34 protein-coding genes and 2 pseudogenes are annotated in these 42,700 nt (G+C 33.3%); 28 read left to right on the plus strand and 8 right to left on the minus strand.

The annotated features are described in order from the left end of the window. The 8 genes from CLORY_RS14920 to CLORY_RS14955 form a co-directional block, all read left to right on the plus strand. Positions 1-250, plus strand: a 250-nt coding sequence (locus tag CLORY_RS14920; protein WP_207652216.1) for a VOC family protein, incomplete at its 5' end; no start/stop codon positions are given. Positions 251-1,538: 1,288 nt separating this feature from the next. Then, on the plus strand, positions 1,539-2,357 hold the full coding sequence (locus CLORY_RS14925) for a sulfite exporter TauE/SafE family protein (protein WP_079425858.1): 819 nt from the start codon (positions 1,539-1,541) through the stop codon (positions 2,355-2,357). Positions 2,358-2,759: 402 nt separating this feature from the next. Further along, positions 2,760-3,440, plus strand: a complete 681-nt coding sequence (locus CLORY_RS14930; RefSeq protein ID WP_079425860.1) for a response regulator transcription factor — start codon at positions 2,760-2,762, stop codon at positions 3,438-3,440. A gap of 106 nt (positions 3,441-3,546) precedes the next feature. After that, on the plus strand, positions 3,547-4,470 hold the full coding sequence (locus tag CLORY_RS14935) for an ABC transporter ATP-binding protein (RefSeq protein WP_079425862.1): 924 nt from the start codon (positions 3,547-3,549) through the stop codon (positions 4,468-4,470). Further along, a complete protein-coding gene (locus CLORY_RS14940) occupies positions 4,463-5,170 on the plus strand; it encodes an ABC transporter permease (protein ID WP_079425864.1) in 708 nt (235 codons plus the stop codon). The genes CLORY_RS14935 and CLORY_RS14940 overlap by 8 nt, the downstream gene beginning before the upstream one ends. 12 nt (positions 5,171-5,182) lie before the next feature. Next, positions 5,183-5,920, plus strand: a complete 738-nt coding sequence (locus CLORY_RS14945; protein WP_079425866.1) for an ABC transporter permease — start codon at positions 5,183-5,185, stop codon at positions 5,918-5,920. A 76-nt stretch (positions 5,921-5,996) separates the two neighbouring features. After that, entirely contained in the window at positions 5,997-6,830 is an 834-nt protein-coding gene (locus CLORY_RS14950; protein WP_079425868.1) for a sensor histidine kinase, read from the plus strand. 171 nt (positions 6,831-7,001) lie between these two features. Next, entirely contained in the window at positions 7,002-7,193 is a 192-nt protein-coding gene (locus CLORY_RS14955) for an MBL fold metallo-hydrolase (RefSeq protein ID WP_079425870.1), read from the plus strand. Between the two features lie 55 nt (positions 7,194-7,248). On the opposite strand, the gene CLORY_RS14960 is transcribed toward CLORY_RS14955, so the two are convergent. Together CLORY_RS14960 and CLORY_RS14965 are read right to left on the minus strand one after the other, a co-directional pair. Beyond that, entirely contained in the window at positions 7,249-8,955 is a 1,707-nt protein-coding gene (locus CLORY_RS14960; protein WP_079425872.1) for a sensor histidine kinase, read from the minus strand. 6 nt (positions 8,956-8,961) lie between these two features. Next, positions 8,962-10,194 (minus strand): response regulator, encoded by a 1,233-nt coding sequence (locus tag CLORY_RS14965; RefSeq protein ID WP_079425873.1) that lies wholly within the window; start codon positions 10,192-10,194, stop codon positions 8,962-8,964. A gap of 227 nt (positions 10,195-10,421) precedes the next feature. On the opposite strand from CLORY_RS14965, the gene CLORY_RS14970 reads away from it, so the two are divergent. From CLORY_RS14970 to CLORY_RS14990, 5 genes are all read left to right on the plus strand, one after another. Continuing rightward, positions 10,422-12,122 (plus strand): extracellular solute-binding protein, encoded by a 1,701-nt coding sequence (locus CLORY_RS14970; RefSeq protein ID WP_079425875.1) that lies wholly within the window; start codon positions 10,422-10,424, stop codon positions 12,120-12,122. A 14-nt stretch (positions 12,123-12,136) separates the two neighbouring features. Further along, complete coding sequence (locus CLORY_RS14975; protein WP_079425877.1) at positions 12,137-13,027, plus strand: ABC transporter permease; 891 nt, start codon at positions 12,137-12,139, stop codon at positions 13,025-13,027. Positions 13,028-13,046: 19 nt separating this feature from the next. Next, a complete protein-coding gene (locus CLORY_RS14980) occupies positions 13,047-13,931 on the plus strand; it encodes a carbohydrate ABC transporter permease (RefSeq protein WP_242954429.1) in 885 nt (294 codons plus the stop codon). 54 nt (positions 13,932-13,985) lie between these two features. Beyond that, positions 13,986-15,932 (plus strand): amylo-alpha-1,6-glucosidase, encoded by a 1,947-nt coding sequence (locus CLORY_RS14985; protein WP_079425881.1) that lies wholly within the window; start codon positions 13,986-13,988, stop codon positions 15,930-15,932. 99 nt (positions 15,933-16,031) lie between these two features. Beyond that, on the plus strand, positions 16,032-18,008 hold the full coding sequence (locus tag CLORY_RS14990) for a glycoside hydrolase family 13 protein (RefSeq protein ID WP_079425883.1): 1,977 nt from the start codon (positions 16,032-16,034) through the stop codon (positions 18,006-18,008). 104 nt (positions 18,009-18,112) lie between these two features. On the opposite strand, the gene CLORY_RS14995 is transcribed toward CLORY_RS14990, so the two are convergent. Continuing rightward, positions 18,113-19,135, minus strand: coding sequence for a LacI family DNA-binding transcriptional regulator (locus CLORY_RS14995; RefSeq protein ID WP_079425885.1), 1,023 nt, complete (start codon positions 19,133-19,135; stop codon positions 18,113-18,115). Positions 19,136-19,529: 394 nt separating this feature from the next. Between CLORY_RS14995 and CLORY_RS15000 the strand changes: the two genes are divergently transcribed. From CLORY_RS15000 to CLORY_RS15010, 3 genes are read left to right on the plus strand one after another with little or no spacing between them, the layout of a single operon-like run. After that, complete coding sequence (locus tag CLORY_RS15000) at positions 19,530-20,471, plus strand: ABC transporter permease (RefSeq protein ID WP_079425887.1); 942 nt, start codon at positions 19,530-19,532, stop codon at positions 20,469-20,471. A gap of 18 nt (positions 20,472-20,489) precedes the next feature. Further along, on the plus strand, positions 20,490-21,398 hold the full coding sequence (locus tag CLORY_RS15005; protein WP_079425889.1) for a carbohydrate ABC transporter permease: 909 nt from the start codon (positions 20,490-20,492) through the stop codon (positions 21,396-21,398). A gap of 44 nt (positions 21,399-21,442) precedes the next feature. After that, a complete protein-coding gene (locus CLORY_RS15010) occupies positions 21,443-23,044 on the plus strand; it encodes an extracellular solute-binding protein (protein WP_207652217.1) in 1,602 nt (533 codons plus the stop codon). Positions 23,045-23,158: 114 nt separating this feature from the next. Here CLORY_RS15010 and CLORY_RS15015 read toward each other — a convergent pair whose 3' ends face one another. Further along, entirely contained in the window at positions 23,159-25,018 is a 1,860-nt protein-coding gene (locus CLORY_RS15015) for an APC family permease (RefSeq protein WP_079425891.1), read from the minus strand. 373 nt (positions 25,019-25,391) lie between these two features. Here CLORY_RS15015 and CLORY_RS15020 point away from each other — a divergent pair, with 373 nt between their 5' ends. The 4 genes from CLORY_RS15020 (at position 25,392) to CLORY_RS15035 (ending at position 29,076) form a co-directional block, all read left to right on the plus strand. Continuing rightward, a complete protein-coding gene (locus tag CLORY_RS15020) occupies positions 25,392-25,763 on the plus strand; it encodes a four-helix bundle copper-binding protein (RefSeq protein WP_079425892.1) in 372 nt (123 codons plus the stop codon). A gap of 310 nt (positions 25,764-26,073) precedes the next feature. Continuing rightward, complete coding sequence (locus CLORY_RS15025) at positions 26,074-26,337, plus strand: metal-sensing transcriptional repressor (protein ID WP_079425894.1); 264 nt, start codon at positions 26,074-26,076, stop codon at positions 26,335-26,337. A 12-nt stretch (positions 26,338-26,349) separates the two neighbouring features. After that, complete coding sequence (locus CLORY_RS15030) at positions 26,350-28,809, plus strand: heavy metal translocating P-type ATPase (protein ID WP_079425897.1); 2,460 nt, start codon at positions 26,350-26,352, stop codon at positions 28,807-28,809. Positions 28,810-28,860: 51 nt separating this feature from the next. Further along, entirely contained in the window at positions 28,861-29,076 is a 216-nt protein-coding gene (locus CLORY_RS15035) for a heavy-metal-associated domain-containing protein (RefSeq protein ID WP_079425900.1), read from the plus strand. Between the two features lie 47 nt (positions 29,077-29,123). Here the strand turns inward: CLORY_RS15035 and CLORY_RS15040 are convergent, their stop codons facing one another. Next, positions 29,124-30,275: a cell wall-binding repeat-containing protein gene (locus CLORY_RS15040; RefSeq protein WP_079425904.1), complete on the minus strand. Its 1,152-nt coding sequence runs from the start codon at positions 30,273-30,275 to the stop codon at positions 29,124-29,126. 310 nt (positions 30,276-30,585) lie between these two features. Here CLORY_RS15040 and chvE point away from each other — a divergent pair, with 310 nt between their 5' ends. The 4 genes from chvE (at position 30,586) to CLORY_RS15060 (ending at position 35,031) form a co-directional block, all read left to right on the plus strand. Beyond that, the gene (chvE, locus tag CLORY_RS15045; RefSeq protein ID WP_079425907.1) at positions 30,586-31,668 is read left to right on the plus strand and encodes a multiple monosaccharide ABC transporter substrate-binding protein; all 1,083 of its coding nucleotides are present in this window, start codon (positions 30,586-30,588) and stop codon (positions 31,666-31,668) included. 87 nt (positions 31,669-31,755) lie between these two features. Continuing rightward, on the plus strand, positions 31,756-33,291 hold the full coding sequence (gene mmsA / locus CLORY_RS15050; protein WP_079425909.1) for a multiple monosaccharide ABC transporter ATP-binding protein: 1,536 nt from the start codon (positions 31,756-31,758) through the stop codon (positions 33,289-33,291). 2 nt (positions 33,292-33,293) lie between these two features. After that, complete coding sequence (gene mmsB, locus CLORY_RS15055) at positions 33,294-34,457, plus strand: multiple monosaccharide ABC transporter permease (protein ID WP_079425911.1); 1,164 nt, start codon at positions 33,294-33,296, stop codon at positions 34,455-34,457. Positions 34,458-34,623: 166 nt separating this feature from the next. Then, entirely contained in the window at positions 34,624-35,031 is a 408-nt protein-coding gene (locus CLORY_RS15060; protein ID WP_079425914.1) for a DUF2892 domain-containing protein, read from the plus strand. A 75-nt stretch (positions 35,032-35,106) separates the two neighbouring features. Here CLORY_RS15060 and CLORY_RS15065 read toward each other — a convergent pair whose 3' ends face one another. Continuing rightward, positions 35,107-35,988, minus strand: a complete 882-nt coding sequence (locus CLORY_RS15065) for a LysR family transcriptional regulator (RefSeq protein WP_079425918.1) — start codon at positions 35,986-35,988, stop codon at positions 35,107-35,109. Positions 35,989-36,114: 126 nt separating this feature from the next. On the opposite strand from CLORY_RS15065, the gene CLORY_RS15070 reads away from it, so the two are divergent. Further along, on the plus strand, positions 36,115-38,442 hold the full coding sequence (locus tag CLORY_RS15070) for a hydratase (protein WP_079425921.1): 2,328 nt from the start codon (positions 36,115-36,117) through the stop codon (positions 38,440-38,442). Between the two features lie 130 nt (positions 38,443-38,572). Here the strand turns inward: CLORY_RS15070 and CLORY_RS15075 are convergent, their stop codons facing one another. Beyond that, positions 38,573-39,691, minus strand: coding sequence for a 5-methyltetrahydropteroyltriglutamate--homocysteine S-methyltransferase (locus tag CLORY_RS15075; RefSeq protein WP_079425924.1), 1,119 nt, complete (start codon positions 39,689-39,691; stop codon positions 38,573-38,575). 344 nt (positions 39,692-40,035) lie between these two features. Next, a pseudogene (locus CLORY_RS15080) lies at positions 40,036-40,476 on the minus strand (LysR family transcriptional regulator); the annotation flags it as partial. A gap of 124 nt (positions 40,477-40,600) precedes the next feature. Here CLORY_RS15080 and CLORY_RS15085 point away from each other — a divergent pair. The 3 genes and pseudogenes from CLORY_RS15085 to CLORY_RS15095 form a co-directional block, all read left to right on the plus strand. Continuing rightward, on the plus strand, positions 40,601-41,212 hold the full coding sequence (locus CLORY_RS15085; protein WP_079425929.1) for a class I SAM-dependent DNA methyltransferase: 612 nt from the start codon (positions 40,601-40,603) through the stop codon (positions 41,210-41,212). A 257-nt stretch (positions 41,213-41,469) separates the two neighbouring features. After that, a pseudogene (locus tag CLORY_RS24245) lies at positions 41,470-42,111 on the plus strand (SPASM domain-containing protein). Positions 42,112-42,242: 131 nt separating this feature from the next. After that, positions 42,243-42,700: putative ABC transporter permease (locus tag CLORY_RS15095; RefSeq protein ID WP_139376056.1), on the plus strand; the 458-nt coding region annotated here is incomplete at its 3' end.

Consider the following 42,700-nt stretch of genomic DNA (forward strand, 5'->3'; position numbering starts at 1 on the left):
TCGAAAAGCTTTTGCAGAAGCTGTAGGTGAGTCCTATTACCCGCTGAAGGGAATTAACCTGACAATGGAAATTGGCATTTGGCTTCCAAAATTTTCTGATGTTGACAGAGAATACGAGCGATTAATGACACTTGGAGTAAAGTCATTTACAGGTGAACCTGTAACCTATCCATTTGGTATACGAAATTTTTATGTTGCGGATCCTGAAGGTAATTTGCTTGAGATTGGAAGTAGAGGGCATGAGGAATAAATTTAAAGTGTAGGCAAAATTGGCTTAATATACTGCGTGATTAATAAGCATAATCTTCAGTAAAATTCTTACATAATATTCTTATTTAACGAGACAAAAAAACAGAATATTCTTCTACAACACCGCATTATTCAGAGATGGATTTTGGGGTGTTTTTGGTTTGCAATTCAAATGTGCGACAAGAAGTCGCTAAAGAGTAGTGTTTCAAAGAAACTATGCTAGTCGCTAAGCATATCCCCGCTCGAAACTGCATTCTGAGTAATTGGAGTGTGGTTTGCATGAGAGTTAAGTGTCGAAGGAAAAAGGTTGCCGCAAATCTGATTCCAGGCTGGGGGAAGAATAGGAATGTATAAGAAGTAGCTGAACCTTTGCAATTTTCGTAATGCGAGATAAGCGTATTGTGGCGATAAAGCTTATTTATGGACAGGAAAGATTTCTTGTTTGTTAAATCGTGCAGCGACCCATATGTCCATCGGAATATAGAAGGATACTTAACCTATTCGCATCTACTAGTAGTGGAACTTGGTAAGCCCTATGGGCTCCTTAAGGTAGGACAATCGTAAGAAAGTTACAACGCGTTAGTGTAAAGTTTGCTATGAAAAAATATAGAAAAGAAAGTAAGGGTGAAAGGCAAAAAGGGAGATAGAAAGCTGGGGTAGAATATGTAGGTGAAGTAAGCCGCTGTCCTTGACAGCATGATAAATTAATTATGTAGTTATAAAATTACAGTTATTTATTATAAAGTTCTTAATATCATCATACAGCTTATTAACGAGTTTAATCAGTACATTGTATTTACTATGATAACAAAGAGTTTATTATGCATAGCAAAAAACAAATCCTGTTCTAAAAAGATGAACTATCAAGCATTACGAACACTTGCGGAAAAAGAATGTGAGAAGTACTTTACAGTTTCTTGTTCCATGTATAGTATACATTTCAACTACTCAAGTATCTGGATTCTCTGTAAGAAACAAATTAAAATCAGTATATGTTCTTCCTATTCTATGTAATGCCATGCTGTCTGAGGATATAGAAGTTTTCTTCTTAGGCTTAAGTTTTACCTTTTGTTTATTTGTATTTTTCCTTTTTTGTTCTTTTTGAAGTAAAAAAATTCAATATATAGCAATTAAAATTAGAAAATATAAAACTTATTTCCAAAATGGTTAAAAGATAATGTATAATATATAATGAAGCATATTTACATTATTAATAATTTATAAAATTGAGAGTCTTAGAAATCTAGTGTAATTATAAGACATAATTGTTATGAAAGAAGGCTTGTAAATTGATACAATTTTTATTGTTAGTTCCTTTAGGATTTTTAATTGGAGCATTTGGAACTTTAATAGGTGCAGGTGGAGGATTTATACTGGTACCTATTTTACTGCTACTATATCCGGACAAGAGTCCAGATACAATAACTAGTATTTCTCTAGCAGTTGTATTTTTTAATGCATTATCTGGCTCTTTTGCTTATTCTAGGATGAAACGTATTGATTATAAATCAGGAATAATTTTTGCAATTGCAACACTTCCGGGATCAGTATTAGGATCGGTCATAACATCATATGTACCAAGACAGCTTTTTAATGGAATATTTGGTGTAATACTAGTTATAGTATCAATATTCTTAATTGTAAGAACAAAAGAGGAAAGAATAAGTAACAATATAGTAGTTAAGAAGGGATACGTTACAAGAACAGTAATAGATAATGAAGGAACAGTGCACACATTTTCATATAATCCTGTTATTGGAATAGTAGTAAGTGTTTTTGTAGGATTTATGTCTAGTTTTTTAGGTATAGGTGGGGGGGTTATACATGTTCCAGTACTAGTTAATATACTAAATTATCCAGTTCATATTGCAACTGCTACATCACATTTTGTTTTAGCAGTAATGTCTTTTTCAGGAACCATAGTTCACATAGTGAATGGGGTGTTCCAATCTAGCGTAATACAAACAGCAGCCTTATCCATTGGAGTATTATTTGGAGCTCAATTAGGTGCGAGGCTTTCAAGAAAAATTCATGGAGTAGCAATAATTAGAAGTCTTGCAGTTGCATTAGCCATTGTAGGAATAAGAATTATTATTATGGCATTTTAAAGGATATAAAGTAAATATTTAAAAATATAAAAAGTTGTATTCACATGATTATAGCAGTTTTCTAATCCGTTGATACATAACTCTAAAATATGGTAATATAAAAATGCGAAAATAATGATTACACTTTTATTTATCGTAACAATAATGCTTTTTATTCATGAACTTGGACATGTGTTTTTGTAAAGGTATGTAAATGCCATATTGCACAAATAACATTTGGTATTGGAAAAACAATTTTAAAAATTCATAAAGTAAAGATTAAAGATTTATATTTTCTTTTTGGATGTGTTGAATGGTCAGATATAAACTAAGTTTATTAACAATGCAAATACAAGTTGTGCATTAGCAATTATAGATTGGTGTTATTTTATTATAGTGATTCTAGGATAAGGAAGAATGGATATGTGTACTATTTTAATTGTTGAAGACGATGTCGAAATCAACCATCTGCTGGCTGATTTTTTATCAGAAAATGGATATAAAGCTATTTCACATTATAACGGACTTCATGTTTCAGATGAATTTATTGAAAATGAAATAGACATTGTCTTGTTGGATATTATGCTCCCTTACAGAAGTGGTGACTTAGTGCTTGAGGATATTCGAAAATTATCAACGGTTCCGGTTATAATCATTTCTGCTAAAGGGACAACCCAGAATAAGATTGATTTGTTACGATTGGGCGCCGACGATTACATTACCAAACCTTTTGATATGGAGGAGGCTTTGGCCCGAATTGAAAGCAATCTCCGCAGAGTACAATTTCAGACAACATCAAAGCCTGAACTGTCCTATAGGGATTTAATTGTAAATGTTCATAATAACACTGCATTTTTGAAAGGTGAGGAACTTATGCTAACTGCAAAAGAGTTTTGTATTTTGGAGTTACTTATGCAGTATCCTGATAAAGTTTTTTCAAAAGCGAACTTGTTTGAAAGTGTGTGGAATGCGGATTATTTCAGCGAAGATAATACGCTGAATGTTCATATAAGCAATTTGCGAAATAAACTTAAAATGATAGCTCCAAAGGAAGAATATATAGATACTGTCTGGGGAATTGGTTATCGTTTGCATCAAGGCTGAGGGCTACTGCTCTCAGCTTTAGCCTTATTTTACAATTTTTCGAGTCCATTTAAGAAATTCTTTAAGATTTGGGTTTAGAATGATAATCGAAAAGGAGGAGAATAACATGGATTCTATCATTTTAGAGGCACATGGCCTTACAAAAGTATATAACAAAACAGTTGCCTTAGATCATATCAACTTGAAAATTGGAAAAGGTAAGATTTACGGGTTTATAGGTCAAAATGGAGCAGGTAAAACAACATTTCTCCGGTTAATTACAGGGCTCGCTTTTCCAACTGAGGGTAAACTGGCACTTTGGGGGGAATCAGGCAGTGTAGAATTGCAAATGCAAAGAAAGCGTATTGGCTGCATGATTGAGACTCCGGCTCTGTATCCAAATCTTAGTGCTTATCAGAATATGGAAGTGCAGCGTATCCAGCGAGGCATTCCAGATAAGGCAATTATTGAAAAGTGCCTGCACTCAGTTGGATTGAAAGGTACAGGTAGAAAAGCTGTGCGTAATTTTTCTCTGGGCATGCGCCAGAGGCTGGGAATTGCTATAGCTCTTTTAAACACACCGGAGTTTTTAATTTTGGATGAGCCGATTAACGGTCTTGATCCAACTGGTATAGTGGAAATCAGAAATCTCTTAAAATCCCTTAATAAAGAATATGGTATGACTATTTTGGTGTCCAGTCATATACTTGAAGAATTATATCAGACCGCTTCACAATTTATTCTGTTGGATAGGGGAAAGGTCATCGAGGAACTGTCTGCAAGAGAATTGGATGAGCATTGCAAAAAACATATTGCAATTAAAACACAAAATCCAGAAAAAGCACTTCTGGTTTTAGAGGATAAGCTGAACACAGAAAACATTCAACTTATGCCTGATGGAATGCTTCGATTATATGAGCACCTGGATGAGGTTGAGAGGGTTGCACAGATTCTGTCTGGAGCTAATATTCTTGTAACAGGTCTGAATATATCAGGGGACACATTGGAGGATTATTTTTTGAGTAAAGTGGGAGGAACTTCGCATGAATAATCTTTTAAAATGTGAAATGTATAAGCTCTGGCATAACCGAAGCTTCTGGGTGATGCTTTTGTTTTCGATTGTGCTAGAAAGCCTTATGATACTAGATAGTCATGTGGTGGCACTGACATCTGGGTTATTTTATGCTTCACTGTATAATATGCCGCTGCTGTATTTACTAATTACTATTTTCGCAGCACTCTTTGTTGGAGAAGATTTTGTCAATCGCACACTCCATAGTTTTATCAGTGCAGGTCATAGACGTGGTGCTGTTATGGTGGCAAAAATGGTCACATATTTGGTTGCATCCGTCTTAATATTATTAGTACCCTTGATTATAGACGGCTTTGCAGGAACATTTGCATCTCTAAAGTTTGCAAATGTATCTGCTATGAAAATGCTCTCTGATTGTTTAGTTGTATTATTTTCAATATTAGCTATGGGAATGCTGCCTTTATTAGCATCGTTTTTTTTCAGGGATGTTGGAAAAACGCTTTTAATTCCCATGATTGCCTTTTTCTTAATGATTTTTATATTAAATGGTGATAGTACAAAAATATTTGCGACAATCCTTCCTATGGGGCAATTACGATTGTTATCAGTAAATCAGCTACCAATTTCTAATATTAGTGTGATTGGAATTGATATTTTATGGATTGTAGGTATGTTTGCTATTGCATATATCCAATTTGATAAATTGGATATAAAATAAGGAGGGCTCATTTTGAATAATTTGCTTAAAATGGAACGGTATCAGTTATTGCATAACCGTGTTTTTTGGGGAGGAATGATCGGTATCTTCCTTATAGGTTTTTTTACAGCCGATACTTACTTGATGGAGGTTTTAGGACCTTCTGGTGGAGCAGCTAAATCATTATCAGATATTTTTAATGGCATGGTATATGATTCGACATTTGTGCTAATTATTGTTTCCAGTATTCTTGCACTGATTCTGGGGCAGGAGTTTTCTTGGAGAACCATTGACCAGGAAATCTGTGCAGGTCACAGTAGAAGGCAGATTTTTAGTTGTAAGCTTATAGTATATTTGATAGCATTTAATCTGATGGCTATTATTTATCCGTTGGCGGGTTGTATACGTGAATATGGACGCTTTGGAATTGTAGGAGCAGCACTGTTTTTTTATAGTATTATAAAGGCTGTTGTCTATTCGCTTCTATTAAATAGTGTAGTATTTCTGATTCCGATATTATGCTGTTACTGTTTTAGAAATACTGCAAAGTCAGTAGGTGTTACTGCTGCCATTGTATTCGTACTCAGCCTATATTTGGGATATGGAATGGAATTAGGTCTTCCTATCGCATTTCTGCCAATATATCAAATCAGAGAGGTGGTAAGATCATCAGCAATCATTCAACCCTTCAGCTTGATAGTAGGAACAGTCTGGCTGATAGTGCTGTTATTGATGTCTTGGAGAATATTTAGAAAATGCGATTTGAAATAATGGTTAGGAGGTGTTCAATATAAAAGGATTATTAGTAATTTTAACACTGCTTCTGATTGGATTGCTGGTGCGGTATATGATGCTGAAGAAGCAGGTAAGGAATTTGACCCGTCAGATCAGTGAATTGTCCAGTGGTAAAACTGAAAAAATATTGGACATCTCTCTCATTGACCGTGATATGGAGAAACTTGCAGGGAAATTCAATCAATATTATTCCAAACAGCGTTATCAAGTGGCCTGTGCCCTGCAGCATGAGGAGCATTTGAAGGAGTCTATTGCAAATATATCACATGATTTACGCACACCTCTTACAGTTATTATGGGACATTTACAGTTGCTCCAAAAATCAGATTTACATGAAGCGGAAAAGCATCGTGTTGAAATAGCAATGCACAAATCGGAACGAATGAAAGAATTGATTGAAACTTTCTATGATCTTGCTATTCTTGATACAGATGACATACAGCCACAGATAGAGAAAATCAATATTTCCAATTTGGTAATCAATTTTCTTTCTGAAAACGCGCCTATGTTGGAAAGTAGAAAGATACAGCCAGATATACGATTACCAGAAGAGTCTGTATTTATATTGTCAGATCGTAACATGTTAGAGAGAATCCTTCAAAATTTGTTGACGAATGCTGTACGCTATTCTGATGGAAAAATATCTATTGAGCTGGATGCGTTTCAAAATAGCAAAGCATGTATTCAAATTAGTAATAGTGTTCATGATGCTGGAAGTATCAAAGCAGAACGACTATTTGAACGATTTTATATTGGAGATAAATCAAGGCATAGTGAAAGTACCGGATTGGGGCTTGCAGTTGTCAAGTCACTTGTCGAAAAGCTAGACGGGAGTATTTCTGCAATAGTTAACGATGGCAGCCTTTGCATAGAATTGCTGCTGTAAGGCAGGTAATATTGTCATGACTTATTCCGAATTTCTAATAACAAATCCAATTTATGGAGGTAATAATGCTAAGTAATAACAGATAACATTAACTATAGGCTAGAAGTAAATTTCTCGCCTATTTTTATGGAATTTTAAGTTGGATTTTAACCAAATAAAAGAATTAAAACTTTGGTTGGTGGTTTTCATATTTATAATAAATCAAAAGCTGAAGTCAGAGAGCTTGCTAGAAGAATTAAAAGGACAGGAATAGAGGCTATTTATACTGGGCATTGCACAGGAAAACGGTCATTTAATATTTTAAAGGAAGAATTAGGTAATGTAGTTCATCAACTATATGTAGGCTTGGTTATGGAGTTTTAACCACAAATTCTAATTTGTTATGTAGGTGTATATGAAGAACTGATTTTATTTCATATCATTTACTTAATGGGATTTTTAAAATAATGCTAGTCCCTATATTAGCGGTACTTTCAATAGTTAGTCCATATGTATCACCATATATTAATTTTGCTCGATCATTTACATTTTTTAATCCATATCCTTTAGACTGATTCTGCAGCAAATAAGGAATTTGATCTTCGGAAATGCCAATTCCATTATCATTAACATGAAATAGTATACACTTGTCTACTCGTTCGCATATAATTGTGATTTTTCCGCGTCCATCCAATTTGTTTTCAATTCCGTGCAGAATGGCATTTTCAACTAAAGGTTGAAGCATAAGATTGGGCATTTGACACAATTGGAGGCTGGTATCAATTTTATAATCCACATCAAAACTATTACTGTGCATAATTAGTTGGATGTTTATGTAAGATTCCACATTTAGCAACTCGTCGGCTATAGTAGTTATATTTTTGCCTTTGTTTAAAGTTGTTCTATAAAAATTAGACAGCAATTGTGCCATTTGGCTAATGTCATTTGCGTGTATGCGTAGAGCTCTCCAATTTATTATGGAGAGGGAGTTGTAAAGAAAATGAGGATTAATTTGAGCCTGCAGTGCTTTTATTTCATATTCTTTTTGATGAATTTTAGCGACGTAGACCTCATCAATAAGATGTTTGATTCGGCTTACCATTTTATCAAAGCCTCGAATTAAATCTCCAATTTCATCCTCTGAATTACTGGCGACAGTCACTTCCAAGGTACCACTTTCGACAATTTTAATGTTTTCGCGTAAGCGTTCAATACGAAATACCATTCTCCTAGAAAAAAGTCTGCTAGCGATAAAAACAATAATATAGCAAAACAAAATCAGAATAATAACAGTAATAGAAATCCATTGAGCAGAACTGGTAATCTGATTTGTTGGCTCATATAGATATACATTCCAATTTGGCACAGATAAATTGGAATGCATTATTGTGTACTTCTGTTTATTAAGTGAAAAACCGTTTTTTGATGAATTGATTATATTTGATAGATGATAAGCTACCTTTGACTGTGATGCATAAACAATATTATTTTTATTGTCTGTTACAATAACATTAGTTCCATGTTTCACCAATGCTTTTAATGATGTAAAAGTATTATCATAGTTTACTTTTATTACCCAGATATTAACTTTTGGATTTGGTATTTTGGTATTTAAAATGCGTCTTGCACAGAATAATTCATTATTACTATAATACCACTTAGTTACTACAGATTGTCGAATATCAGCATACCATTTTTTTGATGCTATTTTTTTTATGGGAATCACAGTATTTCCGTGCTGCGGAAGATTCGTACCAGTATAGAGGGTAACTCCTTTTACTCCATTGATTAAATTTTGTGCGATTATGAAATTTGTATCAAAGACATTGTTAAGTGCATTGTACATGTCATATGTATTTGTATAATGCATATTAGAGGCATTTACAATTTCTTGATTAAAACTTAATGTAAGTATTATTTTATTATAGTTTTCTAATTGATTGTTTAGAGTTAATGAAGTTTGATTAAGAGTAGCTTGTAAATCGTTTTTTGCCCTATTTATTAAAAAAGATCTAGTTTCAATGAAACTGAAACTGCCAAGAGCAACTAGGGGAATCATACTCACTAATAGAAACGCAAGCATTGTCTTTTGACGAAAATTCATTTTAGATAATTTTTGCTGTAAGCACTGGTAAATATTGTTCATGTTTAATTACTCCTCTAAATATTGTAATCCTTTTTGTCGATACTTTTCTGGCGTTTCGCCGTAAAATTCATGAAAGTTTTGGCAAAAATATGATAAGTTATGGTAACCTACCATCTTGCAGATATCTATAACTTTAATATTTGTATTTTTTAATAGTTCTTTCGCCTTTCTCATACGAATAGTTTTTATATATTTGTTTAATCCACAGCCAACGTATTTTTTAAAAATGGTACTTAAATAACGAGGAGATATATAGACTTTGGATGCTAGAATTTCAAGATATAAATCTTCGTTATAATGCTTCTCTACATACTGTTTTACTAAATGAGCTTCTCGATTTGTAGAAGTTTCATAAGAATTATAGTTCTCTTCTGACTGTTGGGCTGTTTCATCAAAAATAAAAGTTTTTGGCATAAAAAAGCGGCACTCTAATAATTGTTCCAGTCGAGAATAAGCAGAGGCTAAGTCTTCAATACTTTTTATTTCACGACTAATGCTTATGTAACAATTTTGATTATACACAGATAGAATTTGATCATAGATTGAGCTACCTATTTCATAAAAAGAAATTTTATGATAGTTTTCGTCTTCATGAAAGAGCAATAAACTTTGGCAGAGAGTTACATTCAAATAGTCTGCTGGTACATTTATATACGATAAAATTTTTTGCTCAAATTCTGTTCCCGCTGTTTCAAAAAAATTCTTATCGAATTGTAACAGCATAATTCTTTTATATCGATGGAAAAGATAATTCATTAGTTCAACAGGAAAATTATTATTTACAAGTGTTTTGTTTATAGCGCATAAGAGAATATGTTTTTTAACATATTCCTGCTGCGCGAATAATAATTCTTCTTCTTGATTTTCAGTGTTTATTTTCTCTATAACTGTTTCCATAACATGTCTAAATTCATCTACATTAACAGGCTTTAATATATAGTCAGATACACCAAGCGACATAGCTTTTTTAGCATATTCAAATTCAGAAAAGCCGCTAAACAAAATAATTTTCAATTTAGGATATAATTTAATAGCCTCAGATATAAGAGGTAATCCTTCCATAAAAGGCATTCGAATATCTGTAAATAGAATATCTACATGCTGCTGTTTTAGACAGGATAAAGCAGTTCGACCATCATCAGCGAATAGCACATTTAATTCGAAATCGTATTCATCAATTAAAAATGCAATTCCTTCACGTTCTTCTCTCTCGTCATCCGCAATCAATATGGTAAGCATACTAATAGTTCCTTTCACATTTGATTTATAACAGTATTATATCATCAGTTATAAGAAATAGAATAATTTATTTATGAATTAGGAAAATTTGATATAAAACTGAAAAAATTTGTGTTTACGATTTCAGTATAATCATTATAAAATTATTAAAGAAAATGTTTCCAAAGCAAGCCGGCGCTTTGGAGCAGAACAACAAATAAATTATAGAATTAGGGGGATGTATTATTATGAAAAATAGAGCTTTAAGAATGAGTGTTATTTTAATGACAGCTATGATGGCAGTTTCTCTAATAGGATGTAAAAGTTCTAAGGATACGTCTGAATCAAAAGAAAATGTCAAAAATCCTGCACTAAGGGCAGCAATGACGACACCGTATGGTAAATATCCGCAGACTGTAAAATATACAGTTGGTATAACAGCTGCTAATTATGGAGCTTTAAAGGGAACTCCATATAAAGGAGATAATGATTCCAATAATGCGTGGACAAGATATGCAAAAAAGAAACTGAATGTTAAAAGTGAGAATACATTTGTAGCTAACAATGGCGACGACTATAACCAGAAAGTTTCTATGGCAATAGTTAGTGGTAAAATTCCGGATATAATGTGCGTGTCGGACTATGATACGCTTAAACAGCTTTATGAAAATGGTTTAATTGCAGATTTATCAAATGTCTATAAAACATGTGCTAGTGAAAAAATCAAGGATATTTATGATTCCTATGGAAATAGATGCCTTGATACGGCAAGATTTGATGGAAAGCTTATGGCGCTTCCGACTACAGAAATTTCTCATGGACCTGGTGTATTATGGCTTAGAAAGGATTGGATGGACAAGTTAGGATTAGCTGATCCTAAAACTATAGATGATGTAGAGAACATTTTACAGCAATTTTCAGATAAAAATCCTGGCGGAAATGCCCAGGGGAAAACAGTTGGACTTGTAGTAAGCAATAAAGTTGCCGGTACGTCAGGAGGAGCATATATGGTTAATAATATATTCTCCTTATATGGTGCTTTTCCGCAGCAATGGCTGAATGACGGCACAGGTAAAGCTGTTTATGGTTCCATACAGCCGCAAATGAAAACAGCACTTGGAAAGCTTTCAGAAATGTATAGTAAGGGATTAATAGATAAACAATTTGCAGTTCGTACAACGGATGACTGCAAGGCATTACTTACTAGTGGAAAGAGTGGTGCTGTAATGGATAATTGGTGGGGTAGTTGGACTGTAGCTGATACATTAAAATTAAATCCAAAAGCAAAATGGGTTCCGTATGTAGCTCCAGTAGCAAAAGATGATTCACTAACAATGTTTACAGGTAATCCTAATAGCAGCTATGTTGTTGTTCGTAAAGGTTACAAACATCCAGAATTAGCTATGAAACTTGCAAGTCTGCAGTTTGATTATGAGAGATACGAAGATAAAAATGCAAAATCTATACAAGAAATTAATGATTATAACAAATACAATGTAGGCGGAGGCCTTCTTGCTACAAATATCGATTATTATGATGCTTTTGTAAGGCAGGGTAAAAGAATACAAAAGGCTCTTGAAACAGGAAAAACAAGTGGTTTAAATAATTTAGATATGAGCAGCTATAATTCATATAAAACTTATTTACAAAATGTAAAGGCTGGAAAACCAATTGATTCTAATGCATGGGCAGGATATACTTCATCGATTAAGTGCGCACAGCTTGTTGCTAATTCAAAAATAAAAGAAGTAAAACCTATTTTCTTTGGCAATACTGCATCAATGTCATTAAAATGGCCAACTTTATCTAAAATGGAGTTAGAGATGTATTTAAAAATTATTACTGGAGAACAGTCAGTAAGTTCATTTGATACATTTGTAGATAGGTGGAAAAAAGCTGGAGGCGAGCAGATTACACAGGAAGTAAATAAGGCTTTAACTTCAAAATAGTCTAGGGGGTTATCATGAAAAACAAAAAAGATCAAGCAAGTTTTCATATTATGATAATGCCAGCAATGATATTCTTATTAATTTTCTCTTTTGTACCTATGTTCGGTATAATTATGGCATTCCAAAATTATATGCCGGTAAAAGGGATATTAGGCTCACCTTGGGTGGGCCTAGATAATTTCAAATTTATGTTCCAAATACCTGATAGCAAGCAGATTTTTATAAATACGCTTGTTATCGCTATAAGTAAAATTATTGCTGGTACATTTGTAACAATTATATTTTCATTATTATTAAATGAAATTCGTATCAAATTTGCAAAAAAGATTATTCAAACTGTTGTGTATCTGCCTAATTTTTTATCGTGGGTAATATTAGCTACAGTAATATTAAATATTTTTTCATATGATGGTCCTATCAATGCATTTATATCATCGATGGGAATAAAACCGATTCTTTTTACTGCTAGTAACAAATGGTTTCGACCAATGCTTGTAATCACAGATGTGTGGAAAAACTTTGGATATGGTTCTATTATATACCTTGCTACACTGACTTCTATTGATCCTGCATTGTATGAAGCAGCATATATGGATGGAGCCAATAGATTTAAACAAATGTTACATGTTACTTTGCCAGGACTTATGCCGACAATTATGCTAATTACAGTAATGAATCTTCCAAATGTTTTAAATGCAGGTTTTGACCAGATATTTAATCTGTATAACCCGTTAGTATATCAGACGGCTGATATTATTGATACTTATGTGTATAGGGTTGGACTTATACAGAGACAGTACAGTCTTGGAACTGCTGTAGGATTGTTGCGTTCAATTGTAGGAATTATTCTTATTCTTTCTGCAAATAAGATTGCTAAAAAAGTTACTGATTATCAAATATTCTAATATTCTGAAAGGAGAGATTATGATGGTACGTTCTAGAACAATTGGAAGCATTACAGCAGATATATTAATATGGTCAGTAGTAATATTACTTACAATGTCATGTCTGATTCCTCTGCTTAATATGGTCGCTATATCTTTTAGTGATAATGCGGCAGCTTCGGCAAATCTTGTAGGAATTTTACCGGTTAATTTAACATTTGAGTCATACCGAAAATTACTTAGTGATACACAGTTTTGGCATTCGTTTTTCATATCTGTTGAGCGAGTTATGCTGGGACTGTTTGTGAATATGTCTTTAACGGTCCTTGCAGCGTATCCGTTGTCAAAGAGTTCCAAAAAATTTAAATCGCAAAAGATATATATGAACATTTTTATATTTGCTATGTTATTTTCTGGTGGTCTCATTCCAACATTTATGGTTGTAAATAAACTTCACCTGTTAAATACTATATGGTCATTGATTCTTCCTGGAGCAGTTCCTATTGGAAATGTCATTTTACTTATGAATGCATTTCGAGGAGTTCCCAAATCTCTTGAAGAAGCTGCAGAAATTGATGGAGCTACTCAATGGGATATTCTATTCAAAATCTATCTATCAATTGTTAAGCCAACACTTGCAGCTATCGTGCTATTTACTATTGTTGGACATTGGAATGACTATTTTTCTGCATTAGTTTATATATCAAAGACAACAAATTATCCACTGCAAACTTACATTCAACAGTTAAATGTAGATATTACAAAGGTTACCGATACAGAAAAGATGAAGCAGCTAGCTAAAATCTCTAATAGAACATTAAATTCTGCAAAAATAGTTGTATCAACAGTTCCGCTTCTTCTAATTTATCCTTTCATGCAGAAATATTTTGTCTCAGGTATTATTGTTGGTTCAGTAAAAGAATAACAATGAAGCCCGATAATAGAATTAAATTAAATACTAAGAATGCTGAGGTGGAAAATGAAATTTATATTTGGTAAAAATGATTTAAAAAATTTTGAAAGAGGACAGGAAAATTGTTACCTAATAACTAATGGTCTTGGCGGATTTTCTTCAATGACTATAATTGGATCAAATGCAAGATCTGATCATGCTATGTTTATGGCTTGCACAAAAGCTCCTAATAACAGGTTCCATTTGATTACAAAATTAAATGAAACTATAGAAATACAGGATAAGAAATATGACCTATCAAGTCAAGAATATGTAACTTATACAAAAAATCGAAAGGGACACACACTATTAAATGCTTTCAAGTTTGACGTATGTCCAGTATGGATTTATCAGGCTGGCGGCGTTGAAGTACAGAAGACTATTGTTATGAAGCATGGGGAAAATACCTTGGGAGTGCAATACATGGTTAGAAATCATACTGATAAGGAGGTAGAATTTAAGATAACTCCCTATATGCAGTTTGTGAATAAAGGAATGAGGTTAAACGTAAAGCAGATATTTGAAACTGGCAATGAACAAATAAAGAGTAATGGTATAACTTTATTTTATAACACCAATGGTTCTTTGGAACTTTATCAAACGCAATATGAAGAGGAGCTATATTATGCTTATGATGCAAGGGATGGTAGAGATGCAATTGGCTGTGCTGCACATAATCATAGGTTATGCTTTACAATTTCTTCACATGAAGAAAAGGAATGCTATGTGGTATATAGTTTAAAAAACGGTGAGGAATCAGTAAATAATATGATAGTTGCAGAAAAAAAGAGGCAGCAGAGACTGATAGAACAATCAGGTATGGTTGATGAAATTGGAAAACAGCTTGTGAAGAGTGCGGATATGTTTATAGTAGAAAGGGAGTCTACCAATGGAAAGAGCATAATAGCTGGGTATCCATTTTTTGGTGATTGGGGTAGAGATACTATGATAGCTATGATAGGCTGCTGCATTTCCACAAAGCGTTATGAAGATGCTAAAAATATTTTTAGAACATTTATAAAATATTGCCGTAAGGGTATCATGCCAAATACATTTCCAGAGGGTGACAATAATCCTTTTTATAATACAGCGGATGCATCACTTTTATTTATTGGCGCTGTATATGAGTACTATTTATATACCAAGGATGAAGAATTCGTACAGGAAGCGTATTCTATTATGGAGGATATTATTTCTTGGTATAAGAGAGGGACAGATTTTCATATCCATATGGACACTGATGGCTTAATAACGGCTGGTGCAAATCTCGAACAGGTAACTTGGATGGATGTAAGATTCGGAGATATATTACCAACGCCAAGACACGGAAAGCCCGTGGAAATTAATGCATATTGGTATAATGACTTAAAGATAATGGAATTCTTCTCAGAATTATTGGGTAAGATGACTGCAGAATATGGGAATTTGGCTAAAAAAGTATTGACAAGCTTTCAAAAAAAGTTTTGGAATAATGATAAAGGCTGCTTAAGAGATGTATTATCTGGAACTGTAGCAGATGAACAAATTCGTTGCAATCAGATTTGGGCAGTTTCTGTGCCATTTGGAATGCTTACAAGAGAACAAGAAAAACAAGTAGTAGACACAGTATTTGAAAAGCTGTACACTCCATATGGTTTGCGTAGTCTTTCAATGGAAGATAAGAAATTCAAACCAAAATATGGAGGAAGTCATTTTGAAAGAGATATGGCTTATCATCAGGGTACCGTATGGGCATTTCCATTAGGAGGATATTATCTTGCATACTTGAAGGTTCATGATTACAGCAAAGAGGCAGCAGATACAGTAAGAGGTCAGCTTGAGGTAATGGAAGCATGTTTAAGAGAGGGGTGTGTTGGTCAGATCGCTGAAATCTATGATGGTGAAAATCCAACAATATCTCAGGGGTGCTATGCTCAGGCTTGGAGTGTTAGTGAAATTTTAAGAGTATATAATAAATTACAAATCTCTTGTTGAATTATGAGAATAAAATCACTATAATGTAATTGAAACGTTTAAAACCATATTTTATTTGCATAGTGTATAGAGGTTTTTCTTATTTTAGGAGGAACTATAATGAAGTTTAATTCAGTACAATTTGATTCCAGGGATATAAAGTGCAAGACGCCTTTTGGAGCACAGGTGCAAGGTACTAAAATTAAATTTACACTTTCAGCTGTACCTAAAATGATTATAAAAGCGAGGCTTGTTGTTGAGATACAAAAAATAGTTGGAAATTTAGATAAAGTTTCTTATTATGATACAATTAAATATCCGTTAATGAAGAGCGAGGCTGATGCAGACAGAGAGTACTGGAGTTGTACAGTTAAATTTAATAATATGAACGTATACGGATATTACTTTGAACTAGTAACAGATACTACTACTATTTATTATGGTAACAACGAACAAAACTTTTCACATAGCGTGTTTGATTTAAAAGGAACAAATGGGCTAGGAAAAATTTACACTCGAAAAGACAAAGTAATAAGATATACTCAAAACATATATGATTCTGAATTTAAGACGCCTGAATGGGCTAAAGATGCAATATACTACTATATATTTCCTGAACGATTTAAAAATGGAGATAAAAGTAACGATCCGAAACCAGGTATTAGAAAATTTTATGGTAATCAAGATGTTGAATTTCATAAAAATTGGCTAGATAGGCCCTATACAGCAGGAGCTGAAGGAGCGGATAATGTTAACGGAAATGACTTTTTTGGCGGAGATTTAGAAGGGATTAGACAGAAACTAGGTTATCTGAAGGAACTGGGAATTAATACACTCTACATTAATCCTATTTTTCAGGCGGTGAGTAATCACAAGTACGATACCACAGATTATATGAAGGTCGATGAAGCATTTGGATCAAATGAAGAATTGAAGAATTTGATTGAAGAGGCAAGAGAAAAAGGGATAAGGATAATTCTTGATACTTCTCTTAATCATTGTGGTGCTGATTCAATATATATGGACAGGTATGGTAAGTATGAGGGAAAAGGAGCTTTTAAGGGGGAGAAAATACAAAAAGATTCACCATATTATAGTTGGTTTTCGTTTAATAAAGAGGCTGATAAACCTGACGACAAATACGAGAATTGGCTGGGTGCAACGTCTTTAGCGAAGTTTGCGGAAGTTGATAGTTATAAGGATTTTGCATATAGAGATGAGAATTCTGTAACAAAGTTTTGGCTTAACTTTGGTATAGCTGGCTGGAGAATGGATGTAACGCCTTGGAAGTCAGATATATTTTGGAAGGAATGGAGAAGGGAAGTAAAACTTAAAAATCCAGAGGCGCTAACTATCTGTGAGACTTGGTTTGATTGCTCAAAATATTTGTTAGGAGATAAGTTTGATTCTGCGATGAACTATCTTTTTCGATATCCTATCATGGAGTATGCAAATGGTGGAGAAGCTGCAGATTTTGTAAACATCCTTGAAATGCAAAGAGAAAACTATCCTGAAGAGGCATTGTATGCATTAATGAACTTGTTGTCAACTCATGATACAGCTAGAGCACTTTTTGAGTTTGGATATAGGGAAGCTGGAGATAATAAGGAAACGATTGAGCTTGCTAAAAAGAAGCTTTTATTATGCGCATTATTTCAAATGACCTATGTAGGAGCACCGACAATTTATTATGGAGATGAAGTGGGTGTTACTGGCGGTGAAGATCCAGGTAATAGAGCAACTTTTCCTTGGGAAGAAGATGGGGGAAAGCCAGATTATTCACTGCTTAATGAATTTAAAAAGTTAACTAAATTACGAAATGAAAATAGAGTTTTGCGAAGAGGAAGTGTAGAATTTATTTATGTGGATAAAAATGTAATAGTAATGTTAAGAAGATTGGATAGTACATGTGCATTGATTGCTGTTAATAATTCTAAAGATAATAAATCAGTAGAATTAAATGTATCAAATTATAAACTTCCTAATATATTTAAAAATGCACTGAAGGATCATGACTCCATAGAAGTATGTGGAAATAGCCTAGGTATAAAAGTTGGGGCGATTTCAGGAGTTGTTTACCTTAGCTGCATAGATTAGAATAAATTGTGTGCTAAATAATATAAGCCTCGTTGAAAGCTATACCACTTCAACGAGGCTTTAAAAATAAAGTTATTATGATTTCCATATGCAGCAATATTTTGTTAGAGGTTAAGTACAGATTCTCTTTCTACTAGACTTACAGGTATGATAAATTCATTATCAGTAGACTTATAAGTGTTATCGAGCTTACTGATTATCAATTCTGCAGCTTTTTCGCCTTTTTCAAAAATATTTTGAGATATAGTTGTTAATTCAGGAATGAAGTATTTGCTATTTTGTATATTATCAAAACCTATAACTGATAAATCCTTTGGTACATAAACATTATGATGGTAAAGCTCCTTTATTAAGCCTATTGCAACAATGTCAGACGCACAAAATAATGATGTCATTTTTCCGATACTAGGTATGACCTGCTTAGCAATATCTACGCCGCCCTCATAACTAATCTGAGTTTGAAAAACATAATCTTCAATAAATTTGATACCATTCTTTTCAAGAGCAGCTCTGTAGCCGTCAAACCTTGATCTATATACTGGACTTTCCCATAATTGTCCTGTTAACAAACCTATATTTTTATGACCTTTTTTTATTAGATACTCTGTAGCTAAAAAAGCACCTTTTTCATCTTGAGTATTTAAATAAATAAAATTATCACTATCTTTTTCCTGATCTAGCATTAATGTGGGAAAAGTAACGTCATTCAGCATCTTAATCTTATCTTTGCTGATGTAACCTGTTACAATTACTCCTGAAATATTGCCTCCCTTAATAATGCTTGTAAATTTTTCATTATCATTTATTCCCATGATTAGAGTTGAATATCCGCTTTTTCTGCATCTGAATTCAACACCATTAATGAATTCGTGGAAAAATGGATTTGCAGTGAGCAGTGAGATTCTATCTTCTGCAGATGTTATTACTGCAATAATTCTAGCTTCACGCTTTACAAGACTCCTGGCTGCAAGATTTGGTTCGTACTTTAATTTTTCTATAGCTTCATTTACTCTTCGTATTTTGTCATCAGCAACTTTATCTATTTTATTTATAACATATGAGACTGTTGCTATAGATACACCAGCTTCTTTTGCAACATCCTTGATTGTAACTTTTTTCGTATTCAATATTCTAACTCCAATCCACTATATTTAAATTTAGATTAATTATAACATAATTTGTACTTTTAAAAAATAAAATTGAGTTAAATTTATTTTTTTATGTAGGATTATAATCAATAATTAGACAAAATAACGGGAAAATACGTATGAAAATGTTTAAATATTTGATTGACAAATATTACATGAAGTCTTATAATTTATTTAAACGTTTCAAAACAGAAAAACCTATATAATTTTAACTATGTTACCTATTTATATATTGAATATTGCTACAACACTACAAATAAATGCGGCAATCAAACACAAATGATAGGTTATCATCTTAGCTTTTAAATGCTAGTTAATAAGCTAAAATCTAAACGTTTAGAAATATGCGCATTATTTTAATGGAGGAATTTATATGCAAATTTTTAATTTGGGAATGACTAAAAGCAAGACTACTTTAAAGAGAATCAAACAAAACAGTGGACTTTACCTTTTATTATTGCCAGCTGTGGTTTTGTTAGTCTGTTTTACCTATAAACCGATGTATGGTGTCTTGATAGCGTTTAAAGATTTTCAGCCAGTTAAGGGGATTTTAGGAAGTCCATGGGCAGACCCTTGGTATAAGTATTTCGTGAAATTTTTTCACTCTTTTCAGTTTACTACAACCATTAAAAACACGTTAATTATCAATATATATAGTTTGATTGTTTCATTTCCGTTTCCGATAATATTGGCTTTAGCAGTTAATCAAATGAGAGCCAAGCGGTATAAAAAGGTGTTTCAAACAATTACTTATATGCCTCACTTTATTTCGACAGTAGTCATGGTTAGTTTGATTTTACTTATGCTGTCACCCAGTGGAGGTATATTAGGAAATATGAGTAAACTACTTGGTGTACAAGCTCCGAATTTAATGGGAGAGCCTGGAGCGTTTAGTCATATTTATGTATGGTCAGATATTTGGCAGCATACGGGTTGGGATAGCATTATTTATTTAGCTGCACTTTCTTCTATAGACCCTAGTCTTTATGAGGCAGCTACGATAGATGGAGCTAGTAATTGGCAAAAAATCCGGTACATTGATATTTCTATGCTGGCACCTACAGCTGTTATTTTATTAATTTTGCGAGTAGGCGGCTTGATGGGCTTGGGTTTTGAAAAGGTATATTTAATGCAGAATACACTTAATGTTTCAAGCAGTGAGGTTATATCAACTTATGTGTACAAAATTGGATTGCTTAGTGCTCAATATAGTTATTCAGCAGCCATCAATCTATTCAGTACGATTATTAATTTCATTCTATTAATTTCAGTTAATAAAATCTCAAAAAAAGTTAGTGATAACAGCTTGTGGTAGAAGAAAGGAGAATATCACGTGGATAGTAGTACAGTAATATCAAAGAAAATTAAACATTCACATCAGGATACTATTTTTAATATTATCGTTTATGGAATTTCGGCCATCATTTTGCTGATAATTGTATATCCTTTATATTTTGTAGTAATAGCTTCATTTAGTGACCCATATGCGGTGTCGGGTGGCCAGGTATGGCTGTTTCCAAAGGGATTTACATTAGATGGCTATAAAGAATTATTAAAACACAAGGACATTTGGCTTGGGTATTTTAATACAATCATGTACACAATAGTAGGAACATTTATAGGATTGGTAGTAAACATTTTTGCTGCTTATGCCTTATCAAGGAAGAACCTAGTTGGAAGAAAGATAATTATGTTTATGTTTGTTTTTACAATGTTCTTTAACGGCGGTTTAGTTCCAACATTTTTAACTATAAAGCAATTTCATCTATATAATACCTTCGCAGTAATGGTTCTACCCTTTTCAGTATCGGTATTCAATATTATTGTAGCACGTACCTTTTTTCAGAGCAGTATTCCGGAAGAATTATGGGATGCAGCTCAGATAGACGGCTGTAGTAACCTGAGGTACTTTTTCCAAATCGTTTTGCCTCTGTCTAAAGCAGTTATTGCGGTTATTGGATTGTGGACAGCAGTTGGAATGTGGAATTCATACTTCAATGCATTAATCTATTTAAAAAACGCTTCGCTATACCCTTTGCAGTTGATTTTACGTGATATTTTGATTGTAAATGATATGCAAAGTTCCATGGGAAGTGGTGAAGCGGCACAGATCGCACTGCGTCTTTCTAATCTAATGCGTTATTCTGTAATTATAGTTTCTACACTGCCAATTATGTGTATTTATCCATTAGTACAAAAATATTTCAATCAAGGTGTTATGATTGGCGCAGTCAAAGGCTAAGCGCTTTATCATATAAATAAATTAACAATAAAGGGGGATTAAAAGTGAAAAAAGCATTAAAACGATCTATCAGCTTTGTAGTATTAGCTGGAGTATTATGTGGAGGTATGATTGGCTGTAAGGGTAAGGATGCTACTAAACATAATACTGAAAAAGCGAATGGTTTTCAGACTAAAGGGCTTCCTATAGTTAAAAAACCTGTTACGTTTAAAGTATTGACAATGAGATGGGCAAACATGGGTGATAGCTTTACAAAGAATAAGTGGCTGCAGGATCTAGAGACCAAAACAAATGTTAAGATTAAATGGGAGATAAAGTCTTCAAATGATTGGGATACTCAGAAACAAGTGCTGTTATCTTCAGGTGAGCTTCCTGATATTATTATTGGTGATGGTACTTTTAGCGATTCTGACATAGTAAATAATGAAAGCCTGTTCAGACCAGTTGATGATTTGGTAAAAAAATATATGCCTAACTACCAGACCGCTTTGAGAGAGTATCCTGATTTAAAAAAAACAGTTACATTTCCTGATGGAAAAATGTATAGTTTTGGGAGTGCATTTCCCATACTTCCTAAGGTTTGTAATCAACCTATCATTAATAAAACGTGGCTTAAGAAACTTGGAATGAAAGAGCCTACAACTATAGATGAGTTGGAAAAAGTACTACAAGCATTTAAGACTAAAGATCCAAATGGTAATGGTAAAGCTGATGAAATTCCAATTATTGATATTGCTTCTATGGATTTATTGAATCCTTTTGGCATTACAGATCTTAATGGCAACAATATGATTGTAAAGGGTGATGGAAGTCTAGAGTATTATCCTACATCAGAACAGTACAAGGCAGGGATTAAGTGGCTTCAAAAATTATATTCTGAAGGACTTATTGATCGTGAAGCCTTTACTGAGGATGCTACAATGGTAACATCTAAAAGACAAGCTCCTGATGCAGCTAGAGTTGGTTTCACATATGCATGGACACCGGATGCTACTTTTGGAAAATGGTCAAGTCAGTACGAAGCTATTGCACCAATAAAAGGGCCGGACGGAAAACAATATGCTAGTGGTGATCCCAATGGTAATGGATCAATAGGCAGAAATTCAGCAGAAATTAGTACTTCATGTAAGTATCCAGAAGTTGCAGCAAGATGGATAGATCAGTTTTACACTGGAGAAGCAAGCATTCAGAATTTCTGGGGAGCAATTGGAACTGTAGTTAAGAAAAATAGCGACAATACTTATACATTAAATGATCCACCTAAAGGAACTAGTGCAGATGCATGGTATTGGGATCAAAGTCTACGTAGCTTTAGTCCAAAGTATATAAGTGCTGATTTCAAGAAAAAAATTAAGTTGTCACCAAAGAGTGGAGACGGACTCAAAATAGAGCTTGGCAAGCTTGGTGATCCTTATGTTACAACTCCTTTCCCTAAAGTAATGTATACGAATGATGAAAACGAAGAGCTTCCAACTTTGACTACAGATATAAATACCTATGTACAGCAAACTCGTGCAAAATGGATTATAAAAGGCGGCATTGATCAAGGTTGGGATGCATATGTAAAGAAACTTAAAGATATGGGACTTGACAAACTGGTCAAGATTTATACTGATGGCTATAACAGATATGAAAAGGTTAAATAGAAATAGAAAAATTATAAACTTAAACCAATAAGCGTAGAAAAAAAGCATCTGTAATTTGTTATAACAAATTAACAGATGCCTTTTTTCTACGCTCATATATCATATGTTTGCTTTTTAATTTGCTGATGTATCTTCGTCTGTAAGATGATAAGGAAAAGTGGATACAACTATGTTGTTGTTTCTCAGTAAAGTTTCTCTGATAAAGAAACTTGTATGATTATGTAGAACTTCTCCCCATCGTTCATGAGTGACAAATTGTGGAACAACTACTGTGATTTTCTCATCTTCACTAGCGGCATTTGCAATTTGTTCAATATACTTTAGAAGAGGAGTAATAATCGCTCTATAAGGTGAATATTTTGCAACGAGTAATATATCTGTATCTAATTCATTCCACCTTGTCTGTAATTTCTCCATTTCTTTTTTATCTGTGGAAACATTGATTGCAATGACATTTTCGCTAATACTCTGTGCATATTGAAGTGCACCGATAGTTGCCTTGTTTAGACTAGCTATAGGTACTATTACAATATGGATATATTTCGTTTTTAAATCAACCTTTCTAAGGTTTAGTTTACTTATACTTAGATGAGAGGCGACTCTCTTATAATGCTTACCAATTCTCATTTGTGTAAAAACTATAAGAGGAATTAAAAATACAACTATAAAGGCTCCTTCATTAAATTTTTCAATAAGAATTATTATTGTAGTAAGCAGAGTAACTAGGGCGCCGAAACCGTTAATAATAGCTCGTTTAAACCAGCCTTTTTCATGCTCTTCTTTCCAATGGATTACCATGCCAAATTGGCCTAAAGTAAACGAAACAAACACTCCCACGGCATATAATGGAATCAATCTATGAGTATCTGCATTAAAGATAATGACTAAAAGAGCTGCCACGGTAGATAAAGCAATAATTCCAACAGAAAAGCTTAATCTTTTACCTCTGATTGTAAATTGCCTTGGAACAAAACCGTCTTTCCCCATTATATACATTAACATTGGAAAACCTGTGAAAGCAGTATTACATGCCATAAGTAAAATAACTGCAGTGCTAAACTGAATTAAGTAATACATTATTCCATGATTGAAAACACCATATGCAATCTGTGAAATAACGGTAGGACCGTTTGTGATCGGTACAGCAGTATAAAAAATTGCAAGGATTGACGAACCTCCGAATATTATAAGAATTAATCCAGCTAATAGCAGCATAACATTCTTCGCATTTTGCTGGCTGGGCTCTTTAAAGTTTGGTACAGAGTTACTTACAGCTTCTACGCCAGTTAATGCAGAACATCCAGAGGAAAACGCTCTCAGGATAAGAAAAACTGTTAGCGGCTCTGCTGCTTTTGCTGGAATAGAATATAAAGGTTCAGGATGGATATTTAATACAAAGTATTTAAAGAAACCAAAAATGATCATAAAAATCATACTGAAAATAAATATATATGTAGGTATTGCAAAAATCTTTGATGATTCACTTATTCCTCGCAGATTTAATATTGTAAGAATAATGATTATAGCTACAACAAAGACAACTTTAAATTGCATTAAGCTGCTAAATGCTGAGATAATAGCATCTGCTCCGGCACTAGCACTCACTGCTACAGTAAGTATGTAGCTTATTATAAGCCCTGCACCTGCAGACAATCCAGCGCGATCACCTAGATTTTCTTTAGCTACTTTGTATGCTCCTCCTCCCTGAGGATAAGCTCTGATAATTTGAATATAAGAAATCGTAAGTATTACCAATAGGCCAATGATCATAAAAGAAGTCCATGTCAACCATTCATAGGCAGCTGCACCTAATACAATTAATACAAAAAGTATTTCCTGTGCTGCATAAGCCACTGACGATATTGCATCACTTGCCATAATTGCAAGCCCAAAAGGAATATTATATTTTTCGTGACTACTTTGTTCATTTGCTAACGGTTCACCAAGTAGAATGTCCATAAATTTATTAAGCATTTTCATCCTCCTAGAAATATCTAATCTAAGCTATTTTATAGTAAGAATATATATAATAGCAATGCATTGACATATAAGAGAGCTGCAGGAAGAACTTGATAAAGATGAATGTATACGAATACAACGATTATTTTGTCACATTCTTGACTAATTATACTGAATGGGTCGAAAAAATCACTTGATATTAATATATAATTACAAAATGTGACTTAAATTCCAACTTAATTTTAATCAAATTATTAAATTTTATATTGAAAATGAAAATTATGACTATCAGCCAGCTAAATGCAATGACATTATAAACAGTACATATTATTTTGCTGTGAGCACAAAATATATAAGTAAAATCATAATAAATTAGGAGGAATTAACAATGGAAGCAACTATGAATAAACCGGTAGATTCACTTATTACGGGAGGGAATCCTATGCAAAGATGTATTGATCTATGTGGTAAATGCGTGCAGGTGTGCCAGGAATGCGCAAATTTATGTCTACAAGAAGATGATGTTAGAGCAAGAATGAATTGTATTAAAACATTACAGGATTGTGCTGAAATTTGCTCTACTACATTTTGCTATATATCAAGAGGCAGTGGTAATATCAAAGAAATATGCAGTTTATGCGCTACAATATGTGAAAGGTGTGCTACTGAATGTGAAATGTTTAAAGATCCACATTGTAAAGCATGTGCAGATGTTTGCCGACAGTGTGCCGATGAATGTAAAAGGATGATTAATATGTAAGTCCAAAACTTATTATTACACTATACATTTTAATAGAACAGTTAGATAAAATAATATGAAGAAATAAGAGTTTAATCATTATCTTATTTCTTCATATAATCTACATAGATTTTAATTATCATATAGTAAAAATACAACAGGATATCAATATTTACAACATAAAGTAATGAGCAAAGCTATATTAAGAAAATCTATATAAAATAGTTGACACAAAGAATCGAAATGGTTATACTTAAGATGCAATCCCCCCCTGGGGGTGGGGCGGTGTTCGTAAATATACTAGATTAACAGATATTGAAAGGATAAGGGCATGAATGAACAGAAAATGAGAACACTGATGTCACTTAAGACAGCGAAAGGGCAGATTGACGGAATAATTAAGATGCTAGAAGAAGGAAGATATTGTGTAGATATATCAAACCAGATTATTGCAGCTCAATCACTATTAAAAAAAGCAAATCTGATGATTTTAAAACAGCATATGAACCATTGTGTAAAGGATGCATTTAAACATGATAATGGTGAAGAGAAGGTTGCAGAGATTATAGATATACTATCTAAAATTACTAAATAGGAGGGGAATCAAATGACATCAAAGTCGTTAAAAATAGAAGGAATGACCTGTGCTGCCTGTGCAAAAGCTGTGGAAAGAGCTTCTAAAAAGCTTGAAGGAGTTACTGAGGCAAGCGTAAATTTTGCAACAGAAAAACTAAATATAAACTTTGACGAGACCAAGGTGACAACACAAGATATACAGGCAGCTATAGAGAAGGCTGGTTATAAAGCTGTTATTGAAGCTATGAGCAAAACATTAAAAATAGAAGGAATGACTTGTGCCGCCTGTGCTAAGACGGTTGAAAGAGTTACCCAAAAGCTTGATGGAGTTACGGAGTCAAATGTAAATTTTGCAACAGAAAAATTAAATATAAGTTATGACCCATTAATTGTCAAGGTTTCGGATATTAAAAAAACTATAGAAAAAGCAGGTTATAAGGCGCTAGAAGAAGAAATCACTATTGATCTAGACAAAAAGAAGAAGGAGAAAGAAATTAAATCACTATGGAATAGGTTTATAATTTCATTAGTATTCTCTGTACCACTATTAATCATTACTATGGGACATATGTTTGGAGAACCCGTAGGCTTTCATTTACCGCAATTCATAGATCCTATGATGCATCCGATTAATTTCGGTATTATACAGCTAATATTAGTTCTTCCTGTAATAGTGGCTGGACATAGATTTTTTACAGTTGGTTTTAAATCTCTGTTTAGAAGAAGTCCTAATATGGACTCTTTAATTGCTATGGGTACTTCAGCTGCATTCTTGTATGGTATATTTGCGATAGTTCAGATTGTTAATGGAAATACAAAGTATGCCTATGATTTATATTTTGAATCTGCTGCTGTTATTATTACGTTGATTACGCTTGGCAAATATTTAGAAGCGGTTACAAAAGGTAAAACTTCAGAAGCGATTAAGAAACTAATGGGACTTGCACCTAAAACAGCCATTGTTATTAAAGATGACAAAGAAGTAGAAATATCAATTGAGGAAGTAGAAGTTGGAGATATAATAGTTGTAAAGCCGGGTGAAAAGATGCCGGTAGATGGTGAAGTAGTAGAAGGAATGACAGCTGTAGATGAATCAATGCTCACCGGAGAGAGTATACCTGTAGAGAAAAATATTGGTGATGCAATTATAGGTGCAAGCATAAATAAGAATGGTACAATTAAATATAAAGCTACCAAAATAGGAAAAGATACAGCTTTGGCACAAATTATTAAGCTTGTTGAAGATGCTCAGGGCTCTAAAGCGCCTATAGCTAAAATGGCAGATGTCATTTCGGGATATTTTGTTCCGGTGGTTATCTCTATAGCTGTGGTTTCTGCACTGGCTTGGTATTTTATTGGTGGTGAAACAGCTATTTTTGCATTAACGATATTTATATCAGTGCTTGTTATTGCATGTCCATGTGCGTTAGGACTGGCTACACCAACAGCCATAATGGTTGGTACTGGCAAAGGTGCAGAATACGGTGTTTTGATAAAAAGTGGTGTTGCACTGGAAACTACACACAAAATAAGAACGATAGTATTTGATAAAACGGGTACTATAACAGAGGGTAAGCCGAAGGTTACTGATATAGTAGCCTCAGAAGGAACTAGTGAAGCATATTTACTGCAGATAGCTGCATCTTCAGAAAAAGGATCTGAGCATCCTTTAGGAGAAGCTATCGTAAAGCATGCAGAAGAAAAAAATATAGAAGTCAAAAAATTGGAGTTCTTCAAGGCGATACCAGGCTATGGAATAGAAGTTAAAATAGACGGAAAGAATATTTTATTAGGAAACAAAAAGCTGATGATTGATAATAATGTTTTATTTCAAGACTTGGAGAATACATCGAATAAATTAGCTGGTGAAGGAAAAACGCCGATGTATATTGCTATTGAAGGAAGGCTGGCAGGTATTATTGCAGTTGCTGATACTGTAAAGGAGAATAGCAGAAAAGCTATAGAAAAACTTCATCGTATGGGAATTGAAGTAGCAATGATTACTGGAGATAATAAAAGAACTGCTGAGGCTATAGCTAAACAGGTGGGCATTGACAGGATTCTTGCAGAGGTTCTTCCACAGGATAAGGCTAATGAGGTCAAAAAACTTCAACAAGAGGGTAAAAAAGTGGCCATGGTAGGTGACGGTATTAACGATGCACCAGCTCTTGCGCAAGCTGATATTGGTATAGCTATCGGGTCAGGTACAGATGTTGCAATGGAATCAGCAGATATTGTTCTTATGAGAAGCGATCTGATGGATGTTCCTACTGCTATACAATTAAGTAAAAAAACTATATTGAATATTAAACAAAATTTATTCTGGGCTTTTGGTTACAATACGCTTGGCATACCTGTTGCTATGGGAATTCTATACATCTTTGGAGGCCCATTATTAAATCCAATTATAGCAGCAGCTGCTATGAGCTTCAGCTCAGTGTCAGTTTTATTAAATGCATTAAGATTAAAAGGATTTAAACCAATTAAGTAACATGATTAAAACTAAGAATTGGTTTATATATATGAAAGGAGAGATATTAAAATGAAAAAAGAAATATCAATAGAGGGTATGAGCTGTGCTCATTGTGTAAAACATGTGACTGAGGCACTGGAATCTTTGGCAGGTGTAAGCAAGGTTCAAGTTAGTCTTGAATCAAAATCAGCAACTATTGAGACAGATGGCAAAGTCAGCAATACAGATATAGCGACTGCTATTGAAGAAGCTGGATATGATATAGTTAATATTTCAGATAAATAAAAATTTAGATGAAAACGTCCTGATGATTATCGGGACGTTTTTTAGTTTTAATTTATTAAATGATTTATTTTTTCATTTTTAAACTTGTACCCTAAATTACTAATGTTATAGTCTTCAAGAGGACGGTGCTCGCCCTGCATCATTTCATGATTATCCATCATCATATGCATCATTTCATGTTCTAAAGAAATTATATCTTCAATTTTAACTTGATTATCATAGGTTATATTATTAGTGTTACCTAATATGAACCCATGCATAAAAGGGGGACGGGGCATATTCATAGGTGGCATAGGTTTTACTTCGTAAAGGTAGTTTGATACAGTTTTGGGTATGCTGTCTTTCTTGATTAATAGAAGAGGCGTATGTTTTCCCATATGTGCAAGAATTACTGAAGATACGATTTTCATAGGGTCCTCAATAGTACCGAACGCAAAAGCGTGACCGTCTTTGTAGTTTCTTCCCCATCCAAATTCACCGCTCTCGCTTTTGTACTTTGCAAAATTAACTGCTACATCGTAAGGAGAATTTCCTGATATCCTTGATAGCTTTTTTACATTAGAAAGCCTGGATAAAGCCTCTTCGACAGAAGCAGAAATAGTTTTTGTTGAACCTATTATATAAAGGTTTATATTTGGCATACTTTTAATAACATTTAATGTACACTCAGGAATGCGGTTTTTCATAACAAAAAGTATTGGATCTCCGTGATGTGCAGACCAGTAAGAGGACACTATTCCTTCGGAATAATCTTGCCCTGAAATAATTAGTATATTCTTGAAACTTTTTCGCTCAGCAGGTATCTGGCAGGCTGTTTCATAATGATCTCTGCCTGTAATTAGTTTACTTGTATAACCTTTAGAGTTAAGCTCATTCTCTAGTTCAGAAGATAGATTTCCTATTAAATAAACTTTGATACCTTCGTGACCTTTTGGAGATAATCTCTGAATTTCTGCTAGTGTTTCTTTTGATAATCTGTATGGATCTGTAAGGAGTATAGGAGCATTTATTGGAAAATGAACTAAGGGAGAGGCTAGTATACCATCAAAAACTTCATCTTTGTTTATTAGTATTACAGCGTTAGGTTTCATATTTGAAAAACCTATCTTTGAAATTTCCACTGCATAATTTATTTCACTTTTTCCACAGATTCTTGTGGTATTTAATGTTAGAGGACATGAATTAATTATATTATCCATTGGCTTCACCATAATTATTTATTCATATATATAATATGCTAAATTTTTGTATTGGCTAATTGATATCACCTGCATTTTGAAATGTTTTAATTAATTATTGGAAAACTTATGTAAAACATATTACTGTTAAAAAGTAGAAAAGTTTATTTTAAATTCATATAGTGGAATTAAAAATACATAAATAAATATGAATAATTTGTTGCAATGATATGTCGAAGATGATAGAATAGCTTTTGTAAACGATTAAGAAAATCTTGCAATAAAGTTTTCTTAGTATATAAATAACAATATAATTCACGGGGGGATTAAAATGAAAAAAGTTGCTTCTTTATTAATGGCGTTAGCTATGACATTAAGTTTGGCTGCGTGTGGAAAGGCCAATGGTGGAGCTAGCGGCAGCAAAGCTAAAAAAGTTGGTATATCGATGCCTACAAAGTCTTCTCAAAGATGGATAGATGATGGTAACAACATGGTTAATGAATTCAAGAAACTTAACTATAAAACGGATTTACAGTATGGACAAGACAACGTGCAAAATCAGATTTCACAGATAGAAAACATGATTACTAAAGGTGTAAACGTTTTGGTAGTTGCTTCAATAGATGGATCGGCATTAACTGATGTGTTAGAGAAGGCTCACGAAGCAAAAATACCTGTAATTGCATATGACCGTTTGATTACAAAGAGCCCTTATGTTAGTTACTACGCAACCTTCGATAATTTCAAAGTTGGTGTTCTTCAAGCGACATATATAGAAGAAAAATTAGGTTTAGATAAAGGAAAAGGACCATTCAATATAGAGCTATTTGCAGGTTCACCTGATGATAACAATGCAACCTTCTTTTTTAATGGAGCAATGTCTGTTTTACAAAAATATATAGACAAAGGTAAGTTAGTTGTAAAAAGTGGACAAACTAAATTCTCACAAGTTGCTACATTGAGATGGGATGGAGCTACTGCTCAGGCAAGAATGGACAACCTATTAAGCAAAAACTATACTTCTGCTAAAGTAGATGCAGTATTGTCTCCATATGATGGCATCAGTATTGGAATTATCTCATCCTTAAAGGGTGTTGGATATGGAACTAAAGGTCAGCCTATGCCAATCATAACTGGACAGGATGCTGAACTTCCATCAATTAAATCTATCATAAAGGGAGAGCAGACATCAACAATATTCAAAGATACAAGACAATTGGCTCAAAAGGCAGTTGAAATGGCAGACGATGTTTTAAATAATAAAAAACCAGAAACTAACGACAATAAGACATATAACAATGGAGTAAAAGTTGTACCTTCTTTCTTATGTAATCCTGTTGTTGTAGATAAGGATAACTATAAGGAAGTATTGGTAGATAGCAAATATTATTCAGAATCTCAGCTTGCAAAATAGAATTTTATACAAAAGCAGAATTTAGTGATGGTATAAAATAAATACCATCACTAAATTAAATATCAGAATAAAAGGGGATGAAATTGTATGTCAGATATTATACTAGAAATGCGAAATATCACAAAAACATTTCCCGGAGTAAAGGCACTTAATGATGTTAATCTAAAGGTTAAAAAAGGAGAAATTCATGCCCTTTGCGGTGAAAACGGTGCTGGAAAATCTACTCTTATGAAGGTTTTAAGCGGTGTATATCCTCATGGAACCTACACAGGGGATATATTATTTAATGGGAATCTATGTGAATTTAAAAATATTAAAAGCAGTGAAGAACTTGGTATTGTAATAGTTCATCAAGAATTAGCTCTAATTCCGTTTTTATCTATTGCGGAAAATATCTTTTTAGGAAATGAAAGAGGAAAAAGAGGCATAGTTGATTGGAATGAAACAACCAAGCAGACTAAGGAACTACTCGGGAAAGTTGGTTTAACTGAAAAACCTAATACATTAATCATGAATATAGGTATAGGTAAGCAGCAGCTTGTTGAAATCGCTAAAGCATTAGCTAAGAAAGTTAAGTTATTGATTTTAGATGAACCCACAGCAGCATTGAATGAAGATGATAGTGAAAATCTGTTAAATTTGATGCTGGAACTTAAAAAACAGGGTATTACATCTATAATTATCTCACATAAATTAAATGAAATTTCTAAAGTAGCAGATTCAATAACAATAATAAGAGATGGTCAAAGTATCGAAACGCTAGATACACACAAAGATCACATAACTGAAGATAGAATAATAAAAGGAATGGTAGGAAGAGAACTAACCAATCGTTATCCTACTAGACAAGCTAAGATAGGCGAGAAAATATTTGAAGTTAAAAATTGGAATGTATTTCATCCAATCTTGGATGATAGAAAGGTTATTGACAATGTAAGCTTTAACGTTAAAAAAGGAGAGGTAGTTGGAATAGCGGGATTGATGGGAGCAGGAAGAACAGAGCTTGCGATGAGTCTCTTCGGAAAATCCTATGGAAAGAAAATAAGTGGACAAACGCTAATTAAGGGCAAAGAGATTCATTTAAATAATGTAAATAAGGCTATTGAAAATGGGTTAGCTTATGTAAGTGAAGATAGAAAAGAGTATGGACTAGTTTTAATAGATCATATAAAAGCAAATACGACTTTGGCTAATTTGCGTAAAGTTTCTAACGGATTTGTTATTAATGAAAATGAAGAAATAGTTCAAACAGAGAAATTAAGAAAAGATCTGAAAATAAAATGTTCAAGCATACTGCAGAAGACCGGTAATCTTAGCGGCGGTAATCAGCAGAAGGTAGTATTAGCTAAATGGATCTTTACTGAGCCAGATGTTCTTATACTAGATGAGCCTACCCGTGGAATCGACGTAGGTGCTAAATATGAGATATACAGCATTATAAATCAATTGGCTGCGGAAGGAAAAGCAGTAGTTATCATATCTTCTGAGCTGCCCGAAATTTTAGGAATGAGTGATAGAATCTACGTTATGAATGAAGGAAAAATGGTAGGAGAGATAGATGGCAAAGAAGCTTCACAAGAAAAAATTATGAGATTTATCATAAGCAATAAACAGGGGGTATAATGATGGAGTCATTAAAGAACATGTTTAAAGATAATATTAAGCAATATAGTATGGTAATTGCTTTAGCTGTAATAATGTTGTTTTTCCAAGTGATTTCTGGAGGAACTTTACTAAAACCTTTAAATATTACAAATCTAATACTTCAAAATAGTTACATTCTCATACTAGCAATTGGAATGCTGCTTGTTATAGTCGCTTTTCATATCGACTTGTCTGTAGGATCTACTGCGGCGTTTATCGGTGCTGTTTCAGCGATATTGATAATAAACATGCATGTAAACTTTATTTTAGGAATAGCTATAGCATTAGTTATCGGTGCTGTGATAGGTGCTTGGCAGGGATTCTGGATTGCATACGTTAAGATACCTGCATTTATCGTTACCTTAGCAGGCATGCTTATCTTCAGAGGAATAACAATGGTAGCTCTTGATGGAACTTCTATAGCTCCATATCCACAGGGTTTTCAAAAGATAAGTTCCGGTTTTATTCCTGACTTTTTTCATGGAAACGGAATGCATATAACAACTATATTAATAGGAATAATATTCTCATTAGTTTACGTTATTTTTGAAGTAAGAAAAAGAAACGATCAGAAGAAATATAATTTTACTACGATACCTCAAAGCCTATTAATATTGAAAATAGCTGGTATAGTTGCTGTAATAAACGCTTTTACTTTTACTTTAGCACAGTATAAAGGAATTCCTAACGTACTAGTATTATTGTTTGCTTTAATTGCTATATATACATTTGTGACTACTAAAACTGTAATTGGAAGACACATTTATGCTCTAGGAGGAAGTGAAAAAGCAGCTAGACTTTCCGGTGTAAAAACTAAACGTATAACATTTTTAGTTTTTATTAATATGGGAATACTTGCAGCACTTTCAGGAATAGTTTTTGCAGCTAGATTAAATGCAGCAACACCAAATGCAGGACAGAACTTTGAACTTGATGCTATAGCAGCTTGTTTTATCGGAGGAGCATCTGCAAGTGGTGGTAAGGGAACTATTATGGGAGCAATTATCGGTGGTCTTGTAATGGGAGTTATGAACAATGGTATGTCATTGATGGGTATTGGTATTGACTGGCAGCAAGCTATAAAAGGATTGGTATTACTATTAGCTGTAGCCTTTGATGTATACTCAAAATCTAAGAATGCATAGCTATATCTTTATAAAATAAATTGTTTTTTATAAGCTGTTAACGGCTGGATTAGATAAATACCAGCCATTAACAGCTTTTTTAGTATTACTGCTGTAATTATAATTATTTATAAATTTTAGGTATTAGAGAAAACTAAATATAAAACAGGATGTTAGGAGGAGAAAAATGATGATGAATATAAAATTGCCGCCTACTGCTAAGAGAGTAAGGCTTTGTACGAATGCTAAAATTAATTATAAAATTGATAAAACTACTCGGGAAAATATTGCGTACTATAAAACTAGAAGCACAGGAGAGATTTTAGATAGAATAGATGAACTAGATAGAGAATGGGATATTGAAAGAGTATTAGAAACCACCGCGGGTGCGATATTGGTATTTAGCAGCTATTCAGCAATTGTTACCCGCAAGAAGAGATGGGCTGTATTGGGTGGTGTTGCTTCAGCATTTCTATTAAAACATGCACTTGAAGGCTGGTGTCCACCATTGCCGCTATTTCGCTTGATGGGTGTAAGGACGAGCGACGAAATAAACTTAGAAAAAAACAGCCTTAATAAGTTTCTTTATCAGTAAATATTATTTAAATGGAAAAAATACCGTGAAGTGATCTCACGGTATTTCTATATTGCCAGTAGTAATTTTAGAATTCTATATTATGCTAGGCATATGGTTTTGCATGTTTTCAATAAACCTTTGAGCCACATTTGAAAGGTATCTATCTTTGGACCACAATATAGACGTGCCAATATTAAAGTTTGGCTCATCTATAATCACATATTCTAAGTCTGAATTAGGAATCAGATTTAAGCAGTTTTTAGGAACTATAGCTACGCCCATACCTATATTTGCAAGCATTAATATTGTCCTTACATCATTGCTTTTACACAATATATGGGGTTCATAACCATAGCTCTTACACAAATGTCTTATTTTCTTTTCGTATCTTTTTTGAACTATTAATGGTATCTCCTTAAGATATTCGAAAGTTATGACATCTGGTTCTTCTTCACACTCAAAGTTTTTTGCTATAGCTATCATCGGATCTTCAGCATAGTTTATAGTTTCAAACATATCGTTATCGAAAGGTGTTCTTATTATACCTATTTCAACTACACCGCTTGAAAGCAGTTGAATTATCTTACTTGTATCCTCATCTAGTATTTCAAAGTTTATATCTGGATATTTTTGATGAAATTGATAGATTATATCAGGTAATATTACAGCACCTGCGGAAGATACAGTACCTATGGACAACGTACCCTGAAGGCCCTGACTAATATCTTTTATTTCTTTTTTAGTGTTCTCTGTGAGGTTAAGTATCTGTTTAGCTCTTTCAGCTAGAGCTTTGCCAGCCTCAGTGATTTGAAGGCTGCGGGTATTTCTTTCAATCAGTTTTACTCCAAGTTCATCTTCTAGCAGTTTCAGCTGATGACTTAGGGGAGGCTGAGCTATATGAAGCTTTTTGGCTGCTTTTGATATATTTCCTTCCTCTATTATACATAAAAAATAGTTTAGACTGCGTAAGTCCATAAGATATCACCTACTTATATTTTTAATGTATGAATAATATATTATTTAAATATTTTAAGTATATATCATAATTTGATATAATGAAAGGGAAAAAGCAGAATTTATTATAATGCGGGGTGCGAAAAAATGGTAGAAATAATTAATAAAGGTACGTATCTTTATAATGGAAATACAATTATAGCACATGATGATGACATAAATATAGACAAAATAGCAGCTCAGGTAAAGGAAATCGCATCAGTAAAAGAACTTCTAAATAGCGATAAGGCAAGAAAAAATACGATAGCATATAGTATTTTAATGAATCATAACAAATCTGGTGACGAGAAGAACCTAAGGATAAAGTTTGATGCTATGGCTTCTCATGATATTACTTATGTAGGAATTATTCAAACAGCAAAAGCCAGCGGACTTAAAGAATTTCCTATTCCCTATGTACTTACAAACTGCCATAACAGTTTATGTGCAGTAGGCGGAACGATAAATGAAGATGATCATATGTTTGGATTATCTGCGGCTAAAAAGTACGGCGGAATTTATGTACCAGCTCATCAGGCTGTAATCCATCAATATATGAGAGAAATGATGGCAAGCTGCGGAAGTATGATTTTAGGTTCAGACAGCCATACAAGATATGGAGCTCTTGGAACTATGGCAGTGGGAGAAGGCGGCCCTGAACTTGTAAAGCAGCTTTTAAATAAGACCTATGATGTATCATCTCCAGAAGTTATAGCTGTTTATTTGGAAGGAAAGCCTAAAGCTGGAGTTGGGCCTCAGGATGTAGCTCTTGCTATTATTGGTGCTGTGTTCAAGAAAGGTTTTGTAAAGAACAAGGTAATGGAATTTGTAGGACCAGGAATAAGCAATCTATCTGTAGATTACAGAAATGGTATTGATGTTATGACTACAGAGACTACATGTTTAAGCTCTATCTGGTGCACAGATGATAAAGTTGAAGAATATTACAAAATTCATGGACGTGAGGAAAGTTATGCAAAACTGCAGCCAGGTCTTGTTGCTTATTATGATGGATTGATTAAAGTAGATCTCAGCAAAGTTGAACCTATGATTGCACTGCCTTTCCATCCAAGTAATGTATATGCTATAGCAGAGCTTAATAAAAACGCAAAAGAAATACTAACAGCGGTAGAGGCTGATGTTCAAAAGCAGATTGATAATCCGAAGATTAAATTTGGACTAGCTGATAAGATTATAGATGGAAGAATAAGAGTTGATCAGGGAATAGTTGCAGGATGTTCCGGCGGAACTTATGAAAATATACACAAAGTAGCTGGAATTATGAATGCTAATTCTATAGGCAATGATTATTTTACAATGAATGTTTACCCAGCCAGTCAGCCAATCTATATGCAGCTTATAAAGGATGGTTCTATCGGAAAACTTATGGAGACAGGAAGTATTGTTAAAACTGCTTTCTGCGGTCCATGTTTTGGCGCTGGAGATGTACCAGCTAACAATGGTTTTAGTATTAGACATACTACAAGAAACTTCCCTAACAGAGAAGGATCAAAGCCAGGAGCTGGACAGATATCTGCTGTTGCATTAATGGATGCAATGTCTATTGCTGCTACTGCAGTAAACGGAGGCTATTTGACTCCTGCTACAGAGATAGATGTACCAGATGAAGAAATTAACTACAATTTTAACAGCAAGGTTTACGAAAATAGAGTTTATTTTGGTTTCCAGAAGGCAGAGAAGGAAAGTGAATTAAAGTATGGTCCTAATATAGCTGATTGGCCGGCTATGCCAGCTTTATCGGAAAATATCTTATTAAAGATGGTATCCGTAATAAATGACCCTGTAACTACGACAGATGAGCTTATACCATCGGGCGAGACTTCTTCCTACCGATCAAACCCACTGAAGCTAGCAGAGTTTGCTTTGTCTAGAAAAGATCCTGAATATGTTGGAAGAGCTAAAGCTGTACAAGAACTAGAAACTTTAAGAAGTACAGCAATAAAAGAAAATAGGGTTTTGGATACAGAACTTATTAACGTATTTGAAGCTGCCAATGGGGGCAGCAGTGAGAATTTGAAGGAGCTTATCAGGAATACCGAAGTTGGAAGTGTAATTTTTGCAATAAAACCAGGGGATGGTTCTGCTAGAGAACAAGCTGCTTCCTGCCAGAGAGTTCTTGGTGGTGCAGCTAATATAGCTGAAGAATATGCTACGAAGAGATATAGAAGTAATTTGATAAACTGGGGCATGATTCCATTCATAATTGACAGTTCAGAAAATAGTTTTGAAGTTGGAGATTATATTTTTGTGAAAGATATAAGACAAGCCATAGCAAGCGGAAGAGAAGCATTTAATGCAAAAGTAATTAGCGCTAAAGGCAACAGAAATATAACTTTGAAGATAAGTTCGCTGACAGAAGACGAAAAAGATATCATACTGTCAGGTTGCCTAATTAACTATTATGCAAATAAATAGGTAAAAGTGGAAAGTTATAGGTTTACAAAGAAATGTTGTGGCATGAACGGATCAATCTTCGTAGTGCTACAACATTTCTTTTTTTTCGATTGTGGATAACTCAGCCGACGGAAATCACTTCCTACTCTTTTTACCAAATTTGAGCTGCTATTTCTTTTACTAGTTTAATTTTGCTCCACTGTTCTTCTTCAGTAAGTATGTTTCCTTCCTCAGTAGATGCAAATCCGCATTGAGGGCTTAAGCATAATCTTTCCAGCGGTACATACTTTGAAGCCTCTAGAACTCTGCTTTTTATATAACCTTTGTCCTCTAGCTTAGGGCATTTAGTTGTAATTAATCCTAAAACAACTTGTTTATTTGGACTTACATGTTTAAGAGGCTCAAAGCCACCGGAACGCTCATCATCAAACTCTAGATAATAAGCATCCACATTTTGCTTTGCAAATAGTTCCTCTGCAATAGGTTCATATCCACCCTGAGAAGCCCAGGTAGAATGGTAATTACCTCTGCATACATGTGTAGTTACTGCTAAATCTTTCGGCAAATCATTAATTGCCAGGTTGTTAACCTTTATATACTGTTCAGTAATATGCCTTATATCAATGTTGCTTTTCTGCCTTGCTTCCCAGTATTTTTTATCGCAAAACATTCCCCAGGTGCAATCATCAAGTTGAACGTTCCTGCATCCAGCATTATATAGATCCATAATAACTGTATGATAAGCTGCTGCTATATCTATTATTAATTCAGTTTCATCAGGATAATAAAAGCTTGTTGGCTCTTTGCCGGTATTTCTTTGAAGTTCAGCCAGCAGTTGTGCTGGAGCAGGGATAGTCTGTCTTGCAATAACTCCGTCAGTTTCAAAGGATTTAACATATTTAAAATGCTCTACAAATGGATGGCTTTTACCAGTAATTTTGCCAGTTACCGCTGCTGACTCTGCTCTGGTTTCTTCGTCGTTAAAAATATAACCTTTATTTACTGTAACTTTATTAATTCCATTAAGTCCCCACATAAAGTCAAGGTGCCACCAGCTTCTTCTGAATTCTCCATCAGTGATGACATTAAGACCTAAACTCTTTTGCTTTTTAATCAAATCTTTAATGCATTCGTCTTCAATTTGTGTTAAGTCATTAGCAGAAATTTCTTTTGCATCAAATTTTCTTCTAGCATCCTTCAATTTTTCTGGTCTCAAAAAACTACCTACAATATCATATTTAAAGGGCGCATTTTTTATTTTTGTATTCATACTGTTACCTCCTGATATTTCTATATACATAATTGTTATAATCTTAATTTACTGAAAAACATCATTAATTGAAAATTGATGATTTAAGCAGATTTTAAATTCGCTGCTTCAAGGATATCAATAGTATTAAATCAATCTTTCACATTGCTTATATAAAATTATAGTATATAGTTTTGCTATAGCATAATATATAAAATATATAGTTTGCCATAGTTTTTATCTATATCAAGCTATTGGTGCTTTGTCTCAAAGCTTGTACATAAATTTCGCCAAGCCTGCTTAATGTTAAGTTTTTATGCAGGATGATACCAACTCTCATATATTCATCTACATCTAGCGGTACAGCTTATATATAGGATTCCTATTTCACTTCTAAGATTTTTAACGTCATCAATTATTTCATAGGTTTTTGTTTCTTTTAATGTAAATTCATATTCGTCAAATCCGTATTCTTTAATTAAAGATACAAAGGCATTGACTGCAAAAGAGTAATGTTGAGTGGACACCATAAACTTTTGTTTAGATGGTTTTGCATTTAGGTATTTCTGTTCCAAAAGTTCTGTCTGCTCAACTACCTGTCTTGCATAACCGATAAATTCAACACCTTCTATTGATAAAATAATACCTTTATTAGTACGTGTAAATATAGTTATACCTATCTCTTTTTCCAAATCTTTAATCGCACTGGAAAGACTAGGCTGAGAAATAAATAGGTTTTTGGCAGCTTCACTCATAGAGCCTTTACCTGCTACCTCAATTGCATATTTTAATTGCTGAAGAGTCAATGTGTTCACCCTTTCATTAATAAATATAGCTTGTATAAAATTATAGCATATATATTTTATTGAAAACCATTATTAGTACTTGGTATAATAAGGTTACGATTCAAATAGTTTGGAGGGGATTAAGATGAGTTTTGATGAACAAGCTAAAAGCTGGGATACAGATAAAAGGATTAAAAGAGCTAAGGTTATAGCCGATGAAATAGTAAAATCAATAGATATTGATGAGAATTATTCTGCGATGGAATTTGGCTGCGGTACTGGCCTTGTGAGCTTTAATCTTTATGATAAATTTAAGCATATTACGCTTATTGATTCATCTAAAGGAATGATAGAAATACTTAAAGATAAAATAAATAATCATAAAATACAAAACATGACAGCCAAGCATTTATACCTGGAAAATGAGAAGGTTATAGATGAAAGATATGATGTTATTTACAATTCCATGGTTTTACACCACATAAAGGATACTAAAAAAATTGTTGAAATTTTTTATGGTCTACTTAATGATAACGGCTATTTAGTTATCGTGGATTTAGATGAAGAAGATGGTACCTTTCATAAGAATGAATCAGGTTTTGACGGCCATAATGGATTTAATCAGCATCAGATGAAAGATATTTTTGGAGATGTAGGTTTTACAGATGTTGAGATCAATACATTCTTTCATGGTGAAAAAGAGATAGATGGTGAAATAATAAAATATTCATTATTTTTAGCAAAGGGAAAAAAGTAAATTAATGGATATTGACTTGACGAAATATTAAAATAAAATCAACCTAAATAGCATTAGTGAATATTACAATATATGAAAATGATATTTAATTAATTTAATATAGAATCTTAATTGTATAAATAAATTTAACTTGATACTTGATAATATTTATATATATAATTATAATTAATTTGAAAAGTACTTTTATGGATTTTTTGGAAATTAGTTAAGGACAGATATTAAGTATTACAATTATAGCTATTAGGGGGATGTTCATATTGGAAAAAGAGTTTATTTTATCAGAATATATTAATCAAGGAGTACAAAATATTGTTAAAGGTATAGTAAAAGCATCGTTAAAAAATCCTAAGGAAACAGCCTTTGTTACTAAATATGTAATAACAAGCAAGGAGTCAAAAAAGAAGAGAGAAAAGTTCTTAAAGATACGGAAAAATGTTCCTGCATTTCTTATTTGCAGCATAACTAGTAATTGTAATTTATTTTGTAAAGGCTGTTATGCCTGAGCTAACAAATCTTGTGCCTATGCTGAGCATTGAAGGTAATATGCAGCAAACAGATGAAAGAAGGGGGAGGGGACATATAATATTTTAATGAGTGTAATAAATAAGCTTTATGAAAAAGGAATTTTATATGGCGTATCTGTTACAGTTACTAGGGAATTTTTTTATGTAAATGTTGATGGGGCAGCTGAACCGTGTCCTTTCTCTCCTTATTCAGATACTAATTTGAATGATACAAGTCTTATACAGGCACTAAAATCACCATTATTTAAAGAGCTGAATGAAACGGGTATGCTTGTTGGAGAACATGAGGGTGGATGTCTCCTTTTTGAAAAAAGCAGTGAAGTGAGGAAAATTGTTAATACTCCAAAGATGTTTCCCAATAACTCAGAGCTATAAACATCGTAGATAAAAAATATTAACTGTCATTTAAATTCGTGTTTCAGCATAGACATTTAAGAAGGCTATAATTATTTATCCGGGTTTATGATAAGTATATTTTAGGCCAAATAAAAACTAGGGGGAATACGATGAAATATTACGTTATAGTATTTCTATTTTTTTCAATTTACTCTTTTTTAGGATGGGTACTTGAAACTACTTCTGTAAGCTTAGAAAAAGGTAGATTTGTAAATAGGGGTTTCTTAACAGGATGTTTTTGTCCTGTGTATGGATTTGGAGCTGTAATAGTAATCAAAGTTTCATCGTGGCTTAACATTTATGTCAGAAATGAATTTAGTTTTATAATAGTTGATATTTTAGTTTCAATCGTTTTAATCACAGCGCTTGAATATAGTACAGGAATTATTTTAAATAATATTTTTAACCGTAAGTGGTGGGATTATAGCAACGAGTTTGCTAATATTAATGGATATGTTTGCCTTAGAAATTCTATTATATGGGGAATTCTAGCAGTCCTATTAGTTCAATTTATTCATCCCATTATCTATAAAGTAGTTCTATATGCTCCTAATAAAGTAAATAATAT

The sequence above is a fragment of the Clostridium oryzae genome (genome assembly GCF_002029235.1).
GTDB classification, from domain to species: domain Bacteria; phylum Bacillota; class Clostridia; order Clostridiales; family Clostridiaceae; genus Clostridium_AE; species Clostridium_AE oryzae.

Bases quoted from the DNA above. Each gene is read 5' to 3' on its own strand.
- CLORY_RS14980 (WP_242954429.1), top strand. From the start codon at position 13,047: ATGATGGTACGTTCTAGAACAATTGGAAGCATTACAGCAGATATATTA.
- mmsA (WP_079425909.1), top strand. From the start codon at position 31,756: ATGTCAGATATTATACTAGAAATGCGAAATATCACAAAAACATTTCCC.
- CLORY_RS14985 (WP_079425881.1), top strand. From the start codon at position 13,986: ATGAAATTTATATTTGGTAAAAATGATTTAAAAAATTTTGAAAGAGGA.
- CLORY_RS15015 (WP_079425891.1), bottom strand. From the start codon at position 25,018: ATGCTTAATAAATTTATGGACATTCTACTTGGTGAACCGTTAGCAAAT.
- CLORY_RS14950 (WP_079425868.1), top strand. From the start codon at position 5,997: ATGATGCTGAAGAAGCAGGTAAGGAATTTGACCCGTCAGATCAGTGAA.
- CLORY_RS15030 (WP_079425897.1), top strand. From the start codon at position 26,350: ATGACATCAAAGTCGTTAAAAATAGAAGGAATGACCTGTGCTGCCTGT.
- CLORY_RS15020 (WP_079425892.1), top strand. From the start codon at position 25,392: ATGGAAGCAACTATGAATAAACCGGTAGATTCACTTATTACGGGAGGG.
- CLORY_RS14975 (WP_079425877.1), top strand. From the start codon at position 12,137: ATGAAAAACAAAAAAGATCAAGCAAGTTTTCATATTATGATAATGCCA.
- CLORY_RS14940 (WP_079425864.1), top strand. From the start codon at position 4,463: ATGAATAATCTTTTAAAATGTGAAATGTATAAGCTCTGGCATAACCGA.
- CLORY_RS14990 (WP_079425883.1), top strand. From the start codon at position 16,032: ATGAAGTTTAATTCAGTACAATTTGATTCCAGGGATATAAAGTGCAAG.
- CLORY_RS15070 (WP_079425921.1), top strand. From the start codon at position 36,115: ATGGTAGAAATAATTAATAAAGGTACGTATCTTTATAATGGAAATACA.
- CLORY_RS15025 (WP_079425894.1), top strand. From the start codon at position 26,074: ATGAATGAACAGAAAATGAGAACACTGATGTCACTTAAGACAGCGAAA.
- CLORY_RS14970 (WP_079425875.1), top strand. From the start codon at position 10,422: ATGAAAAATAGAGCTTTAAGAATGAGTGTTATTTTAATGACAGCTATG.
- CLORY_RS14930 (WP_079425860.1), top strand. From the start codon at position 2,760: ATGTGTACTATTTTAATTGTTGAAGACGATGTCGAAATCAACCATCTG.
- CLORY_RS15060 (WP_079425914.1), top strand. From the start codon at position 34,624: ATGATGATGAATATAAAATTGCCGCCTACTGCTAAGAGAGTAAGGCTT.
- CLORY_RS15000 (WP_079425887.1), top strand. From the start codon at position 19,530: ATGCAAATTTTTAATTTGGGAATGACTAAAAGCAAGACTACTTTAAAG.
- CLORY_RS15035 (WP_079425900.1), top strand. From the start codon at position 28,861: ATGAAAAAAGAAATATCAATAGAGGGTATGAGCTGTGCTCATTGTGTA.
- CLORY_RS15065 (WP_079425918.1), bottom strand. From the start codon at position 35,988: ATGGACTTACGCAGTCTAAACTATTTTTTATGTATAATAGAGGAAGGA.
- CLORY_RS15075 (WP_079425924.1), bottom strand. From the start codon at position 39,691: ATGAATACAAAAATAAAAAATGCGCCCTTTAAATATGATATTGTAGGT.
- CLORY_RS14935 (WP_079425862.1), top strand. From the start codon at position 3,547: ATGGATTCTATCATTTTAGAGGCACATGGCCTTACAAAAGTATATAAC.
- CLORY_RS14965 (WP_079425873.1), bottom strand. From the start codon at position 10,194: ATGCTTACCATATTGATTGCGGATGACGAGAGAGAAGAACGTGAAGGA.
- mmsB (WP_079425911.1), top strand. From the start codon at position 33,294: ATGGAGTCATTAAAGAACATGTTTAAAGATAATATTAAGCAATATAGT.
- CLORY_RS15085 (WP_079425929.1), top strand. From the start codon at position 40,601: ATGAGTTTTGATGAACAAGCTAAAAGCTGGGATACAGATAAAAGGATT.
- chvE (WP_079425907.1), top strand. From the start codon at position 30,586: ATGAAAAAAGTTGCTTCTTTATTAATGGCGTTAGCTATGACATTAAGT.
- CLORY_RS14960 (WP_079425872.1), bottom strand. From the start codon at position 8,955: ATGAACAATATTTACCAGTGCTTACAGCAAAAATTATCTAAAATGAAT.
- CLORY_RS15040 (WP_079425904.1), bottom strand. From the start codon at position 30,275: ATGGATAATATAATTAATTCATGTCCTCTAACATTAAATACCACAAGA.